Below are 53,908 nucleotides of genomic sequence, written 5' to 3'. Positions count from 1 at the left end.
CTCGAACCCGAGTGATTCCTCGGGTTAAAGTGAGCAATAAGCTCAGAAAGCATAATACAAGGGTGGGCTCCCGAGCCCACGCGGTGCGGCCGATGCGAGTCGAAACCACGTTTCGACCATCAATCGTGCGTCCGCGTGGGCACAAGTGCCCACCCTACGGTGCACCGCAGCCACGGGTCAGATTAACGCAGCGGCGCTGGGTAAGTCGCAACGCTGACGTTGCCGTCTTTGTCCACCGCCTGCACACCGAAGAAGTAATTGTCTTTCGACAGGTTCACAGTAGCCTCGGTCACATTGCCGACAAACTTCGACCCTTGCCATCCCGCGGCCGTGGTCTCGCGCCACACGATGCGGTAGCCGGCCACGTCCGGTTCCGGATTGGCTTGCCACACCAGCGTCGAGTCGTTCACCAGCTTGTCGGTACGCACCTTGACCCCCTGCGGGGCGGCCGGGGCTAGCGCCAGCGAGGCCAGCGTGGCGGCATTCACCTTGGCCACTTTCGCCGTGTAGTCGTAGTCGACGAACTCGAGCAGGTCGCCGTAGACCTTGCCGTTTTCGGTGCGCAGGTTCTGGTGCTGGTGCGAGAAGTCCTCGTTCGGCTCGGTGAAGCGCAAGGCGGCGTAGCCCTGCTCCAGGAACGGCATGTGGTCGCCGCCGCGCAGGTAGCGGTCGTGGCGCTGGATCACATTGACCTTGAAGCCCTTCACGTAGCGCTCGCCCTGCTCCTTGGTGTGGCGTGCGAGCTGGCGCGAGGGCGAATCGTTTTCGCCGCCGGTGGCCACCAGCTGGCGCACGGCGTCGCTCATCTCTTTCGTCGCCGGGATGCTCTGTGCGAACAGGCGCACCTGTTTGTTGTCGATCCTGCCGTCGTCGGCGCGCGAGCTGCCGATGATGTCGTTGGTGAACATGCCGGCCACGTTCAGGTTGTTGGCGCGCGCCTGCTTCGCCCAGTGGCCCGCGCCCAGCAAGCCCTGCTCTTCGGCGGCGACCGCCATGAACACCAGCGTCGCATCGAACTTGTACTTGGCCATCACGCAGGCCATCTCCATCACGGCGGCCGTGCCCGAGGCGTCGTCGTTGGCGCCAGGCGCCTTGCCGGTGGCATCCATCACATCGGTGTTGCGCGAATCATAGTGGCCGCTGACGACGTACATGCGCTCTTTCGCCGCGTCCTGGGTGCCCGGCAGCGTGGCGACCACGTTGACGATTTCGGTCGGACGCGAGATGCGTGCCGACACCGGTGCGATGTGGCTGTCGAAAGAAACCTGCAAGCCCGTGCCGGCGCCGCAGCGTTCGAGTTCGGCGCGGATCCAGCGCCGCGCGGCGCCGATGCCGACCGTGTCCGAGGTAGTGTCGGACATCGTGTGACGCGTCTCGAAACTCACCAGCTTGCGCACGTAGTTCTCGATGCGTTTCGGGGAAATCTCGGCAACGATCTTGTCGATGTGGGGCTGGTGGCGGGAGACGTCCGGTGCGGCAGGTGCGGCGAGGGCGCCGGAGGCGAACAGGCCGGCGACGAGGCCGGCGCTAAGGCGAAGATGACTACGGAGGCGAGGCATGAAGGTCCTTGAATCGTTCTTTTCGATTCGCTATCTTCTCATGCCCCGCCCCGCTTGTTACCGTCTTTACATGCAAAAATTCCCGCGCCGGCCAGCTGTCTTACATGCTGGCCTTGGGAGCCTCGGCCGGCTTGGCCTTCGCCTCTTTTGCGGCTGGCGCCTTGGCGGTCTTCTCCGGCTTGGCGCTTGCCGCCGCGCCTTCCTTGGCCTGGCCATTCACCTGCAGGCCGGCTTCGGACAGCTTGGCCGCCTTCTTGTCGCCGACACCCTTGACGCGCTTCTGGAAGTCGGCCCAGTCCTTGAACTCGCCCTTGCTGCGTTCGTCCAGAATCGCTTTCGACATGCTCGGACCCACACCCTTGACGCCATCGAGGGCGGCGGCATCGGCCTTGTTGACGTCGACCTGGGCGAACGCGAAGCCGGTCGAAGCGACCAGCGCGGCAATGGCAAGCATCAGTTTCTTGATCATCAAAAAGTCTCCATTGGGGGAATACGGACGGCGGGTGCCGTCCACCCGCGCTTAACGCGGCGGAATGAAGATTGTTGACGTGGCGGGCTTGAGCGACATCAAAGGCGAATAGCCTGTTGGCGGTTGTGTGACGTAGGGTGGACTCCTGAGTCCACGCGTTGCAAAGCGTCCCGGCCACGAACCGCGTTTCGACCGGGAGCCGTGCGTACCGCGTGGACGGAGTCCACCCTACGGTAATCCGTTTGGCGGCCGTGCCGTTTCGATCAGCCCGGGAACAGCTCGTCGCGGGTGACCGTCGCCGTCCCCAGCTTGCCGACCACGATGCCGCCGGCGCGATTCGCGGTGGCCAGCGCGACGTCGAGCGGCGCACCGGCGCCGAGCATGGCGGCCATGGTGGCGATCACCGTGTCGCCGGCGCCCGAGACGTCGAACACTTCGCGCGCGTCGGCGTGCACGTGCAGCACTTCGTGTTCGGTGTACAGGCTCATGCCCTCTTCCGAGCGCGTCAGCAGCAGCGAGTCGAGCCCGAGTTCGACGCGCAGGGCCTGGGCCTTGGCGGTGAGCTGTTCCTCGTCCTTCCAGCTGCCGACGATGCGCTTCAGTTCCGACTTGTTCGGCGTGAGCATGGTGGCGCCGGCGTAGGGCGAAAAGTCGTCGCCTTTGGGGTCGACCATCACCACCTTGCCGGCGGCGCGCGCGGCGCCGATCATTTCGGCGACGTTGACCAGGCTGCCCTTGTTGTAGTCGGAGAAGATCAGCACGTCGTAGTCCGGCAGCAGCGCCTTGAACTGGGTGAGTTTGTCGCGCAGGACGTTTTCGGTCGGGGCGTCCTCGAAGTCGATGCGCACCATCTGCTGCTGGCGGCCGATGACGCGCAGCTTGATGATGGTGCTGATCGCGGCGTCGCGTTTCAGGTAGCTGTGGATGCTGGAGTCGCGCAGCAGCGTCTCCACCGAGGTGCCGGCTTCGTCGGCGCCGACCACGCCCAGCAGGCCGCTGTGGGCGCCCAGCGCGGCCGCGTTGCGCGCCACGTTGGCGGCGCCGCCGAGGCGTTCTTCGCGCCGTTCGATGCGCACCACCGGCACCGGCGCTTCCGGCGAAATGCGCGAGACGTCGCCGAACCAGTAGCGGTCGAGCATGACGTCGCCGACGACGAGCATGCGCACGTCGTCCAGGCGTGGGGCGGCGGTATGAAGGTAGTCTGCGCCGTCGAGCAGGCGGCTTGGGGTGGCGGTCGTCATCGGTATTTAATTCATCACGTTCAATTCTTCGGTACGGCGCGGCGGGTAGGTCTCCCAGCGGCTGCACCCCGGGCATTGCCAGTAGTACTGGCGCGCCTTGAAGCCGCAATGGCCGCACTGGTAGCGCGCCAGCTTTGCCGTGTAACCGTGAATCAGGTTCTTCACCATCGACAGCTCTTCCCAGATGTGCGCCGGGGCGTCCATCAGGCGCGCCTCGAGTAGCTTGTCCAGGCCGAGCAGGGTCGGATTGCGGCGCAGCTCGTCGATTACCAGCTGTTTGGCAGCTTCCACACCGTCGAGTTCAATCACGGCCTTGAAAACGACCTCGATCAGGTCGATCGACGACGCTTCGGCCAGGTAGGAGCGCAGCAGATTCACGCCCTCTTGCGGACGGCCGACGCGGCGGTAGCCATCCATCAGGCGGCCGGCCACCAAGGCCACGTGCGGCACGCTTTGCTGCTCGACGCGCTTCCAGGTACTGATCGCGCTCTCGACTTCGCCGTGGGCCAGCAGGGCGTCGCCCAGCAGCATGGTCGCGCGCACGCTGTTGCGGTCGGCGTGCAGGGCCTTGTCGAGCAGGGCCATGGCGTCCGCCAGGTCGGTGCGCACCAGCGCATCCTGGGCCAGCTCGCAATAGAACTGGGCGATTTCCTTCTGGCGCGCGCCGGCGCCCGAGGATTGCAGGCCGGCGGCGGCGTCGATGGCGCGGCTCCACTCCTTTTCGCGCTGGTAGATTTCCAGCAGCGCGCGCTGGGCCTGCACGCTGTAGCTGCCGTCGACCAGGCCGTTGAAGGTTTCCTCGGCGCGGTCCAGCAGGCCCGCCTTCAGGTAGTCCATGCCGAGTTCGTACTGGGCCTGGGTGCGCTGTTCCGCCGGCAGGTCGGGTCGCGCCAGCAGGTTCTGGTGGACGCGGATGGCGCGCTCGATTTCGCCGCGGCGGCGGAACAGGTTACCGAGCGCGAAGTGCATGTCGGCCGTTTCCGGGTCGAGCGTGACGATCTCGATAAAGGCGTCGATGGCTTTGTCGGGCTGGTCGTTCAGCAGCAGGTTCAGGCCCTTGAAATAGGCCCGCGGCATGGTGCGCGATTCGGACAGGATCTGTTTGATGTCGACCCGGGCGGCGATCCAGCCGAGGCCAAAGAAGACGGGAACGGCGAGCAGCCACCAGGTTTCAAATTCCATAGCTTGTTGTTCTTGATTGCTTGATTGATTAGCGCGGCGGCGCGGCCACGACGGCCACCGAATCCGCCGCCGGCTGGGCAGTGCCGGTGCCGGCGGCGCTCTGCAGCGCCTGCACCGTGTTCTTGTGCTGCGAGGCTTCGCGGCGGTGGCGGAAGACCGTCGGCGACATGGCCAGGATGCCGAGCGCCGCGCCGGCGATGAAAAAGGAGAGCAGCATCAGTACCAGCGGACCGCGCAGCTCGTAACCGAGGAAAAAGTGCAGGTCGACTTCCTGCGTGTTCTTCAGCGCGAAGCCGAAAAACAGGACGAACAGGATAAATCCGGCGATGGTGGAAACGAATTTCATCGGGTGGGCCTGGCGGTGGGTGGGGCAAAGGCGCAGTGTCGCATATCTGCACGGTTATTTCAAAACTGATGGGTGTTTTGGGATTGGCCAGAGACGTGAAATGCAGGGCCGTAAGGTGGGCGGGTCTCCCGCCCACGCGTTCAAATCACGTGTGAAGTGCCCGCGCGTCTGCTCCAACGCTGGCTGAACGCGTGGGCGGCAAGCCGCCCACCTTACGGGTCTGCGCATCCGTTCCAACATAAAAAAAACGGCGCCCAGATGGACGCCGTTCTCTGTTGCCTGCACGCTGGCAGACGACTTCAGTCTTCGATGATCGGTTGCCCGACCATCGCGTCGACCCGCTCGCGCAACTGCTTGCCCGGTTTGAAGTGGGGCACCCGTTTTTCGGGCACCATCACCTTGTCGCCGGACTTCGGGTTGCGGCCGATGCGGGGCGGGCGGCTGTTGAGCGCAAAGCTGCCGAAACCACGGATCTCGATGCGCTGCCCGGTCGCCAGGGCGTTGGTCATCGCATCGAGGATGGTCTTGACTGCGTACTCCGCATCTTTCGCGACCAGCTGAGAATAACGCTCAGCCAGTCGTGCAATCAGCTCGGACTTGGTCATCTGATCGCCTCAGGCAGCCGATTAGTTCTTGTTATCGAATTTGGCCTTCAGCAGTGCGCCCAGGCTGGTGGTGCCCGATGCGGCATTGCTGTCCGACGACGACGACAGCTTGCTCATCGCTTCCTGGGTATCGACATTGTCTTTCGCCTTGATCGACAGCTGGATGCTGCGAGCCTTGCGATCGATGTTGATGACCAGTGCTTCGACCTTGTCGCCCACTTTCAGGTGGGTGCCGGCATCTTCCACGCGGTCACGCGAGATTTCCGAAGCGCGCAGGTAGCCTTCGACTTCTTCGTTCAGGCCGATGACGGCGCCTTTCGGCTCAACCGACTTGACCGTACCGGTGACCAGGGAACCCTTGTCGTTCAGTGCGGCGAAGTTGTTGAACGGGTCGCCTTCGAGCTGCTTGACGCCCAGCGAAACACGCTCGCGCTCCACGTCGATGGCCAGCACGACGGCTTCCAGCTCGTCGCCCTTCTTGAAGCGGCGGACGGCTTCTTCGCCGGCTTCGGTCCACGACAGGTCCGACAGGTGCACCAGGCCATCGATGTTGCCTGGCAGGCCGATGAACACGCCGAAGTCGGTGATCGACTTGATCGAACCACGGACTTTGTCGCCCTTCTTGTGGGTCATGCCGAAGTCGTCCCATGGGTTCGCCTTGCACTGCTTCATGCCCAGCGAGATACGGCGACGCTCTTCGTCGATTTCCAGGACCATGACTTCGACTTCGTCGCCCAGCTGCACGACTTTGTTCGGGGCCACGTTCTTGTTGGTCCAGTCCATCTCCGACACGTGCACCAGGCCTTCGATGCCCTGCTCGACTTCGACGAACGCGCCGTAGTCGGTGAGGTTCGTGACTTTACCGAACAGGCGGGTGCCTTGCGGGTAACGACGCGACAGGCCGGTCCATGGATCGTCGCCCAGCTGCTTGACGCCCAGCGAGACGCGGTTCTTTTCCTGGTCGTACTTGAGGACCTTGGCGGTGATTTCCTGGCCAACCGACAGCACTTCCGACGGGTGACGCACGCGACGCCATGCCAGGTCGGTGATGTGCAGCAGGCCGTCGATGCCACCCAGATCCACGAACGCGCCGTAGTCGGTGATGTTCTTGACGACGCCGGTCACGACCGTGCCTTCTTTCAGCGTTTCCATCAGCTTCTGGCGCTCTTCGCCCATCGACGCTTCGATGACGGCGCGGCGCGACAGCACGACGTTGTTACGCTTGCGGTCCAGCTTGATGACCTTGAATTCGAGGGTCTTGCCTTCGAACGGGGTGGTGTCCTTGACCGGACGGGTGTCGACCAGCGAACCCGGCAGGAATGCGCGGATGCCGTTGGTCAGGACGGTCAGGCCGCCCTTGACTTTACCGTTGACGGTGCCGGTGACGATCTCGCCCGACTCCATTGCTTTTTCCAGAGCCAGCCACGATGCCAGGCGCTTGGCCTTGTCGCGCGACAGGATGGTATCGCCGAAACCGTTTTCCAGCGATTCGATGGCCACGGAAACGAAGTCGCCAATCTGGACTTCCAGTTCGCCCTGGTCATTCTTGAATTCTTCGACCGGAATGAAAGCTTCCGACTTCAGGCCGGCGTTGACGATCACGAAATTGTGATCCAGGCGCACGACTTCAGCCGAGATGACTTCGCCCGAGCGCATGTCTTGACGCGACAGCGACTCTTCGAACAGGGCGGCAAAGCTTTCCATACCGGTATCTTGGGTGGTAGTAGACATAGGTGATTTACATGTTAGCCAGCAGGACCGGCAATGGTGCGGTTCTGAACTGGGTCAGGTTAAAACAACACCTGCGCGGCAAAATGCCGTCGCAGGCACCAAACACTTACAACGTGCACAACACGCATTTACAACAACGTGTGCCAATGGAGCACTTGCGCCACCGCCTCGTCGACCGTCATGTCCGACGTATCGAGGATGTACGCGCCTTCTGCCGGCACCAGCGGGGCGACGGTGCGATGGGTATCGCGCTCGTCGCGCGCCTGCAAATCGGCAAGCAGATCGTCCATATTAGCAGAAAATCCTTTGTCAATCAATTGCTTATATCGCCGCTGAGCCCGCGCTTCCACACTTGCCGTCAGAAACACTTTCAGGCGTGCGTTCGGGAAAATCACGGTGCCCATGTCGCGTCCGTCGGCCACCAGGCCCGGCGCCTTGCGAAAGCCCAGTTGCAGGGCGTAGAGGGCCTGGCGCACCGCTGGAAAGGCGGCGATTTTCGACGCATTGTTGCCCACTTCCTCGGCCCGGATCAGGGCGCCGACCTCTTCGCCGGCGAGGAAAATATCGCCGTTCGAAAACGTCGCCGGCAGCACCTCGGCCAGCTGCGCCACCGCGCGCTCGTCCTCGAGCGCGACCTCGGCGCGCACCGCCGACAAGGCCGCCAGGCGGTACAGCGCGCCCGAGTCGAGCAGGTGGTAGCCGAGCCGGTCGGCGACGCGCGCCGCGACCGTGCCCTTGCCGGACGCGGTCGGGCCATCGATCGTGATGACGGGGATGTGGGAATTGGGCATTATTTACCTCTTGGCTGGAACACGTGTTTAAAACAGCTCGTTGCGGGCGATCCCCGCGAACGCTTCGAAATAGTCGGGGAAGGTCTTGGCCACGCATTTCGGATCGTTGATGCGCATGGCGTTGCCGCGCCGCGCCTTGCCGTCCAGCGCGGCCAGCGAAAAGCACATCGCCATGCGGTGGTCGTCGTAGGTATCGATGGTGGCCGGCAGCAGTTCCTCGGGCGGCGTGATGCGGATGTAATCCGGCCCCTCCTCCACTTCGGCCCCGACCTTGCGCAGTTCGATCGCCATCGCCGCCAGCCGGTCGGTCTCCTTCACGCGCCAGCTGGCGATGTTGCGCAGCGTGCTCGGGCCGTCCGCGTACAGCGCGGCCACGGCGATCGTCATCGCCGCATCCGGAATATGGTTGAAGTCGGCGTCGATCGCCTTGAGTACGCCATTTCCGCGCGCCTCGATCCAGTTCTCGCCGCGGGTGATGGTCACGCCCATGCGCTCGAGCGCATCGGCAAAGCGCACGTCGCCCTGGATGCTGTCTTGCCCCACCCCTTCGACCCGCACCGGACCGCCGCCGATCGCGCCGGCCGCCAAAAAATACGACGCCGAGGAAGCGTCGCCTTCGACGTGGATCGCCCCCGGCGACACGTAATGCTGGCCCGGCTGCACCGTGAACGAAGCCCAGCCGTTCTGTTCAACCGTCACGCCGAAGCGGCGCATCAAATTCAGCGTGATCTCGATGTAGGGCTTGGAGATCAGTTCGCCGACGACGTCGATCGTTACCGCGTGGCCGCGCGCCATCAGCGGCGCACTCATCAATAGCGCGGTGAGGAACTGGCTGGACACGTTGCCGCGTACCGATAACCGATTTGCATGGATGTGGCCACGGCGAATGCGCAGTGGCGGAAAACCCTGCTCCCCGGTGTATTCGACCTGGGCGCCGATGGCGTTCAAGGCGTCGACCAGGTCGCCGATCGGCCGCTCGTGCATGCGCGAGACGCCGTGCAGCGTGTAGTCGCCGCCGATCACCGCCAGCGCCGCGGTCAGCGGACGGATCGCGGTGCCGGCATTGCCCATGAAGAGGTCGGCCTCGCCCGTCGGCAGCACGCCGCCGTTGCCGTGGACGACCACCGTGCGTTCGTCGACTTCGTCCCAGCGGATGCCGAGCGAGCGCAGCGCGCCCAGCATCACCATGGTGTCGTCCGAGGCCAGCAGGTCGTGGATGGTGGTCGTGCCCTGGCTCAGCGCGGCCAGCAGCAGGGTGCGGTTCGAGATGCTTTTCGAGCCCGGCAGGCGTACCGTGCCCTCGACGTGCATCACGGGTTCGAGGTCGATGTGCTGCGGGTAGTGTTTCGATGTCTGCTGCGTCATTCCGGTTCCTGTAGCTGTGGCGGCGCGGGCTCGGCGGTTTCAATCGCCTCGCTCCACGCGCGGCGGGCGCGTTGCGCGTTCGTATAGATGACTTCGAGGCCCGGCCCGTCATTGGCGGCGAGCCGTCCGCGCAATACGGTCAATTGTGCCAGATATGCATCGAGCTCGGTGAGCAGTGCGTCGCGGTTGGCCAGGCTGATGTCGCGCCACATTTCGGGCGAAGAGCCGGCAATCCGGGTGAAGTCGCGAAAGCCGCTGGCGGCGTACTGGAACAGCTGGTCCGCGTGCGGTTTATTCGCGATGTCGTCGACCAGCGCATAGGCGAGCAGGTGCGGCAGGTGGCTCACGGCGGCGAATACGCGGTCATGCTGCGCGGGCGTGAGCGTGTGGATGATGGCGCCGCACAGGCGCCAGGCGGCCGCCACCAGGCCAACGTCGCCGCCGGCGTTTTCCGGCAGTGGCGTGATCACGGTTTTCTTGCCCTGGTAGAGCGCGGCCAGCGCCGCATCCGGACCGTTCGATTCGCGCCCGGCGATCGGGTGCGCCGGCACGAACTGTTTTACCTTGGCGCCCAGCGCCGCGCGGGCGGCGGCGACCACGTCCGACTTGGTGCTGCCGGCGTCGGTGACCACCGTGCCCAGGTCCAGGTACGGCGCCAGCGCCGCCAGGATCGGCCCGGTCTGGGCCACCGGCGCTGCCAGCAGCACCAGGTCTGCCCCTGCCATCGCTTCTTGCGCCGAGTCGGTGACGCTGTCGACGATACCGAGTTCCAGGGCACGCGCCAGCGCTTCGGGCGAGCGTCCCATGCCGACGATCCGGCGCGCCGCGCCGGCCTGCTTCAGGGCCAGCGCGAACGAACCGCCGATCAGCCCGACGCCGATGACGACGACCTTGCCCAGCATTAGCCTAACGCCTTCTTCAACGCTTCAATAAATGTCGCGTTCTCTTGCGGCAGGCCGATCGAGATGCGCAGCCACTGCGGCAAGCCGTAGGCGCCGACCGGCCGCACGATCACGCCCTGCTTCAGCAGCGCCAGGTTGACGCGCGCGCCGGCCCCATCGTCATCGCCCACGCGCACCAGCACGAAGTTGCCGAACGAGGGCACGTACTCGAGGCCGAGCTCGTCGAAGGCGGCGATCATCTGCTGGTAGCCTTCGGCGTTGTTCTTCGCGCCCTTCTCCAGGAATGCCTTGTCGTTCAACGCCGCGATCGCCGCCGCCTGGGCCAGCGAATTGACGTTGAAGGGCTGGCGAATACGGTTCATCAGGTCGGTCACCTCCGGCTGGGCGATGGCGAAGCCGACGCGCAAACCGGCCAGGCCGTAAGCCTTGGAGAAGGTGCGCGAGACGATCAGGTTCGGATACTTGCGCACCCAACCGGCCGACTCGAACTGGAATTGCGGCGCCAGGTATTCGTTATAGGCTTCGTCGAGCACCACGACCACGTTGGCCGGCACCTGCTGCAGGAAGGCTTCGATCTCGTCCGCGCCGATAAAGGTGCCGGTCGGGTTGTTCGGGTTGGCGACATACACCAGGCGCGTATCCGCTTCGATCGCGGCTGCCATGGCGGTTAAATCGTGGCCGTAGTTCACCGCCGGCACCACGATCGCGCGCCCGCCCACGCCTTGGGTGGCGAGCGCGTACACGGCGAACGAATACTGCGCGAACACCACCGATTCGCCCCTCTCCACGAAGGCGTGGGCGGCGATTTCGAGGATGTCGTTGCTGCCGTTGCCGAGCGTGATCCAGTCGGCCGGGACGTCGTAGCGTGCGGCCAGCGCGGCCTTCAGCTCGAACCCGTTGGCATCCGGGTAGCGGCCAAGTTCAGCGGCGGCTTGCGCCATTGCCTGCTTGCTCGACTCGGGCACGCCGAACGGGTTTTCGTTGGAGGCGAGCTTGACGATGCTGGCTTCGTCGAGACCGAATTCGCGGGCGACTTCAGCGATGGGTTTGCCGGCCTGGTAAGGGGCGATGGCGCGGACGTATTCTGGACCGAATTTCGACATGACGTAGACTCAAATAAGGGGAATTAAAGGCCGACCGGGTAGGAACCCAGCAGCTTGAAAAAGGCGGCATTGTCGTGCAGTTCCTTCAGCGCGCGCGCGACCGGCGCGTCCTGGCGGTGGCCTTCGACGTCGACGTAGAAGTAATACTCCCAGGTGCCGATGCGCGCCGGGCGCGATTCGAAGCGCGTCATCGACACGCCATGCGTCGCCAGCGGCGCCAGCAGTTTATACACGGCGCCGGCGGTGTTCGGCACGGCCAGCACCAGCGAGGTGCGGTCGGCGCCCGACGGGTTGGTCTGCAAGCTGCCGATGACGACGAAGCGGGTGCGGTTGTGCGGATCGTCCTGGATGTGGGCTTGCACCACGCCGAGCTGGTATTGTTCACCCGCCATCTCGCTGGCGATCGCGGCGACGCTGGCGTCGCGGCTGGCCATGACGGCCGCTTCGGCATTGGAGGCGACGGCGCGGCGCTCGACGTTCGGGTGGTGCAGGTTCAGCCAGACCTGGCACTGGGCCAGCGCCTGCGAATGGGCGCAGACGACGCTCACGCCGTCCATGCTGCCGGTCCTGGTCATCAGGCTGTGGTGCACGGCGATCGACACTTCGCCGCTGATCAGGCTGGTGGTGGCCAGCATCAGGTCGAGCGTGCGGTTGATCGCGCCTTCCGACGAGTTCTCGACCGGGACCACGCCGAAGTCGGCGGTGCCGGCTTCAGTGGCGCGGAAGACTTCGTCGATCGAGGCGCAGGGCAAGCCGGCGACGGCGCTGCCGAACTGCGCATACACGGCCTGCTCGCTGAAGGTGCCGGCCGGGCCCAGGTAGGCGACGGTGACGCGCTTTTCCAGCGCGCGGCAGGCGGACATCACTTCGCGGAAGATGGTCTGCACGTCGCCGTTCTTCAGCGGACCGGGATTGCGCTCGGCCACGCCGCGCAGCACCTGCGCTTCGCGCTCGGGACGAAACACGGGGGCGTCGGTCTCGGCCTTGACGTGGCCGACTTCCTGGGCGATGCGGCCGCGCTGGCTCAAGAGGTCGAGGATTTGCGCGTCGATCGCGTCGATCTGTTCGCGCAGGGGGGTGAGTTTGTCTGTCATGGTTGTACGGATAATGGCTGCATGTTCTGTTGTCGTCTGCGTGGGTGGCGGTACGGGATCATTCGCGAATGTAGGGTGGGCTCTGCCCACGCGGTAACACCGCATGATTCGTCGCGGCGCGAACCCAATACCCGGACCAATGCGGTCAACGGGGCATTCGCCCGACGGGTCGCGGTACGCATCGGCACGACCGCGTGGGCGGAGCCCACCCTACGGTTCTCACCCGTCAAATACCGTGGTCCATCCGGATACGGCCAGACCGTTTACCGCCCCGCAAACTCGTTCAAATAATCGACCAGGGCCTGCACCCCTTCGACCGGCATCGCATTGTAAATGGACGCCCGCATACCCCCGACGGACTTGTGGCCCCTCAGCTGCAGCAGCCCGCGCGCTTTTGCGCCAGCCAAAAATGCTTCATTCAGTGATTCGTCGCGTAAATAGAATGGGATATTCATGCGTGAGCGACATGAATGGTCCACGCGATTGCTGTAAAAATCGTCCCGGTCCAGCGCCTCGTACAGCAGGCGCGCCTTGTCGATATTACGCGCTTCCATCGCCGCCACGCCACCCTGCGCTTTCAGGTGCGCGAAGACCAGGCCGGCGATATAGATCGCATAGGTCGGCGGCGTATTGAACATCGAGTCGTGCTCGGCCACGTTCTTCCAGTGGAAGGCGGACGGGCAGGTCGGCAGTGCGTATTCGAGCAGATCTTCGCGCACGATCACCAGCGTCAGGCCAGCCGGGCCGATGTTCTTCTGGGCGCCGGCGAAGATGACGCCGTATTGGGAAACGTCGATCTGGCGCGACAGGATGTGCGAGGACATGTCCGCGACCAGCGGCACGCCCTCCGGCGTGTGCGGCACGAAGTTGTACTCGACGCCGTCGATGGTTTCGTTGGTGCAGACGTGCAGGTAGGCCGCGCCCTCGGTCAGCTTCCACGACTCCTGCGGCGGCACGCGGATAAAACCTTCGGCCTGGCTGGAAGCCGCCACGTTCACGTTGGCATAGCGCGCCGCTTCCTTCATCGACTTGCCCGACCAGGAACCAGTGTGGACGAAGTCGATCGTCGCTGGCTCGCGCACGCGGCCCAGCAAATTCAGCGGGATGATGGCGTTCTGGCCCAGCCCCCCGCCCTGCATGAACAGGATTTTATAATTGGCCGGGACCGCCAGCAGTTCGCGCAGATCCGCTTCGGCCTGCCGGTAGATCGAGATGAATTCGGGGCCGCGGTGGCTCATCTCCATCACCGACATGCCGCTGCCGTGCCAGTCGAGCATCTCGCTGGCGGCCTGTTGCAGCACTTCCTTCGGGAGGACGGCCGGGCCGGCCGAGAAGTTGAATACCTGGGTCACTGGCTTGCTCGCTCCTTGTACTTATCGATGCGTTTATTTTTTCCGCGGGGCCTGGGGGATGACCGTCGCCAGGCGCTCCCTCACCATCTCCTGGGTCAGCTGGTTGGTCTCCTGCATGATCTGCGGGAGCAGCCCCTGCAATTTCGCCGCCGTCGGGCTGCGGTAAAAGGCCAGCAGATCGTTGACCTCGGCCAGCGTGAACAGGCGCGCATACATGGGGACGACGCGCTCGAAAATATCGTCGACCAGCTTCGGATCGGACAGCACGCGCTGCCCCGCCGCCATGCCTTTCGGGATGTCGTTGGCGGCGATGGCCAGCTCGGCCTTCTTCTGCTCTTCGGTCAGCTTCGCGTTGGCGTTGATCCGGACGGCCTGTGCCTGGAGCACGGCTTTCGGCATGGCCTGCGCGGTTTGCTGCAGGCGCGCCGTCAACTGCTCGCGGTATTTCATCAGGGTCAGCAGTTCGCGCACGCTGCGGGTCAGCGCAGGGTCGGCCGCAGCCGCTGCCGGGGCCTGCACCTGGGCCGCGGCTTGGGCCACTACGGGTGCCGACAGGGCCAGCGCGCACATCGTTGCAACGAGACGTTTCATCATTACCTTACTCCAGCTTTACCGCTTCAAAAAACAAAAGGAGGGCAGCGCCCTCCTTTCTCCAGCTTTTACTCCGGTGCGGCTTCGATCTCGACTTCCTCGAGATCGGTTTCCACGATCCGCTGCAAGCCCGACAGCTTGGTGCCGTCTTCGACCGCGATCAGGGTCACGCCCTGGGTCGCGCGGCCCATCTCGCGGATCTCGGACACGCGCGTGCGAATCAGCACGCCGCCGGTCGTGATCAGCATGATCTCGTCGCTGACGTCGACCAGGGTCGCAGCCACCACTTTACCGTTGCGCTCCGAGGTCTGGATCGCGATCATGCCCTTGGTGCCGCGGCCGTGGCGGGTGTACTCCGTGATCGGGGTACGCTTGCCGAAGCCGTTCTCGGTGGCGGTCAGCACCGACTGCTGCTCGTTCTCGGCCACCAGCAGCGCGATCACGTTCTGCCCCTCTTCCAGGTTCATGCCGCGCACGCCGCGCGCCAGGCGGCCCATCGGACGCACGTCGTTCTCGTCGAAGCGCACCGCCTTGCCGGAGTCGGCGAACAGCATCACGTCGTGCTGGCCGTCGGTCAGCGCGGCGCCGGCCAGGAAGTCGCCCTCGTCCAGGTCGACCGCGATGATGCCGGCCTTGCGCACGTTGCTGAAGTCCTTCAGCGGCGTCTTCTTGACGGTGCCGAGCGAGGTCGCCATGAACACGTAATGGTCTTCCGGGAAGGTGCGGTTGTCGCCCGACAGCGGCAGGATGACCGTGATCTTCTCGTTGTCCTGCAGCGGGAACATGTTGACGATCGGCTTGCCGCGCGAGTTGCGCGAACCCTGCGGCACTTCCCATACCTTCAGCCAGTACATGCGGCCGCGGTTCGAGAAGCACAGCATGTAGTCGTGCGTATTCGCGATGAAGAGCTGGTCGATCCAGTCTTCGTCTTTGGTTGCCATCGCCTGCTTGCCGCGCCCGCCACGCTTTTGCGCGCGGTACTCGGCGATCGGCTGCGACTTCATGTAGCCGGTGTGCGACAGGGTCACGACCATGTCCTGCGGCGTGATCAGGTCTTCGGTATCGAGGTCGCTGGCGTTGTGCTCGATGGCCGAGCGGCGGCCGTCCTTGCCGTTTTCGGCGTAGTCGTTCTTGATCTGCACCATCTCGTCGCTGATGATGGTGGTCACGCGTTCCGGACGCGACAGGATGTCGAGCAGGTCGGCGATGTGGGCCATCACTTCCTTGTACTCGTTGACGATCTTGTCCTGCTCCAGGCCGGTCAGGCGCTGCAGGCGCATCTGCAGGATTTCCTGCGCCTGCTCGTCGGACAGCTTGTACATGCCGTCGGCCTGCATGCCGTAGTGCTTCGGCAGGTGCTCCGGGCGGAAGGCTTCGATGCCGCCGATCGTGCTGCCTTCGGCGGTACGCAGCAGCATCTCGCGCACCAGCGACGAATCCCAGGCGCGTCCCATCAGTCCGACCTTCGCCACCGGCGGCGTCGGCGCCGCCTTGATGATGGCGATGAAGTCGTCGATGTTCGCCAGCGCGACAGCGAGACCCTCGAGCATGTGCCCGCGCTCGCGCGCCTTGCGCAGTTCGAACACGGTGCGGCGCGTGACCACTTCGCGGCGGTGCGACAGGAAGCACTCGAGCATCTGCTTGAGGTTCAAGAGCTTCGGCTGGCCGTTCACCAGCGCCACCATGTTCATGCCGAAGGTGTCCTGCAACTGCGTCTGCTTGTACAGGTTGTTCAGCACCACTTCCGGCACTTCGCCGCGTTTCAGTTCGATCACCACGCGCATGCCCGACTTGTCGGACTCGTCGCGGATGTCGCTGATGCCTTCCAGCTTCTTGTCGCGCACGTTCTCGGCGATGCGCTCGAGCAGCGACTTTTTATTTACCTGGTACGGCAGCTCGTCGATGATGATCGCGATGCGGCCGCCATCCTTGCCATATTCTTCGAAGTGGGTCTTGGCGCGCATCACCACGCGGCCACGGCCGGTGCGGTAACCGTCGCGCACGCCCGAGACGCCATAGATGATGCCGGCGGTCGGGAAGTCCGGCGCGGGGATCAGTTCGATCAGTTCGTCGATCGTGCACTCCGGGTTGCGCAGCAGGTGCTGGGCGCCGTTGATGACTTCCGAGAGGTTGTGCGGCGGGATGTTCGTCGCCATGCCGACCGCGATGCCGGAGGATCCGTTAATTAACAGATTCGGGATCTTGGTCGGCAGGACGGTCGGTTCCTTTTCCTTGCCATCGTAGTTCGGCTGGAAGTCGACCGTGTCCTTGTCGATGTCGGCCAGCAGTTCGCTGGCGATCTTGTCGAGGCGGCACTCGGTATAACGCATTGCCGCGGCGCTGTCGCCGTCGATCGAGCCGAAGTTGCCCTGGCCATCGACCAGCGTGTAGCGCAGCGAGAAATCCTGGGCCATGCGCACCAGGGTGTCGTAGATCGACGAGTCGCCGTGCGGGTGATACTTACCCATGGTGTCGCCAACCACGCGCGCGCACTTCACGTACGGACGGTTGTAGTTGTAATTACTCTCGTGCATCGAGAACAGGACGCGGCGATGCACCGGCTTCAGGCCATCGCGCACATCCGGCAGCGCACGGCCCACGATCACGCTCATCGCGTAATCGAGATAGCTCTTGCGCATCTCTTCTTCGAGGGAAATGGGGACTGTTTCTTTTGCGAATTGATCCATTGGGCGGGTCGACTGCTTTCTGGCTAATGGTTATGTTCCAACGGATGATTCTACCATGCACCTATACAGTGGGCGAGATTTGCCTAACTGACATCTTGCACGCTATTTTGTGCACTAATCGGCACACTTGTTGATTTGACACATGCATGTCATAAACCTCGGTCAAGCTAGCGGCGCCACTGACGAGATTGTTGCGAAGAAACAACACGTCGATTTCGGATGCACCATCATTGCGCAAGCGCAGTCCGTGCGGGTGGTGTGAATGTGGCAAAATGGCCGAGAAGTTAATTGCATGTTTCACAATGCGAAACAGACACGACCGCAAAAGGTGTTAGTATTCTGCCTACGTTGTCGTGAATGGTAATAGTTTCGCAGCGAAAAGATATAAAACCCGAAAGGATCAAAAAATATGAAGAAGATTGCAACCCTCATGCTCGCAGCTTCGGCAGCGATGGCTGGCAGTGCGTTCGCACAAAGCGCACCACCGTATGCGCCGCTGACGACCGACATTCAGGCGAACAAGCCGTACAGCGCCTACGTCCAGGACAGCCGCGGCGTGATCGCGCGCGATCCTTTCGGCCTGTGCTGGCGTACCGGCTACTGGACCCCGGCCGATGCGGTCCCAGGCTGCGATGCACCACTGTGCGTTCCACCTGAAAAGCTCGAGAACGGCAAGTGCGTCGCTCCGCCGCCACCGCCAGTCGAAGCTCCGCCTCCAACCCAGGCACCAACCCCGCCGGCGGCGCCAGTGCCGACCTCGGAAAAGGTGAGCTACTCGGCTGACGCCTTCTTCGATTTCGACAAGGCCGTCCTCAAGCCTGAAGGCAAGGCATCGCTCGACGAGCTGACCTCGAAGCTGGGCGACATGAACCTGGAAGTCATCATCGCCGTCGGCCACACCGACTCGATCGGCACCGATGCCTACAACCAGAAACTGTCGATCCGCCGCGCTGAATCGGTCAAGGCCTACCTGCAGGGCAAGGGCATCGACGCCAACCGCGTCTACACCGAAGGCAAGGGCGAGAAGCAGCCGGTTGCAGACAACAAAGACTCGGCTGGCCGCGCGAAGAACCGCCGCGTCGAGATCGAAGTCGTCGGCACCCGCAGCCGTCCGCAGTAATCTTGCTTGATCCAAAAGACCCCGCTGCGGCGGGGTTTTTTTTCGCCGATTCTTTTTGTCCGTCGCAGGACAAACTTTCCCGTTATTATTCCGACCTATGACTACGAACGCCGATCCCCTCGAAATCAACAAATTCAGCGAGCTGGCCCACCGCTGGTGGGACCCCACGTCCGAATTCCGCCCACTGCACGAAATCAATCCGCTGCGCCTGGAATGGATCAACGCGCGCGCGCCCCTGGCCGGCAAGAACGTGATCGACATCGGTTGCGGCGGCGGCGTGTTGTCCGAATCGATGGCGCGCAAGGGTGCGAAAGTGACCGGCATCGACCTGTCGAAAAAGGCGCTGAAAGTCGCCGACCTGCACGGCCTGGAGTCCGGCGTCGACGTCCGCTATAAACTCATCGCCGCCGAAGACATGGCGCTTGAGGAACCGGGCCAGTACGACGTCGTCACCTGCATGGAAATGCTCGAACACGTGCCGGATCCGGCCTCGATCGTGCGCGCCGCCGCCGCGCTGGTGAAACCGGGTGGACACCTGTTCTTCTCGACCATCAACCGCAATCCGAAAGCGTATTTGCTCGCCGTGATCGGCGCCGAATACGTGCTGCGCATGCTGCCGCGCGGTACCCACGACTACGGCAAGTTCCTGACGCCGGCCGAACTCTCGCAATTCATGCGCGCCGCCGGCCTGCAGGTCGAAGGCATGAAGGGCCTGACCTATAATCCGCTGACCAAGATCTACTCGCTCAACAACGACACCGATGTGAATTACATGGTGGCCTGCACGAAACCAATCTGACGCTTTCGATTCGATGACCTCCCCTGCCTCCCTTTCAGCGCCGCGCGCCGTCCTGTTCGACCTCGACGGCACGCTGGCCGACACCGCGCCCGACCTCGCCGCCGCCGTCAACTGGCTGCGCACCGAGCGCGGCCTGGCGCCCACGCCCTACAGCGTGCTGCGCCCGACCGCCTCAGCCGGCGCGCGCGGCATGATCGGCGCCGCCTTTGGCCTGGCGCCGGGCGACGACGGTTACGAGGAATTGCGTGTCCAATGGTTCGACCGCTACCAGGACCACATGGCGGAAGCGAGCGGGCTATTCGAGGGCGTCGATGCACTGTTGCAGGGCATCGAGGACGCCGGCATGGCCTGGGGCGTGGTCACCAACAAGCCGGCGCGCTTCACCGATCCGCTGATCCCGCAGATCGGGCTGGCGCACGCCGGCTGCATCGTCTCGGGCGACACCATGCCGTTCGCGAAACCACACCCGGCGCCCCTGCTCGAAGGCGCGCGCCGTCTCGATATCGCACCAAGCGCCTGCTGGTACGTCGGCGACGACCTGCGCGACATCGAAGCCGGCCGCGCCGCCGGCATGCTGACGGTCGCCTGCGCCTGGGGCTACTGCGGCGCGATCGAACCGCAGACCTGGGGCGCCGACTACCTGTGCGCCACGCCGCTTGACCTGCTGGAGTTACTGCGTAGCGTCGCTCTTGCGCCGGCCGTTGCCCAGGCTTAACCTTACATTTGGTTACGACTGATACCGGTTTCTGTCTACCGTGTAACTGTCGTAATCCGTAATCTGCATCCATCGACAACGCAACAACAGATGGAGCAGACCATGAACACCACCGCAACCGCCACCCGCATTCATCCCCTGATGGCCACCGCATCCGTGTCGGTGATCATCGTCAGCCTGACCGGCGCCGCCGCCATCACCGGCATGCTGCCATCGTCGCGCAGCGCCCCCGAACCGCAAGCCGTGCTGGCCCCCACCGCCGCCACCCCGCTCGCCCCAACCCAGCTGCAGGCCGCGATGCAGACCCAGGCGCAGTACGCCGCCCCGGTCCAGCCCGCCCCGATGGTCGTGAGTGCCGCACCAGGCACGACCACCTACATCCAGGCCGCCAACACCCCGGCCGCCCCGGTCGTCATCGTCAAGCAGGAACCGGCCCCGGTCGTCAAGCAAGCCCCGGCACCGAAGCCGCGCGTCGTCGAACGCGTGGTCGAGCGCCGCATCGTCGAACACCGCCCTGCTCCACAGACAGTGCGCTACGAAGAGCCGACCTACCGCCAGGCCCCAGCACCAGCCCAGCCAAGCTACGTCGGCATCGGCACCGGTGCCGTCATCGGCGGCCTGATCGGCAACCAGGTCGGCGGCGGCAACGGCAAGAAGCTGGCCACCCTCGCCGGCATCATCGGCGGCGGCTACCTCGGCAATGAAGTCGCCAAGCGTAACGGCCAGTAATAGCGGAGACGGTCGCGTACCGTAGGGTGGGCTCCCGAGCCCACGCGTACGTGCCCACGAGTACCCGACCATTTCCTTCCACCGCCAAACGCCTTTGTAGGGTGGGCGCCCCGAGCCCACGCCGTGTCGCAGCCAAAACACACCCACTTGCAACAGTCTGTAACGCCACGGGGCACGGTTGAATCGAGGCCTGTGCAGACCCTGCACACCGCCCGCGATTGGAGTACAATGGAGTTTCGTTGGGGGCGACCTGGTTTCGACGTGGGTTGCAAAGCAGCGCAGGGCATACCGAGGACTGGTTACCTCGTAAATACATCCAGAAATCAATAACTGCAAACGATAACTCGTACGCACTCGCAGCTTAATTGCTGCTAGCTCTACACTACCTCGCCTCTGGGGTGGGCCGCAAGGCAAGTAGAGTCATTTACAGAGGCTAGGACTCAACCGGGTTACTTGGTTGCTTCCGAAATTTAAGGTAACTCGCTGGTACGCAGGGTGCACATCCCCGTCGTGCCGGTCAAANCTCCGCCTCCACCACCGCACAAAAAAACAAGGCCCCCCGGCGAAAGCCGGGGGGCCTTGTTTTTTGTGCGGTGTTGTTTGGGCGGAGGGAATCGAATCCGAGTCCGGCACGGACGAGGGGCGAGCAGGGGTTTCGAGCCGCGCGAGCGACGAGCCTGCGAGCGACGTTGCGCCTCCGGGCGCAACGGCTATCCGATCCGCCTGACTAAAGAAAATCGCGCAGCGATTTTTTGCCCTCCGCTGCTCAGCCTGCAGCTCCTACCCATCACACCCCACTTAGTATCCCAAACAGCTCGTCTGTGTTAGCATTTCCATAAAATTTCACCTTGGGAAACCCATGCTAAAACTTAGCAGCAAACAACGCACTTCCACCACCTCCTTTCTTCTGGCCCCAACGGAAGACGCCGTACTCAGCGGCCCCGAACTCGGCGGCGGCACCCTGCGTTTCGTTACCTTCACCCCCGACGAAACCCAGGACCTCAACACCGCCATGCAAGCCGTCCTGAAAGACGGCGTCGCCACCATCAAGCTGCCCTTGCTCAAGCAAGGCAGCTTCGCCACCGCGGTCGAACTCAAGCTGGGCAGTGCCGGCAAGCTGGCGGCGAAGATTGCAGGGCAGCCAGTCGGTGGCCACCTGATGGTGCACATCGATATCTTCCTCGACCGCGGCCCGAGTTTCGCGCAGCGCTGACCGCAACGCCCCTGCTCAGTCACAGCCGACGCCCATGAATTTTGATGCCGCCATCGCCCTTTGCCGCACCTTCCCCGGCGCCACCGAATCCACCAAATGGGGCAATGACCTGGTCTTTTCGGTTGGCGACAAGATGTTCGCCGTTACTAATCTGGGTGAGGCTACTGGCATGAGCTTCAAGGTCGAGGACGAGCGTTTCCTCGAATTGACGGATCGGCCGGGCATCATTCCGGCGCCGTATCTGGCGCGGGCGAAGTGGGTGTATGTGGAGGATGCGAAGGCGCTGGGCGACGAGGAGGCGGCGCAGTTGTTGCGCAGGTCGTATGCGCTGGTGTTTGGGAAGTTGACGAAGAAGGTGCAGCGGGAGATCGGCGGGAACGTGGCGTAAAGGATACGCCGCGTTGAGGCGTGTAGCGGTGACGTACGTGGGGCTGTTGCCGGCCCTGTTAGTGGCGCCTTTGATCCGCGTGGGCGGAGCCCACCCTACGGGAAGCGATCCGGGCCATAAACAGAAAGATACGCCGCGAGCCGACGACAGAACCCGTCGAGCCCACGCGGCGTGACGTCAGCAATTACGACGACGCCCCCATATTCGACAGGTCTGCCGACACCATCAAGGCCTTCATCAAGGCTTCGTTAAACGCCGGAATATCGTCCGGCTTGCGGCTGGTGATCAGCTTTTCGTCGATCACCACTTCCTGGTCGATCCACTCGGCGCCGGCCTGCTTCATGTCGTCCTGGATGTCGGGCCAGCTGGTGAGGTTTTTCGACTCGGCGATGCCGGCGTCGATCAGCACCCAAGGGGCGTGGCAGATCGCGGCGATCGGCTTGTCGGCGGCATAAAACTCCTTGATAAACGCGATCGACTCGGGACTCTTGCGCAGTGCGAGCGGGTTCTGTTCGCCGCCCGGCAGCAGCAGGGCGTCGAAATCGTTGGGGTGGGCGTCCTGGATGTTCATCTCGACCGGGAACAGGTCTCCCTTGTCGTCGTGGTTCATGCCCTGCACCGCTGCGCCGACGCCTTTCGGCGAAATCAGGACCACCTGTGCGCCCTGCTGTTCCAGGAATGTGCGCGGCCCGGTGTACTCGACCTGCTCGACGCCATCCGTCATCACGACGGCGACGCGCTTGCCGTCGAGCGGCCCGCGGTTCGCCTTTTCGTGGTCCGGTTCCTGCACTTCTACCTGATCTGTTGCCATGTAACCTCCCGATATGAACGTGTGTGAATCATCTGACACAATTCTAGGAGGACGCCCGCCTGGACGGCGCGCGCTTCAGGTGTCTTCAGCGATCCCTGATGCCGAGCGCATGCAGGCGGGCGCGCAGGCGGCGCACCTCGTCGGCGAGGTCGATCACGAGCGCGGCCAGTTCTTCGTCCGCGTCGAAATGGCGTTCCAGTTCGAGCAGGCGCCGCGCCCGCGCCAGGTCGCTGCTGCGAAAGCGCAGCGCCGCGGCCGGCGCCGAGACTGGGGCTGCCGTGCCGAGCACGCCAGCCTGCACGTGCCGCACCACCCAGTCGGGTTCGACGCGGCAGGCGCGGGCCAGTTCGATCATGTCGAGGGCAGCCTCGTCGAGCAAGACCCCGCTGACAGTCTGGTTCGAAAACATCGTCGGTTCCTCCTCAAGCATGGGTGCGTGGGTTAAAGGCGAGGTCGCGCGCCATGGCCTGGTAGAGCGCGCGTGCCTTGTCGCTGTTGGCCGGCGGCAGCACGACGTCGAGGATCAGGTACAGGTCGCCCGGGGTGGCGGCCGGGATGCCCTTGCCTTTCAGGCGCAGCTTGCGCCCGCTCTGCGAACCGGCGGGGATCGTCACCTCGACCGTGCCCGACGGCGTCGGCACCGCCACGCTGCCGCCCAGCGCCGCCTCCCAGGGCGTCACCGGCACGTTTTCGTAGACGTGCGCGCCGTCGATGCGATAACGCGGATCCGGGGCGAACTGGATTTCGAGATACAGGTCGCCGGCTCCGGCGCCGCCATGGCCCTCATGGCCCTGCCCCGCCAGGCGCAACTGCTGGCCCGGCGTCACGCCGCGCGGGATGTTCACGCTCAAAGTCTTTTCCTGCATCGTGGCGCGGCCCGCTCCCTCGGCCTTCGGCACGCGCAGGCTGACGGTACGGGTGGCGCCGCGGTAGGCGTCAAACAGGTCGATCGTGATGGCGGCATGGATATCGTCGCCGCGCATCTGGAAACCGCCGCCGCGGCGCGCGCGGCCCGCCTGGGCGAACAGGTCGGCGAAGAAGTCGTCGGCGCCGGCGCCGCCGAAATCGAAATGCTCGCTCCAGTCCGGCGGCGGATGGAACTGCTCGCCGGCACGATGGCCGCGCCCGAGCGCGTCGTAGGCGGCGCGTTTTTCCGCGTCGCCCAGCACGTCGTAGGCTTCGTTGATGTCCTTGGTTTTCGCGTCCGCGTCCGCGTGCTTGCTAACATCGGGGTGGTACTTGCGCACCATTTTCCGGTATGCCTTCTTGATGTCGTCCGCGGTCGCGCCTTTATCGACGCCGAGTGTCTGGTAATAGTCCTTGTATTCCACGAGCTTGCTCCTGGATTGTTGGATGAAGAAGTTGATGGGTATGTGATGCCTGCCAGCCCGGTTTTCAACGCCATCGGAGGCGCACACGGCGCCTTCGCAGCCTTAGCAATAAGACAGTAAAATCACGGGTTTCCGCACCCTGGTTTCACCCATGACTTCCACCACCATCACCGCCCCGCCCTCGCCTGTCCGCACGGAGATCGCCACCCTCTGGAAACTGTCCTGGCCGATGCTGGTCGGCCAGATGGCAACCGTAGGCATGGGCGTGGCCGACGTCGCGATGACCGGCCACGTGAGCGCGGAAGAGCTGGCCGCCGTGTCGCTGGGCGCGTCGGTGTGGTCGATCGTGCTGGTGACGGTGATGGGCATCATGATGTCGATTAACACCGTGGTCGCGCATGAAATCGGCGGCGGGCGCTACGACAAGATCCCGCACACGGTGCGCCAGGCGCTGTGGAAAGGCGCGGGCATCGGCCTGATCGCCTGCCTCGCGACCAACCTGTGCACGCTGCTGTTCGACCATATCGGCCTCGACCAGCACGTGGCCGACCGCGCCGCGCTGTTCCTGCACGTGACCAGCCTCGGCATGCCGGCCTTTGCCTGCTACCGCGCGCTGTACGGCTACACGACCAGCATCAACGAGACCAAGCCGATCATGATCATTGCGATCATGGGCTTGCTGTTCGTCGTGGCCAGCAACTGGCTGCTGGTGTTCGGCAACTGGGGCTTCCCGCAGATGGGTGCGGTCGGCTGCGCGGTGTCGACCGCGGCCGGCATGTGGCTGATGCTGGTTGCCATGGTGATCTGGGTGAAGGTCTCGCCGGTCTATCGCATGACCTATCCGTTCACCGGCTGGGAAGGTCCGGACTGGCAGGAAATCCGCCACATGCTGCATCTCGGCTTGCCGATCGGCGTCACCTATTTTGCCGAGGTCAGCGCCTTTGGCCTGATCAGCCTGATGGTGGCGCGCTTTGGCGTGGTGCAAGTGTCGGCGCACCAGATCGCGCTGAATTTTTCGTCGCTGGTGTTCATGGTGCCGCTCAGCTTCGGCATTGGCTTGCTGACCCGCGTCGGCCAGGCGATGGGCGAAGGCAATCCGCTGCGCGCGCAGTTCGTGGCGCGCGTGGGCGTGAGCATGTCGGTCGCGTTCGGCCTGTTGTCGGCCGCCTTCATTGCCCTGTTCCGCTGGGAAATCGCACGCGCCTACACCTCCGATCCGGCGGTGCAGGAAACCTGCGTGCACCTGCTGCTGTTCGCGGCGCTGTTCCAGCTGTCGGATGCGACCCAGGTGGCCACCGCCTCGGCCATCCGCGGCTACCAGGTGACGCGTCCGCCGATGATCATCCAGCTGGTCGCCTTCTGGGGTTTTAGTTTGCCGCTGGGCTATATCCTCGGCATCGCGCCGGGCTGGTTCCCGTGGTCCCCAAGTGCGCCGATGGAGTCGACCGGCTTCTGGATCGGGCTGGTGCTGGGCTTGACGATTGCCGCCGTGCTGCTGACCTGGTCGATGGAAAAGCTGTCGCGCCAAAAAGTGCGCGCCGTGACGTCCTGACCTTTGTGGTTTTCCCGGGGCGGAAGGCGCGGTACATACAGCTTTTAGCCCCGGACTCTGGTATCGTCTCGTCCGTTGCATAAAGCTAACTTTCATCGAGACAATCAATGCGCCTTCTCCTCTGCCTCCTGGCCGCGCTTGCGGCCGCGCCCGCATCCGCGGAACGCCTCACGCTCGACCGTATTCACGGCGAAACCTCGCTTGCCGGTCCTGGCGTCAAAGCCCTGCGCGTGTCGCCCGACGGCGAACGCGTGACTTTCCTGCGTGGCCGCGAGGACAACCAGTTCCAGCAAGACCTGTGGGAATACAACATGAAGGACAAGACCACGCGCCGCCTGGTCGACTCCAAGAAGCTGGTGCCGAACGAGAACCTGTCGCTCGAGGAAAAGGCGCGCCGCGAACGCGCGCGTACCGCCAGCCTGTCGGGCATCATTTCGTACAGCTGGTCGCCCGACGGCAAGCAATTGCTGGTGCCGATCGCCGGCGACCTGTACCTGGTCGATGTGGCAAAGCCGGATGCCGCGCGCAAGGTGGCATCGGGCAATGTGCTCGATCCAAAGATTTCGCCGAAGGGCCGCTACGTTTCCTTCGTGCGCAACCAGAACCTGGTCGTAATCGATTTAAAAACCGGCGCCGAGCGCCAGCTGACCCAGGACGGCAAGGGCACCGTGCACAACGGCGAAGCCGAGTTCGTGGCCCAGGAAGAAATGGACCAGCACACCGGTTACTACTGGGCGCCGGATGATTCCGCAATTGCCTACAAGCGCTACGACGAAGCGCCGGTGCCGGTGGTGCGCCGCTTCGAGATCTTTGCCGACCGCACCGAAGTGATCGACCAGCACTACCCTGCCGCCGGCGACCCGAACGTGCTGGTAGACCTGTTCATCGTCTCGCCGGAAACCGGTGCCTCGCGCAAGGTCGACCTCGGCGCCGAAAAGGACATCTACCTGGTCCGTGCCGACTGGAGCGCGGACAGCAAAACCCTGGTCTACCAGCGCCAGACGCGCGACCAGAAACGCCTCGACCTGGTGGCCGTCGACGCGGCCACGCTGGCGCAGCGCAACCTGCTCACCGAAACCTCGAAAACCTGGGTCAGCATCCACAACGACCTGCGCTTCCTGAAAAACCGCCAGGCCTTTATCTGGGCGTCAGAGCGCAGCGGCCGCAACCACCTGTATCTGTACGACCTGAACGGCAAGCTGCTGAACCCGATCTCGAGTGGCGAATGGGGCATCGACAACGTGCTCGCCGTCGACGAAGCGGCCGGCAAGGTGTACGTGTCGTCGAACAAGGACGCCGTCATCGACAAGCAGACCTATGCGCTGGCCCTGAACGGCAGCACGGCCGCCAAGCCCGCGCGCATCACCAGCGGCGACGGCTGGCATGAGGCGGCATTCGCCGGCAACGGCAAGATTTTCGTGGATACCTATTCGAGCCCGCGTACGCCGCCGCAAGTGTCGATCCGCAAGGCCGACGGCGCGATGGTGCAATGGCTGGAAAAGAACGAGCTGAACGCCAACCACCCGTTCGCGAAATTCCTGCCGGACCTGCTGCCGACCGAATACGGCACCATCGCCGCCAAGGATGGCCAGGCACTGCACTACTCGATGATCAAGCCGGCCAATTTCGATGCGACGAAAAAATACCCGGTCTTCCTGTTCACCTACGGCGGCCCGCACTCGCAGCGCGTCACCCGTACGTGGGGCAATTACTTCAACCAGTACATGGCGCAGCAGGGCTTCGTGGTGTTCACGCTGGACAACCGCGGTTCGAGCCGCCGTGAACGCGCGTTCACCGACGTCATCTATAACAACCTCGGCAAGAACGAAGTCGAAGACCAGGTCACCGGCATCGACTGGCTGGCGCAGCAGAGCTTTGTCGATGCGAAACGCGTCGGCGTGTTCGGCTGGAGCTATGGCGGCTACATGACGCTGCGCCTGCTGGCGGCCGCCTCGGACAAGATCGCGATGGGCGTGTCGGTGGCGCCGGTCACCGACTGGGCGCTGTACGACACCCATTACACCGAGCAATTTGTTGGCGGCACGCCGAAGTCGGACCCGGCAGCCTACGAGCGCAGCGGCGTGTTCGCGCACCTGGACGGGCTGAAGTCGCCGCTGCTGCTGGTGCACGGCATGGCCGACGATAACGTGCTGTTCACCAACAGCACGCGCCTGATCGACGAACTGGTCAAGCGCAACGTGCAGTTCGACCTGATGACCTACCCGGGCGCCAAGCACGGCATCTCCGGCCGCACCAGCCAGCGCCACGTGTATGGCCTGATCGAAAACTTCTTCAAGAAAAACCTGGGCGGCACCGCGCCGAACTAAGTTTTATCTTTACTCTCGAGAACCGGAACCTTGCGAAGGGTTCCGGTTTTTTTATTGTCTTTTTTCTCATCAGTTGCTTCGGATGTCATAAAATTTCCGACAACTCAACAATAAGTCAAGCTCAGGCGTCTCGTTTACGAGACAGCAAGAAATTTTTTTACGTAGGAACGATTTGCTGCAAACGCACTTTTTTCCTAGGAGGATTGTGACTTCCGATGGCATTTCCTGACATTTTTAGTAACAACTTCTGTCCACACGGAATTAATTCCTCAATGTATTCTCCGGTTTCCTGATCTGGGACACACATCGCAGCGAATCCGCTCTCCTGAGGACACATACCAATGCAAGCCATCCGTATCAGCCCTACCCGCCTTTCTCTCGCAGCCACCGCCCTGGTGATGGGCGCCGCAATCGCGGCCCCGGCATCGGCCGCTACCTTGAGCGTTGGCGCAGGCAAGACCTATGCGACGCCATGCCAGGCATTCGCAGCCTCCCGGGCCGGCGACGTCGTTGAAATCCAGGCTGCCACCTATACCGGTGACGTCTGCGGCATCTACACCAGCAACCTGACCATCCGCGGCATCAACGGCCGTCCGAAAATCAATGCCGGCGGCCGCAATGCCATGGGCAAGGCCACCTGGGTCGTGGTCGGCGGCAACGTCGTGATCGACAATGTGGAAATGTACGGCGCTGCCGTACCGGACCGCAACGGCGCGGCGCTGCGCCTGGAAGGTACCAACTTCACGCTGCGCAACTCGTTCTTGCACGACAACGAAAACGGCATCCTGAGCGGCGTGAACACGGCCAGCACCATCGTCCTCGAGAACAACGAGTTCGGCCACAACGGCTACGGCGACGGCTACAGCCACAACGTGTACATCGGCCAGGCCGCCAAGCTGACCTTCCGCTACAACTACTCGCACGATGCCAACGTCGGCCACAACCTCAAGACGCGCGCGCTGTACAACACCATCGCCTACAACCGCTTCTCGAGCCTGCGTCCGGGCGAGACCGGCAGCACCGCGGCGGGCAAGCCGAGCTACGAAGTCAATGTGCCGAACGGCGGTACGACTTACATCATCGGCAACGTCATCATGCAACCGGCGTCGGGCAACAACCCGGCCATGGTGTCGTATGGTGAAGAAGGCACGGGCGGCTACGCAACCGACCTGTACGTGGTCAACAATACGTTCGTGAACGACGACAGCCGCGGTACCTTCGTGACGGTGCGCAATGCCGCCACGCCAGCCCTGCTGACCAACAACCTGTTCAGCGGCTCGGGCGAGGTCACCACCCAGGCCAACGCGGTCCTGAAGACGAACTACCAGGCGCTGTCGATCGGTTTCGTCGACCGTGCGGGCTACGACCTGCGTCCGCTGTTCAGCAGCCTGATCGTGAATGCGGGTACGATTCCAGCCACGGCTATCGGCAAGGTATCGCTCACCCCGACGGCCAGCTACAGGCACGTCGCCGGTTCCACCCTGCGCGCGACGCTGGGCAAGAAGATCGACATCGGCGCTTACGAAGTCCAGTAAGCCCGACGGCAAGTGAGCAAAATAAAAAGCCCCGGCGTCGGACGCCGGGGCTTTTTTTCGTTCGCGGCGCCGCGCATGGCGGCGCGCGACATCAACGGGTGGCGTCGTTCAGCTTTTCTTTCACGTCGCCGAATTTTTCCTGGGTCTTGCCTTCGACCTGGTTCTTCAGGCCCTTGGCTTCCTGTTCGGTGTTGCCGACCAGCTTGCCGGCTTCTTCCTGAATCTTGCCGCCGATGTCTTGCAGTTTGCCTTCGACTTGGTCCTTGTTCATGATGATCTCCTTCGGTGGTTGCGTGGTCGGGTGACGACGCGATGGGTACAGAGTACGCCCCCCTGACTGCCGTAGTCCGTGCGGCCCTTCACATAGCTCGACAATATCTTCAGCGGGCCGGGTACTTCCACCCATGCGCCGGTTTGGCTTAACAAATGGTAATGTTTCATTATTGTTTTGTTAATGGAAACCATCATGCGCGAGCCTGCCTCCTCTTCTGTTCACTCTTCTGCCCGGCCCGTCGACGACACCGCGGACACGCCCGGCAGCTCCGGCCCGCAGCGCAGCCTGATGAAGCGCACCGCCCTGGTCGACGGCATCAGCGTGCTCTTCATTCTCGGCCTGGCCGCCGTCTGGTTCGCCGCCGACGCCCTGCTGCTGGTGTTCGCCTGCATCCTGTGCGCGGTGCTGCTGTACGAACTGTCCGACCGGCTCGCGCACCGGATCAAGCTCAAGCGGCAGTGGTCGCTGGCGCTGGTGGTCCTGCTGCTGTTCGCGGCGATCGGCCTGGGCGGCTGGGCGATGGCGCCGCAGATTTCCGAACAGTCGACCAAGCTCGCCGAAGCGGTGCCGAAGTCGCTGCAGCAATTGCAAAGCGCCGTCAACGAGCACCCGCTGCTGAAGAAAGTCTTGTCCGGCCTGCCGCCGCCGGAACAGATCGTCAAGCAGATGTCGTCGATGGTGCCGAATGCCGGGCTGTTCTTCACCGGCGTACTGGGCGCGATTGGCAACGTCGTCATCATCCTGTTCGTCGGCATCTATTTCGCCGCCTCGCCGCACCTGTATACGAGCGGCGCGATCAAGCTGGTGCCGCAATCGAAGCGCGGACGTGCGCGCCAGGTGTTGCAAAAGATCGGGCGTACGCTGGCGAGCTGGCTGCTGGGCAAATCGGTGTCTATGCTGATTGTCGGCACCGTGACCTCGATCGGCCTGTCGCTGCTGGGCGTGCCGCTGGCGCTGATCCTCGGCATCATTGCCGGGCTGCTCGATTTCGTGCCCTACCTGGGACCGATCATGGCCGGCGTGCCGGCGGTGCTGATCGCGTTCTCGATCAGCCCGGACCTGGCCCTGTACACGGTGCTGCTGTTCGCGGGGGTGCAGCTGGTGGAGGGCTATGTGCTGCAGCCGCTGATCGAATCGCGCGCTGTCGACCTGCCGCCGGCCCTGACCATCGTCATGCAGCTGGTGTTCGGGACGCTGTTCGGCTTTGCCGGGGTGGCGCTGGCGACGCCACTGGCGGCGGCCTTGAAGGTGCTGGTGCAGATGTTGTATGTGGAGGATGTGCTGGGGGATAAGGTGGAGGATGGGGAGAAGGCGTAAACGGTGCGTTTACCGGCGCGTTTGCGCTGATGCGAGCGTCGCGTATCGCCGCGTGGACGGCAGAGCCATCCCCCTACCGACTTGCCCTGACGTTTTTTTTTACATACTCTACGGTGGCGGTAGGGTGGACGGGGCCCCCCGTCCACGCGTCGATGTTAACGAGTGCTCAGCCGCAAACGCACCGCTACCCAACAACAAAAAAGCCGCGGCACGTCGCGGCTTTGTTATTCAAGGCTGGAAAAATCAGCTCCCTTTGACGATATCCTTCACATCGCCAGCTTTCTCCTGCACCTTGCCTTCGGCCTGGTTGGCTATCCCTTTGGACTGCTGCTCGCGGCTGCCGACGGCTTCGCCGACCTTTTCCTGGATCTTGCCGCCGATGTCCTTGGCCTTGCCCTTGATTTGGTCCTCGTTCATGATGAGTCCTCTTCGGTTTGAATCGAAGCCCTATCCTGGACCGGATCGCCCCCGGATTCTGTTCGCTGGATAACATTAGCGGGCTTGCGCCACAGGCTCGCCAGCCAGGGTTGCTGCGCGCGCGGCACGCCTGGTGGACGGTAGTAATGGTGCAGCGCAACGAATCCCGCCGCGACCAGGTAGCGCTCCCAGGCCGGATAGTCGTAATAGCTGCCATAACGCGGCCCGTTCCAGCCCTCCTCGTTGTGCCCGCGCGGGTTCGAGCTGAACAGTACGCCGCCGGGTTTCAGCGTGCCGTACAGCGCCGCCAGCACGGCGGGTAGCGCCGCTGACGGCACGTGAAACAGCGAGGCGTTGGCGAACACGCCGTCGAACAGCGCCGGCGGCAGGTCCAGGTGCAGGAAATCCTGGTGCCAGACCTCGCAGCCGCTGTAGGCGCGTGCCATGGCCGCGAATTCGGCGGCGCCGTCGAGGCCGATGGCGCGGTGCCCGAGCCCGGTGAAAGTTTTCAGGTCACGCCCCGGGCCGCAGCCGAGGTCGAGCAGCGTGAACGGCGCCGGCGCCTCGATCGCCTCCAGTAGCGCCGTCACGTTCTGGCTGACGTCGTGGTCGATGGTGCCCGCAAAGAACCCCTGCGCATTGCGTTCGTAATGCGCGAGGGTGCGACGGGAAATATCATCCAGATGCGCGTCGAGGTCGTCGGTCATGAGATTACCAGATCTTCACCCGATCCTGCGGCGCCAGGTACAGCGCCTGCCCCGGCTTGACGTCGAAGGCCGAATACCACGCATCCAGGTTGCGCACGATATAGGTGCGGTACTGGGATGGCGCATGGCCGTCGGTCAGCACGGCGCGGCGCAGCGAGGCTTCGCGCGCCTTGCTGCGCCAGCCCTGGGCGAAGCCGGTGAAGAACTGGCGGTCCGCATCAGGCGTCTTGCCGGACGGCGTGGTCTTGAAGGCATCGTAGGCCGCCGCCACGCCGGCCAGGTCGGCCAGGTTTTCGCTCAGCGTCAGCTGGCCGTTCACCGCCAGGTCGGGGAAGGGTTTATAGGTGCCGTACTGTTCGACCAGCTTGTTCGAGGCGGTCTTGAAGTGCGCCAGGTCTTCTTTCGTCCACCAGTCGCGCAGGCGGCCCTGGGCGTCGAACTGGGCGCCCTGGTCGTCGAAGCTGTGGCTGATCTCGTGGCCGATGATCGAGCCGATCGCGCCATAGTTGGCGGCGTCCGAACCCTTCGGATCGAAGAATGGCGGCTGCAGGATCGCGGCCGGGAAGTTCATGGCATTTTGCAGCGGCAAATTGACGGCATTCACCAGCTGCGGCGGCATGGCCCACTCGGTGCGCTCGGGCTTGCGGCCCAGCTTGGCGAGTTCCTGCTTATAGTGGAATTCCTCGGCGCGCACCGTGTTGCCGAAGGCGTCGCCGGCAACGATGTTCAGGCCTTCATACGATTTCCATTTTTCCGGGTAACCGATGCCGACGTACATCCCCTTCACCTTGGCCTGGGCCTGGGCGCGCGTGGCCGGCGCCATCCAGTCGAGCTTCTCGATGCGGCGGCTGAAGGCGTCGATGATGTTCGCCACCATCGCCTGCACCCGCGCCTTGTTTTCGGCCGGGAAGTACTTGGCGACGTAGATCTTGCCCACCGCTTCGTCCATGGCATTGTTGGTGGCGCCCAGGGCGCGCTTCCAGCGTGCCGACTGCTGCGGCGTGCCGGACAGCGTCTTGCCGGTGAACTCGAAGCGCTGGTCGGAAATTGCCTTCGGCAGCAGGCTGGCGTACTGGTTCAGCTTGTGGAAGGCCAGGTAGTCGCGCCAGGTGGCGACGTCGGCATCCGCCAGCAGGCGAGCCGCGCCGGTGATGGCAGTCGGATGATAGACCTGGAAGCGCTCCTGCTTGTCAAGGCCCGCCGCCTTGAAGAAGGCCTTCCAGTCGATGCCCGGCGCCTTGGCGGCGAACTCTTTCATCGTCCAGACATTGTTCGACTTCTGGATGTTGGCTGAATCCTCGCGCGTGGCGTGGGTCTGCGCCAGCGCCAGCTCGAGCTCGAACACGCGCGCTGCGCGTTCGTCGCTCCGGTCCATGCCGGCCAGTTTGAGCATGGCGGCGATGTGCTGTTGGTACTTGGTGCGCAGCTCGGCCATCCGCGCATTGTTTTCCAGGTAATAGGCGCGGTCCGGCAAGCCGAGCCCACCCTGTAGCAGGTAAGGCAGATTACGCGACGGCTCGGTCAGGCCTTGCGCGACCCACAGACCGAACAGATTCTCGGTGAAGAAATTGGTCGAGTTCAGCGGGTCGACGTCGGCGCGGATCGAGCCGCCGAGCGCACGCACCAGCGCCGCCTTGTCCTTGATGCCGGCGATGCTGGTTAGCATCGGCTTGATCGGCGCCAGGCCGCGTTTTTCGATGCCGGCTTCGTCCATGTAGGATGCATAGAAATCGGCGACCTTGCGCGCCTCGGCGCTGGCGTTCTTGTCCGCGCCGACGTCCTCGATCATCTTGGCGATGCGGGTATTCGTGTCTTCGGCCAGCGCGCCCATCGCGCTCCAGGAACCGCGGTCGGCCGGGATCTCGGTCTTGGCGAGCCAGTCGCCATTGGCGTAGGTGAAGAAGTCTTCGCCCGGCAGTACGGTCATGGCCGGGGTTTTCGTGGCGGCGGGCTTTTCAACAGGCGGCGCGACGCCGGTCTGGGCAGCGGCAAAGCCTGGGGTAGCAACGGCGCCGGCGCACAGGGCGAGGACGATGGCGGTCTTGGTAGGGGTCCAACGAGTCTTCATGCTTTTCCTTGGTTGATCGATCGTTATAGTTTTATTGTTGTTGCGTTTGTAATGCGGCGCGTACCTGCGGCAGCAGGCGCGCCTTTTGCGCCGCGCGTACGCGAATGCCATTTCCCACCCGACGAGCTTCGACCAGCGCGTCCGGGCCGAAGTTCTGACCCACATACTGCTCCATCATATCCGCATGACGCGCATCAGACGATCCCGCCACGACCGAGGCGAGCGCGCGGTTGCGGCCGACGGCGTCGGCACTCTTGAGCAAAGCCTCGCGATGGGCGACCGCGAATTCCCAGGCCTGGTCGGGATGCTCGCGGCCGATGCTGGACACGATCATGGTCGACAGGTTGGCCGGTATCTCCGGCGAGACCGCCATGTTCAGCGCGCTTGCCGCCAGCGCCGGATCCTGCACCAGCGTCATTGCGCCACCAAAACGGTTGCGTTCCTCGTCGGTGCGGGCGGCGGCCACTTGCTTGCCGAGGGCGGCATAGGTGGCGCCGTCGGCATAGCGGCCGACCGTGCTGACGACGAAATCGAGCATTTCCGGGCTGACCGATGCCGGGTCGACCTGGAAGCGCGCGAAGCGCTGGCGCGCCTCTCGAATCGCGCCTTCGTCGCCGGCACGCGCAAGGCTCGACGCCAGCAACGCGCGCAGCTGGCGCTCTTCGGCTGCTTCGCCCGCCTTCGGTTCCCAGCCCAGCTGGGCAAAGCGCGGCTGCACGAAGCCGATCACGAAGCGCCGGATCAGCGCCTGCTCGGGTTCGCCGCGCGCGAGATTGTCGAGCGTGCCGAGGTTGCCCAGGATCGATTGCCATACCGCGAGGCGCGGCTCGTCGCCGTACTTGGCGACCAGCGCCATGTAGGCATCGAGCTGCATGCGCCCGGCCGCCACCAGGCTCCAGGTGTCGGTCAGGAGTTTCAGGCGCGTCGGATCCGGCAGGCGCGCCGCGTTCGCGGCCAGGGCGTCGAAGCTGGCGCGGTCGTACTGGATGCGGAAAAAGCCGACGCTGTGCGGATCGACCACCAGCGTGCCTTCGCAGCCGCCCTGCGTGATCGTGGTGCTGCGGTTGGCCAGCAACGTGTACCAGGCCTTGCCGTTGACGGTGCCGACCTGCAGCGGTACGGTCCACAGGCGGTTTTCAGGCGCCGGCTCGTCGAGGCGGTATTGCTCCTGCGCCAGCGTGACCTGGCGCTTGCCGTCGACGCAGGCCTGGCTCACCGAAATCAGGGGATAGCCCGGCTGGGTGGTCCAGTCGCCGGCGAGTTTACTGACCGGCTTGCCGGACGCCTTTTCGATCGCCGCCCACAGGTCGGCCGTGGTCGTGTTCGAATACTGGTGCTTGGCCATGTAGGCGCGGATACCCTTGCGGAACGGGTCTTCGCCGACATAGGCTTCGAGCATGCGCAGGAAGCCCTGCCCTTTTACATAGGTGATGGAGTCGAAGGCGCCGGCGGCCTGCTCTTCGTTGTCGATGCGGGTCTGGATCGGGTGCGTGGTCTTGCGCGCGTCGAGATTGAGTACCCCTTCACGCTCGGCGATGCCGTCCAGGTAGGGGCGCCATTCCGGGTGAAAATGTTCGGTGGCCTTGGACGCCATCCAGGAAGCAAACCCTTCGTTCAGCCACAGGTTGTCCCACCAGGCCATGGTGACCAGGTTGCCGAACCACTGGTGCGCCACCTCATGGGCATTGACCTCGAAAGTGAGTTTCTTGACGTTTTCCGGGCTCTTTTTCGGGTCGTACAGGAGCGTCGATTCGTTGTAGACGATGCCGCCCCAGTTTTCCATTGCACCATTGAACCCGCCGGGAATCGCGATCTGGTCGAGCTTGGCCAGCGGGTACGGCACACCAAAGTAATTGTTGTAGTAGCGCAGCAGGTCCTTGGTGGCTTGCAGCGGGAAGGCGGTCGCGCCGAGCTTGCCGGCGGTGGTGACGACGCCGATCTCGACGCCGTCCTGGCGCGCCGCCACGCGTTCCATTTCGCCCGCCACCAGCACCACCAGGTAGCTCGGCATCTTCGGGGTCGGCGCGAACGCAAAGCGCTGCATGCCGCCGGCGAGCTTTTCCTGCTTCTCGACCGGAGTGTTGGAGTAGGCCTTGAAGCTGGCGGGCACGTCGACCGTCAGCTTGAACTTTGCCCGGAAAGCGGGCTCGTCCCAGGTCGGCAACATGCGCCGGGCGTCGGACGGTTCCATCGTGGTGGCGATCAATTTCTTATCGGCGCCGTCGGCCTTGTAGCCCACCTGGAACAGGCCGCGCCCTTCGCGGTTGATCTGGCCGGAGAATGCCAGCGCCAGCACGTAGCGTCCGGGCGCCAGCGGCGCGCCGAGCTCGAAGGTGAGCGTTTCCTGCTTGTCGTCGAGCAGCGGCGTCAGCACGCGTTCGGCCATCCCGCGGCCGGACAGGGACGCGCGCTCGATGGCCAGGTTGGCGGCATTCAGAACGATGCGCGTCGTCGGCCGCAGTACCTCGATCTCGACGCGCTGGGTGCCGCGGAAGGTGTCCGCTTTCACGTCCGGCACCAGATGGGCGTCGTACAGCAGCGGGATGACGTCTTTCGGCAGCTTGCCGGGGGTGGCGGCGAACGAAAACGGCGCTTCGGCCTGGGCCGGGGCGTTGGTGAACGCCACGGCCAGTGCCAGGGCGAGGACGGGGGTGGCGCGGAATGCGCTTGGATGTCTCATGGTTCCCTCTTGCTTTCTTGTTATGTATTTCTGTGTGATGTGTTTCGACGTCGTGTGTGTCGCGCCTGGCGCAGCGACCCAGTAGGCACTGTACCGAAAGCGCTCGCCCGGCCAGCCTGGAATGCGACAGACGGCAAAACGACGCGCTGGACTGCATAATCCTGGCGCCACGGCGCAGTTGCCAACGCAGTTGCCAACGTGTCGAGAAAAATTTTCAATTATTTTTGCAAACACCCCTAAAGTTCGAGCGGCCTCTGCCGTAAAAGGAGGACAACCGGGAATCCGGCCGAAAAAAATTGTAGCGGTGTCAACATGACCTCCAACGACGTTCTCTCGATGTATGAAAATATTGCCGGCCTGACGGGCAAGATGGCGGTGGCAGCGCAATCGGGCGACTGGAACGGGTTCGACAGCCTGCAGGCGCAATGCGCGACCCAGGCCAGTGCAACGGCGACCGGCGTGCCGGCCCTGGAAGGCGCCAAGCGCCTGCGCAAGATCGACCTGCTGAAACAAATCATGGCCAACGACCGCGCCGTGCGCGACGTGACCGAACCGTGGATGGGCCAACTGGACCGCGCGCTGCGCGCGCACTGAACCGCCCTTCCCTCTTCGAAGAAAAGCGCCTGCGGGCGCTTTTTTTTTCGTCCTCATCCTTTGCGGGCACGCAACCGGATCCTGCCAGGCCCCCGCTACATTGACTTCTTCATGGAGGTACCGGCGCGGATCACATTGACATTGCTTGGAGAAAGATTTGATGAAGCACTATCTGGGCGTATTCTTTTTATGGATATGCCTCATCGGCAAAGTGGCTGTCGCAGGAAGCGCCGGCGCCTCCTGTGACGGCATGCGCCTCGCCGACCTCAGCGCCCGCGCCGGGCAGGACGACGTCAAGGCGCAGGAATTGCTGGGATGGTGCTACGCGGTCGGAAGAGGCGTGAAGGCGGACGCGCAACAGGCAGTGCGCTGGTTCAGCCGGGCGGCAGGCCAGGGCAGCGTCTTCTCCCAGCGCAAGCTCGCCACGGCATATGCCCAGGGCCTCGGCGTAGCGCAAGATTACGGGCTGGCGATCGATTGGCTTTCCCGTGTCGTCGAAGGAGGTCATGCCGACGTCAAGCTGGACCTGGCAAAGCTGTATCTCGAGCAGTCGCCACGGCGCGACGTGGCGCGCGCGCTTGCACTGGCCACGCCCTTTGCCGAAAAAGGTGTGCTCGATGCCCAGTTCTTATTGGGGCGCATCTACGGATCCCACCTTGACCCGCCCGACGTCGACCGGGCGCTCTCCTGGTACCGCAAGGCAGCCGAACGCGGCGATGCCGATGCCCAGAATAACCTGGGCATGCTCTACCTGCGCGGCAAAGGCGTGGCGCGCAATGCCGCGCTCGGCAACCAGTGGATCAGGCGCGCGGCCATGCAGGGCAATCCGACGGCCCAGTTCAACCTGGGGGTGGCGTGCCTGTACGGCGAAAGCACTGCCCGCGACGACAGGCAGGCGCTGTACTGGTTCGAACTGGCGGCGAGCAAAGGCTACCATCGCGCCTGGGATGAACTTGCAAGGATGTACGGCGATGGCCTGGGTGTGCCGCACAACACGGTGGCGGCGGCGGCGCTGCGCATGCTGGCGCAGCGCGGCGCAGATGGCGGGAATCGGGCATCGGCCGGCGCACAGCCGGACCCGCGCCTCACGCGCAAGGAACGGGAGCAGGCGCAGGGTCTTGCCGACGCGATTTTCCGGTCGAAGCAGCCGCTCGACACGCTGGCGCAGTTCCTCAAACAGGCACCTGGCGCGAGAAGTCACAGCCGCTGAACGCAGCCAGGACGGACGGGTTGTTGCCGGGTTGTTGCCGGGTTGTTGCCAATAAGGGGACAAAAATAAAGGCGCCCATTGGCGCCTTCGTTTTTTGCGGTGCGACTGCCATGCAATCGACCACATGAATTCGGAGAGCAACACCAGGAAACCTGGTGCCGCCTCTTTGCCGGTTGCATCCGGCGTCCTCTGCCGCTGTTGGCAGTCTGACCGCTTCCGAAAACAGGCGCCTTGCAGCGTACATCCGGTACCCGCGCCACACTATCGGTGGTGGCTGCGCCGGACTCTGTTCCGTTTTGTGGTTTTGATAACCAACGAGTTCAGTATAGCGCAAATTTTGCGCTTGTGTAGACCAATTGTGCGCGCCCTGTCGAGCACCGTTTCAGGCGCTCACAGGTGCCTTCTTTTGTACCTTACTGCGGCTGTGAAACCACCTCGTCCGGGGCCTCCGGCGCTTGCGCAGCCGCTGCTGCCTCAGGCGCTGCCTTGGCGCGCCCGGGCATCAGGCGCGCCTTGACCGCCGCCATGAAATGCGGTTTCGGCGAACCGTCGGCCGCCGCCTTGGGCAGCTTGGCCGGCTTGTGCTCGGGTGGAATCTTGCCGAAGCGCGAACGCTTGCGCCTGCCCAGCAGCGCCAGCACCAGCCCGGCAATGGCGGCCACGGCTGCGACGCCGGCGCCGATGAGCAGCCACGGAGTCTCCGCTTGCGGCGGCTCGGGCTTCTTCGGCTTGCGGTGGATGCGCGGCGCACCTTTGGGAGCGTCTTTTGCGGCTTCCTTCGGGGTTTGCTTCGCCGTCGGGGCTAGCGCAGCCGCCTCGGGCGCGGCCGGCGGCGTTACCGCGGCCCCGGCCTCGGCCTGAGGCAATGCAGTACCCGCACTTGCCTGTAACACCTTTACTTTATCTTCGAGCTGGCCCAGCTGATGGTGCAGGGCTGCATTCTTTTCGCCCAGCGCCACGCAGGCGTTCAGGGGCGCACTGGCCACTTGCGGGGCACAGCTCGGCGCTTCGACGGGCGCGGCCATGCTTGGCCTGGCCTGGTGCAGCGGCTTTGGCGCCACCTTGGGCTTGGGTGCGGGCTTGGGTGTACTTTTGCGCACGATGGGCACCGCCGGATGCCCGCCCTCTTCCACGTATTCCTCGCCTGCCTGCAGGGCGGCGGCCGGACGCGGCGCCGGCGCGGGCTTGCGCGCCGGCGCAGGACGCGCCAGGGCCTGGGCTACTGCCGGCTGAATCGCCGCTTCACGCAGGGGAAGCGGTGCGGGCGCCGGTGCGGGCGCAGATGCGGGTGTGGGTGCGGACACGGGCACCGGGACTGAGATCGGGTTCGGATCCGGCGTCAGCCACAGCGTCACCAGGCGCACACTGCGCTGGCCGGCGTCGATCAGTTCCAGGTAGACGTGCAGGTGGCGGCCCTCGACCGGCTTGAGGGAAGTCAGATGCAGGAACTGGCGGCCATCGCGCCGCGTCACACGCATGTCGAGGCTAGAGAGGACCGGCGGCATGGCGATGTTCGCGCCGCGGTACACGTCTGCATTAGCCAGGCGCACCGCCACCGGCGTGCCCGGATCTTCGACCAGGGTCAGTTCGACGTCCGCCACCAGCGCCTGTCCGATGTGGGACAGCACCCGGGCTTCGCCCAGTTCAGCCGCATGGCTGGCTGCGGTGGCGCCGGCAAGCAGCAGTGTCGTCAGGATGTGGGAGGTGCGCAGTGCCATGAAAGGGAAGAATTTGTAGCCTAAGCGTAATTAACGGGTGTTCGGATACACTCTTTAGCTCCCGCATCGAAATAAATAACAGGACAAGTTCATGGAAAACCGGATAGAAAAAGACAGTTTCGGCCCGATTGACGTCCCGGCCGACCGCCTCTGGGGTGCCCAGACACAACGTTCGCTGCACCATTTCCACATCTCGACCGAACGCATGGCGCCGGAACTGGTTGCTGCGCTGGCCCAGGTCAAGCGCGCCGCGGCGGCAGTGAACCGTTCGCTCGGCAAGCTGCCGAAGGACAAGGCCGACGCCATCATCGCCGCCGCCGACGAAGTGCTCGAGGGGCGCTATCCGGACGAATTCCCGCTGGCCGTCTGGCAGACCGGTTCCGGCACGCAAAGCAACATGAACATGAACGAGGTGCTGGCCAACCGCGCGTCCGAACTGGCCGGCGGCGAACGCGGCCAGACGCGTCTGCTGCATCCGAACGACCACGTCAACATGGGCCAGTCGTCGAACGACATCTTTCCCACCGCCATGCACGTGGCGGCGGCGCTGGCAGTATCGAAAGACGTGCTGCCCTCGCTGGCGCGCCTGCGCGCAACGCTGCAGATCAAGGCGCGCGACTTTGACGACATCGTCAAGATCGGCCGCACCCACCTGCAGGACGCCACGCCACTCACGCTGGGCCAGGAGTTTTCCGGCTACGTCGCCCAGCTCGAATTTGCCGAAGGCGCGATCCGCGCGTCGCTGCCCGGCCTGCTGGCACTGGCGGCCGGCGGCACGGCGGTCGGCACCGGCCTGAACGCCCACCCCGACTTCGCCCCGCGCATCGCCGCCGAACTCGGTTCGCGCACGGGCCTGGCGTTCAAGACGGCGCCCAACAAGTTCGCGGCGCTGGCCGGGCACGACGCGCTGGTCGCCAGCCACGGCGCCTTCAAGACGCTCGCCACCGCGCTCATGAAAATCGCCAACGACGTGCGCTGGATGGCGTCCGGTCCGCGCTCGGGCCTGGGCGAAATCACGATCCCGGAAAACGAACCGGGCAGCTCGATCATGCCGGGCAAGGTCAATCCGACCCAGTGCGAAGCGCTCACCATGCTGTGCTGCCAGGTCTTCGGCAACGACGTCGCGCTGACGGTCGGCGCCTCGCAGGGCAATTTCGAACTGAACGTGTTCAAGCCGATGATCGCGCATAACTTCCTGCAGAGCGCGCGTTTGCTGGCCGACGGCATGCGTTCCTTCGAAGAGCATTGCGCGCGCGGCATCCAGCCCAACCACGCCCGCATCGGCGAGCTGATGGAGCGCTCGCTGATGCTGGTGACCGCACTGGCCCCGCACATCGGGTATGATGCCGCCGCCCAGATTGCCAAGCATGCCCAGCACGAGGGCATCACCCTGCGCGAGTCGGCGCGGCAGTCGGGACTGGTCAGCGAAGAACAGTTCGACCAGTGGATCGTTCCGATGGATATGACACGGCCCGATCCGGAGTAAGTGTTCCCTGCGGCGCACTGTTGAGTTTGCCTTGGTTGCGCCTTGGCAAGCTCAACCGTGCGCCGTGCAATTTTTCCTGAGGATAGTATGCAAAAGACAACTTTCGAACTGACATCCGAGTTCGTCGAACTCAACCAGCTGCTGAAACTGGTCGGCCTGGTCGACAGCGGCGGCGCCGGCAAGAACATGGTAGCCAGCGGTGTGGTGTCGGTCGATGGCAAGAAGGAACTGCGCAAGACCGCAAAGATTCGCACCGGACAGACCGTGACCGTGGGCGACGTGCGGATTTCCGTGCAGTAGGCGGACTACCGGCCTCTACGGCGCACGTTTGCGCGCAGACAAACGCGACCGGTGGTCCTTGTTTTAATTTTAAGACGTGACCAACCGTCTTTTAAGGGTGAAGGCAATGGAAACCCCGGAAGAAAACCCGCAAACGCAGGAAAGGCTGATCGGCGACCTGCGCCTCGTCATCGAGAACGCGCAAGAATTGCTGAAAAACACCGATCAATACACGAGCGTCCTCTACCAGAACGCGCGCGCCAAGCTGGCCATGGCCCTGAATGCCGCCAACGAAGAGCTCGAGCGCTTCGAAGACGCGCAACTGTGCCGCATGATGGAAGCGACCCGCCTCGCGACCGAGCATTGCGCCGGCATCACCGGCGAAGAGCGCATCCTGCGCGCTTTCCATTGAGTTCACCGCGGCGCCGGCCTGGCGCCGCGTTATTCCTTCGGACGCCCTGTGCGGTGTCGCGAACGACCTTGCCTGATCAGGCGATTTCTTCCGGTATTCGTAGGGTGGACTCCTGAGTCCACGCGGTACGGCGCCTGCGTAACGACGAAGCAAACGATGTACCGCGTGCGCTCGAAAGCGCACCCTACGAGTTCTTTCTAACGGCGCCGTCAAGGATTAACCAGTACACCCGTGGAGTCAGGACTCCACCCTACAAAAGCTGCAGTTCGTCGAGGCTCAAGCCGTGGTATTGATCGTCTTGCCCAGGTGCGCCGGCAGGTTCTGCGCCGGCTGGGGCGGGGTGATGCCGGAGAGAAGCTGGCTCATGTGCGCCTGTTGCATGTCCTGCTGCTTCTTCAGCATGGTGACTGCCACTTCGTCTTTCCGGCCGGTCTCTGCAATAGTAGTGGACAACTTGGCGATGCTGGTGACGTCCATGACGGTCTCCTGTTGAGGGTTATCCGTCATTAACGGTTATTTCGCTGGAAACTTTAGGCGTGCTTATCCAACCATGCGCTGAGCCAACGCAAGACGTCCTCCGGCGCATTCAGGTCGAGCCAGGCGGCGCGGACGCCCGGCGGCGCCGGGCCGTCGGAGGCCACCGCCACCACCTGCGGATCGTCGGGGTACAGCGGCGCGCGTCCCAGCGCCGGGCGATAGACCTCGAGCTTGGGCAGCGGCTCCCATTTGTAGCCCTCGACCAGGGTCAGGTCGGCCGGCGCCAGGCGCGCCAGTTGTTCGGCCAGGGGCGGTTCCGCCGCCCCGCGCAGTTCGCGCAGGATGGCGTAGCGGTAGGGCGAGGCGATCATGACCTCGGCCGCGCCGGCCATGCGCAGGCGCGCGCTGTCTTTGCGCGGTGGCTCGAGTTCGATGTCGTGGTGGCTGTGCTTGACCACGTTGACGCGCAGACCACGCGCCGCCAGGCTCCCAACGAGAAACTCGAGCAGGGTCGTCTTGCCGCTGCCCGACCAGCCGACCACGGCCAGCACGGCAGGTGTACGGGCAACAGCATGCGCAGACACGGGATCAGTAACCGACACGATAGCGGGTACCCCGGTAATTCATCACCGCGTATTTCGGCATCAGGCGCTCCAGCACCAGGCCGGGCGCCACCTCTTCGCCTTCGCGGCGCAGCGTCTTGTCGATCAGCAGCAGCCGGTCGGCGGGATTGGGCGAATAGATGTAGCCGCCGACGGCGACCTTCGGCACTTCGCGCTGTATCGCTTCGGGCAATTGCTGCAGCGTGCGCAGGGTTTCTTCGGCGACCGGATCTGCGGCGCGTGCCGGTGCCGCCGGCGGCTCGGGGGCGCGTGCCGGCGCCGGCAGGTAGACCGCTTCGGGCGCTGCGTCGCGCGCGGCGGGCGCCGCTGGGGATGCGACCGGAATACGCGGCGCTGCAGACGCAGCCGATGCCGGGGGTGCGGCAGGCCGCGCGGCAGCTGGCGGCGGGGCTGGTGCGGCGACCGGCGATGGAGCTTGCGGCGTAACGGCAGCCGCACCGTTCATCTGGCTGGCGCGCGGTGGCGCACTTGGCGCCACCTGCGTGTCGACAACCGGAGGCGCATCCGCCACAGCAACCGACGGCACCGCTGGCGCCGGCGCCGGCGCCGCAGGCGGCGCAGCGCCTTGCATGGCCATGTTGCCGGCCGTCGTACTCGCCTGCGCCAGCACCGCCGGCTCCCCTCCGGGCGTGTTGGAACGCCACACGATCCCCATCACCAGGGCCGCGGCGACGGCGCCCGCCCCCAGGCCGATCAGCAGTGGCTTGCGGCTGGCCGTGGCGGCGGCGGCCGGCACGTGCACCGGGGCCGGCGCATGGATATCGGGCGCATTGCCCAGCTGGCGTTCGGCTTGTGCTTTTTTGAGTGCTTCGAGAATGTACGACATTTAGTGTCCCGTCCCGGTGGCGGCGAGCAGGCGCGGCTCGGCGACCCCGCTCAGCTGGTTGAGGCGCATGTAGGTGCGCGGTCCGGCGACGCCGTCCGCCTTCAGGTTCTGTTTCGCCTGGAAGCTGCGCAGCAAATCCTGGGTGCGCGCATTGAACGGTTGCTGCGCCGGCGGCGCGGCGGCTCGGACGAGCTGGGCCAGGCGCGCGGCCAGCCAGTCGACGTCCGCGCCCTGGTCGCCCGGCGCCAGGTGGTCGCGGAAGGCGCGCGGCATTTTCCAGAAGGTCGTGTATTCGCCGGTAAAGCGCGGCACCAATGCGGCGAGCTCGACCCGTTCGCGTTTTCCTGCATCCTTCCCGCTACCCAGCAAGGTCACGCTGCGTTCGTCCATGCCGACCAGCACCGCATAGCTGGTGGAACGGCCCTCGCGCAGGGTGATCACGGCTGGGCGGTCGAGCTGGCGCAATTCGTAGATGCCGCCGCGGCCCGCATGGCAGCGCAAATCGAACCGGAACGCGACCTGGCAAGGTTCGCCGGCCGGCAAGGCGGCGCCCCAGAGCGTGCCGAGGGCGCGCAAGGCCGACGCTTCATCGGCGTGGGCGCGCGGCAAGGCGGTAGCCGGCGCCGCGGCGGGTGCGATCGTCCCCTTCGCCGCGACCACTGGCGCTTCCACCGGCGCGGCGCGGTGCGGCAGCACCTGCCAGGCGGCAGCCGCGCTGAGTGCGGCGCCGGCCAGCAGCGCGCCGGCCACCAGCGGCCAGCGTGCCGGACGCGCTGGCGCCGCCGCGTCTCCCGCAAACACTTCCTCGGCCGCCCTGGCCAGGATGGTGCGCGTCACCTCGCGGCTGTTTTCGACGTAGGCGCCGAGCAGCGCGCGGTCGCACAACAGGTTGATGCGGCGCGGCACACCACCGGTGAGGCGGTGCACCTGCGCCACGACCGCGGCCGGGAACACGGGTGCGCCCTGGCTTCCGGCCACCGCCATCCGATGCGCGATGTAGGCGCCCGTTTCGGGCTCGCTCAGCGGCCCCAGGTGGTAGCGCGCGATCACGCGCTGCGCCAGTTGCTCCAGTTCCGGACGCGCCAGCATGGTGCGCAATTCGGGCTGGCCGATCAGGATGATCTGCAGCAGCTTGCGCTCGCTGGTTTCCAGGTTGGTCAGCAGGCGCAGCTGTTCCAGCACGTCCGGCGCCAGGTTCTGGGCTTCGTCGATGACGAGCACGTTGTTGCGCCCTTGCGCGTGCGATTCCAGCAAATACGCGTTGATCGCATCGACATACCCCTTGACGCCCCCTTCCCCGCCGGGCGCGGCGATGCGGAACTCTTCGCAGACCGATTGCAGCAGTTCGCCCACGGTCAGCTTGGGGTTGAAGATATACGCCAGGCGGCAATTGTCGGGCACCTGTTCGATGAAGCAGCGGCAGACCGTGGTCTTGCCGGCGCCGATTTCCCCGGTCAGCAGCACGAAACCGCCGCCGCTGTTGATGCCGTACAGCAGGTGCGCCAGCGCCTCGCGGTGGCGCTCGCTCATGAACAGGTAGCGCGGGTCGGGGGCGATCGAGAACGGCGCCTGCTTCAGGTTGAAATAATTGGTGTACATGCGGAGCTAAGGACCTGGCGGAAGGGGTTTGTACCTCGCGCAGTATATTTTGGATTTATCGTTGTGATAAGCGATGACGCTGCCCGGATTCGACACCCGCAACGGCGTCTGCGACGCATCAACTGCTTTGTGGCGCACGCCCACCGCCGCGTGGATTGCCGCTTCCAGTTCTTCCGGCTTGCTGTCGATCACCGCGGCAATGAACACCGTCGGGTCGGTGTCGTCGCTGACCATCAGTTCGAGCACCTGCTTGCCCCACAGGGTCGCGTCGCCCTTGAACCAGAAGGCCCCGCCCTCGTGCTTGACGGCGGGACCGAAGGCAGCAGTCATATAGGAATGAAAAAAGGCGTTGTCGAGCTGGCTGCGGCACAGCAGCGCGCTGCCGATCACGGGGCCGAAGGTCGAGGGCAGCGCCTGCGCCGCCGAGCACGCGAGCGCCAGCAGCACGCTGGCGGCGGCGCGGCGCACCTGGGTCACAGCTTCGACAGCCAGTTGCGGTTGGCGGCGATTTTCGCCTTGGCCGATGCCGGCAAGGCCTCGTAGCAGCCGGGATGCTGCTTGAGCGCATTTTCGCGGACCTCTTTTTCGAGGCCATTCACGATAAACACGTAGACGGTAGCGCCCTCTCTGTTCTTGCGCGTGCCCATGTAACGAATCACTTGTTTCTCCTCACTCGACATGCGCATTATGACACTTGCGGCCGCCGAGGACAGCGCCGTCGCCGCGCGGTGACCTTTCAGACGCTTGCCGGACGCACCGGCCGCCACGCCGTATTGTTGTGCTCGAGCCACGCTGCGATCAGCTGGCGGTTGTCGTGCTGCCAGGGGTGGAAGGATGGCGAGAAATATTCCAGTGCCGGTTTCGGCAGGTGCCAGGCCAGTCCGTTGCGGCCGAACCAGATTTTCAAGGCATTGCCCCAGGTACGCGCCTTGAACAGTTGGCCGTCGCGATGCAGGTTGAAAGCGGTCTGCAAAAAGGTCTCGAAGGCAAACATGACGCTGACGTGCACGTACCAGAGCACGCGCCGCCAGTAGCCCCCGCCTGCCGCCCGGTAGGCGTCGAAGGCAACGCCCTTGTGTTCGGTTTCCTCGACCGCATGCCAGGACCAGACGGTGCGCATGCGCGGCTCGGCGCCTTCCAGCCATTCCGGGTGGCGCAGCACGCCGTCGGCCAGCATCGCCGTGTAATGCTCGAGCGCGCAGGTGATCGCCAGCCGGCTCAGCACGCTCATGCGGTCGATGCGGCGCATGCGCTTGCGGGTGGCAGCCTCGCGCGTGTACGGCAAGCCCTGGCGCTCGAGTTCCTTGTTGTACTGCACGTGGATGTGGCGGTGGGTCGCTTCCTGGCCGATGAAATCTTTTACTTCCGCACGCAGCGCCGGGTCTGTCAGGCATTCCTGCGGCACGGCGCGCACGGCGTCGATGAACAGTTGTTCGCCGAGCGGGAAACTCATCGACAAGGCGTTGAACAGCTGGGTGCGGTAGGCGTCGCCGCCATTCCAGTGGCGGCCGAAACCCTGCGACAGGTCGACCTCGATCTTGCGGATGGTGAGTGTGGACATGCGAAATCCTTTCGTCTGGCGGACGCACGCGGCACCGTTCGGCGCCCGTTTTCGATCGTCCATACCGTGATTTTGCACGTCTATCGGTTGGGCTGCACGCACCACCTCGCTTTGGCCTATCGTGCCTGTTCCCAGCCATACAAAAACAACAAAGGAAACCCATGAACATCAAGCACACCGCCCTCGCCGCCCTCTTCCTCTGCGCGGGTGTCTCCGGCATGCAGAGCGTGGCGGCCGAGCAGCCCCGCAGCAGCGCCGCTACCACCACCCAGCGCCCGGTCGGCGCCTTCAATGCCATCGAACTGGCGGGACCGTTTCGCGTCGTCGTGACCGAAGGCGCGCCGCGCCTGGAACTGTCGGGCGACCCGAAACAGCTGGCCGAGATCGAGACCGAAGTGCGCAACGGCACGCTGGTCGTACGCCAGCGTTCGCGTTCGGGCTGGAATTTCCACTTCGGCAAGCGCGACCAGCCCGAGACCGTCGTGCGCATCGGCGTCACCGGCCTGAAAAGCCTGACCAACAGCGGCAGCGGCGACGTCGAGCTGGACGCGGTCAGGGGCGAGCGCTTCGCGCTGACCGCGCACGGCCCGGGCGACATCCGTGCCCGTGGCGACGCCAAACTGTTCGAGGTGAACAGCAGCGGCAGCGGCGACGTCGACCTGCGCCAGGTAAAGGCGAACAATGTCGCACTGTCGATGTCCGGTCCCGGCGACGTGCGCCTGGGAAGTGTCGGGAACGAACTGACGGCGCGCCTGAGCGGCTCAGGCGACCTGGAAGCGCTGGAACTGCGCCTGGCGCGCGCCGTGGCCCAGGTCAGCGGCCCGGGCAGCGCCAGGCTGCGCGGCAGCGCGCGCGACCTGCGCGTCGAGATGAACGGTTCGGGCGACCTCGACGCCTGCGACCTGCAGGTTGAACAAGTCAACAGCCGCCAGAGCGGACCGGGCAATGCCTGCGTCGCCGGCGCCATCCGCCAGTTCGAGGCTGAAGTGAGCGGTTCCGGCGATCTCGAGGTCCGCGGCTTGCAGGCCGGCCGTGCCATGCTGCGCATGAGCGGCCCCGGCAGCGCGACCCTCGCCGGCAGCGCCGACGAACTGCGCGCCAACCTGAGCGGTTCGGGCGAACTCGATGGCGGTGGCTTGAGCGTGAAAAGCGCCACCATCGACAGCGGCGGCCCCGGCGACGTATCGCTGGCGCGCGTCACCGACACCCTCGACGCCTCGCTGCACGGTTCGGGCGACCTCAGCGCCAGCATCGACGGCAAGCGCGTGCAGCTCAAGATGCGCGGCCCCGGCAATGTCGAACTCGACGGCCGCGCCGAGCGCATCAGCGCCGAGCTCAGCGGTGCCGGCACGCTGCACGCGCGCCGCCTGACCGTACGCCAGACCGACATCGCCGTGCGCGGTCCCGGCAGCGCGGCGGTGAACCAGGTGCGCGAGGAAGCCGGCGGACGGCGCGAAGAGCTGGTGCAGGTCGAGCGTGGCGGGCAGCGCCGGCGCGACTGAGCGGTCTCCAGGTTCATGGCGGTCGGGGCGCGATCCACAGCGCCCGATAGCTGTCGGAGCGGTTCATGACCGACGCGCGCAGCTCGCGCAGGCGCTGCGGTCCCGGCTGGGCGGCGTGCTGGTTGAACGCGCTGTAACCGAGGCCGAGGCGCCCGCCCTCGACCGTGAAGCCGCTGAATTCGAGAATCGTGGGCAGGAAGTCGAAGTGCACCAGCTGCGCGCGGTTCCTGGCCGGCACCGCCGCGCCGATAAAGGCGTTGAACAGCGAGCGTTCCGGCAGGCGCGCGAGCTTGTGGGTCAGTGGATTGCGGCGCGCCAGGTGGTCGCCCAGGATCACGATATTCGTGTCCAGCAGATAGCCGCGCGCGGCGACATGCTCGACGAAGGCGGCGATGTCGCTGGCGCTGCAGCGGATCACGCCCTCGAAGCCGGCATGGCCGCGGCGCGCACAGCTGCGCGAGAGGTGGCCGAAGGGTTCGTGGCTGTCGACCGTCAGCAGCGTCAGGTTGAAAGGCTCGCCTGCCGCATGCAGTTCGCCGAGGCGCACGCGCGCACGGCTGAACAGGTCTTCGTCATACAAACCCCAACCGTTCATGGCGTTTTCCGGCACGCCGTCGCGCTGCCAATCCTCCCGTCCCAACACCTCGTGGTAGTGGTGGGCGCGTAAAAACTTCCCCTTCCCCGCGAACGTCGGCGAAGCCCCGCCCATGAACACGTTGCGGTAGCCGTGGCGGGCCAGGATATCGCTCAGGCAGACGGCGTTCGGCAGGAAGGCCTGCACCACGTCGCCTTGCGTGGTTTCGTCGAACACGGTGATGCGCTTGAGCGGCACGCCGCACTGGGTCGCCACCATGGCGGCGATCGTCCAGCCGGTGCCGGGCACCTGCTCGAACTGGGCGAAATGGCTGGCGTTGAGACTGCCGGCAGCGAGCTCGGTCAGGGGCGCGATCAGGTCGTCGCCAAAGACCGCGCGATCGCTGTAGCCCGCCTCCAGGCTCTCGACGTAGATCAGGATCAGGTTTTTCGGGTTGACGCCCTGCACTGCTACCCGGGCGGGCGGCACGTAATGCTGGCCGAAGTAATCGGGGCCGGCATTCGCGGCAACGAATTCCATGAGCGACAGCTGCGACAGCCAGAGGGCGATGGCCGCAACCAGCGCCGCGGCCGGCAGCGTGGCGCGCAGGCGCGCCGACAGCCACTTGCCGCGTGCAAGGACCCAGCGTTCCGCCAGCAGCACGCACACGAGCAGCAGCAGCGGCGCCACGACGCACCAGCGCACGAAGCGCCGCACCACGGCCGGATCGGACGCGCCCAGTCCCTCGGCGCCGAACTGCAGGTGGTAGCTGATCTGGTCGATGTCGGGCATGCCGAAATAGCGGTTGATCCAGTAGTTCCAGCACACCAGTAGGATGGCGACCAGGTAGACACCGCTGCGCATGACGGCGGCTGCGTGGTACACAAGTGTGCTGCTGAGAATCTTCATCGCTGGCGTGCGGGTCGTGGTCACCTCGAACTTGTAACCTGCCGTGCAAGCTGAGCGCATGCGGGGCGTCAGTCGTACTTGCCGAACTAAATGGACGTCGTTCGCGACACGAGCAAGCAGCAATAAAAAAGCACGCGGTCCGCAAAGGAGCGCGTGCTTTCATCGATTCCTTTGGTTGAATCGAATCAGCCCTTCACCGCCAGGGCCGGCCCCATCAGCGTAAATCCCTTCAAGGGCAGCCGCATCGACACCGCGGCCGCCGCCAGCAACAGCAAGCCCGCCGTACCGAACGCGACCCAGTGCGTGCCGAAGCGCTCGAAGGCCCAGCCGCCGAGCCAGGAACTGAGCATGGCGCCGACCTGGTGGCCGAGGTAGGCGGTGCCGTACATGAGGCCGACCAGGCGCACGCCGTAGATATCGGCCAGCATGGCCGAGGAAGTGGCGATGCTGCCCGCCCAGACCAGGCCACCGATGGCGGCGGCGATGTACAACTCCCAGTGGGTGCCGACCATGAGCAGCGCGAAAAAGCCCAGTCCACGCACGAAATAAATGGCGCCGAGGATGTTGCGGCGCGCCGTGCGGTCGGACAGCCGGCCCAGCACCAGCGTGCCGAGAATCGCCACCAGGCCGATCAGGCCGATGCCGTAGGAACTGGTCATGGCGTCGAAGCCATGGTCCATCAACATCGGTACGCCGTGGGTGCCCAGCAGGTTCATGCTGAAGCCGCAGGCGAACAGGCCGAACACGATTTTCAGGAACGGCGCGGTACGCACGGCGGCGGCGAAGCCGAGGCTGGCCTGGGCTGGCGGCGCCGTTTGCGGCATGCTGCCGGCCGCCGCCGGCAACAGGTCGGTGCCGGCCGGCGCGTCGTCGCGGATGATGAACAGTGCGGCCGGGATGGTGACCACGGCAAAGATGACGGCGAAACCCAGCAAGGTCTGCTGCCAGCCAACGCGGGCGATGGCCAAGGCGAGCACGGGCGTGAGCACCGCCATGCCGGCCATCGACCCGGTCGAGAGGAAGAACAGCGCCATGCCGCGCTGGCGCGTGAACCAGCGGCTGATGACCGGCGTCAGCGCCACCGGGCTGGTGAAGCCGAGGCCGAAGGACATCAGCACGCCGAAGGCAAGCAGGAAGGAGACCGGCGTGCGCGCCGTCACCGTCCACGCCGTCGACAGGAACACGATCGCCGTGCCGAGCAGGAGCACGAAACGCGTGCCGAGGCGCCCGACCAGGTAGCCGGCCAGCGGCATCGCCAGGCCGTAGCACAGCATGCCGACGCCGATGATCGAGGCCAGCAGGCTGCGGCTGAAACCCAGGTCTTCGGCCATCGGCAGGAAGAAGGGGCCGATGCCGAGGCGCATGCCGACGGTGAGCATGGTCAACAGGGTGGCGGCTGCAACGATGTTCCAACCGGGGTACCAAGGAGTGCGGGTCTTCATGAAATAGATTTGTCAGTGGAACGAGGTGCGCGGACAGCCGGCGGCGCCGATGCCCTTTCGACACTATATCGGAATTGTGAGCGAGCTCCGGCGCTGCCCGCTGCAGCCTTCAAGCCTGGTCGGCTGTTTCACGCACAACTGGCTGGCGCAAGCGCGCCGCACGCGCAGCCCACAGCAGCAGCGCACCGAACAGGCCGCAGGCGATCGGCGCGACGATTCCCAGCAAGGATGCGGCGGGAATGCACGAGATCGAAAACAAGGCCAGCGCGATCAGGTTGCGGCGGTGCGCGCCGCGCACTTCGGCCGGCGCCACGTCGGCGCGGATCAGCCCGCGGCGCATGGCCAGCAAGAAATACAGGGTTTGCGAGATCAGGATCAGTCCCAGCAAGGGCAAATACACCAGCAGCGCGGCCGTATTCCCGAGGAACATGTAGCGGCCGAACACGGCCGAGGCAAACGGAAACAGGCAGACCAGCGACAGGAAGGCGAGACTGCAACCGAGCAAGGCGCCATCGATCTCGCTGACCTTGTCCGAGAGCCGGTGATGCCAGATCCAGAACAGTCCAAGCAATGCAAAACTGACGAAATAGGCGCCGACGACGGAGCCATGGTGCATCAATGCGTGGATCAGTTCGCTCGCACTGCCGGGGTGCTCGAGTTCGGGCACCTTGATTTCCAGCGCCAGGATGGTCAGCGCAACGGCGAATACCCCGTCGATCAAGGGGTCCATCCGGTGCTTGGACAATTTGAATAGCGAACTCATACACCAAGTATCGTTTATTTTTGCTCTTTTGCAAATAATTCCGATGCCCGCCCTACATGTCCGGACCATCGTCGGCGAAAGGCTCGCCCGGCACGTAACGGAGGATGTCTCCCGGCTGGCAATCGAGCCGCTCGCAGATTTTTTCCAGCGTCGCAAAGCGCACGCCTTTTACCTTGCCCGACTTCAGCAGGCTCAGGTTCTGCTCGGTGATGCCGACATAGGCGGCCAGCTCCTTCGATTTCACCTTGCGCTGGGCCAGCAGGACGTCGAGTTCGATCACGATGGCCATCAGACGAAGCCCTCGTTGTCTTCGGCGATCCGGCGTGCCTCGTGCATCATCGACGCGACCACGAAGAACAGGGCGCAGATCAACACCAGCATCAGTTCTTCCGACGAGACCCCGACCTGCACGCCCTGCACGCCGCCGCCCAGGACATGGCGCCAGAGAAAGACGCGCAGCGCCGGCTCGATCACGGTCAGCACCAGCGTGCCCAGCAGCGCAGCGGCAAAGGCTTTCATGTGGCCGACGGTGCGCAGCGCGAACATGCGGCCGCCGGCGCAGGCTCCCAGCATGCGGTCCAGGCGCAGCAGCGCGTAGCCGAGCAGCAGCAAGGCAGGCAGCGCGCACAGGGCGCCGGCCCAGCGCAAATCTGGCGCCAGGCCGGCGACCGCATTTGTCTCCATTCCGCGCGGATAAAAATTCATGGTCACCGGTCCGACCTGGACCGGCTCGGGGAATATCCAGGACAGCAGGAAGTAGGCAAGCTGCAGCAAGGCCAGCAGGACCGACAGAAAACGCACAAGGCGGATGTGACGCCGTATTGACTTATCGTTAAACATTAATTTATTATCGTTTTACGTTAATTTTTTATTCCATAACAATCAGTATATCAGGAGGCATGATGCGAATTCCGCTGCTGGCAGTAGCGATG

The 53,908-nt window shown here is 64.4% G+C and carries 53 protein-coding genes and 1 other RNA gene (1 of these 54 only partly in view); 18 read left to right on the top strand and 36 right to left on the bottom strand.

The annotated features are described in order from the left end of the window. Positions 1–182: 182 nt before the first annotated feature. From IFT60_RS19105 to gyrA, 15 genes are all read right to left on the bottom strand, one after another. Entirely contained in the window at positions 183–1,559 is a 1,377-nt protein-coding gene (locus tag IFT60_RS19105; protein WP_192054500.1) for a M28 family peptidase, read from the bottom strand. 100 nt (positions 1,560–1,659) lie between these two features. After that, positions 1,660–2,028, bottom strand: coding sequence for a ComEA family DNA-binding protein (locus tag IFT60_RS19100; protein WP_192054498.1), 369 nt, complete (start codon positions 2,026–2,028; stop codon positions 1,660–1,662). A 263-nt stretch (positions 2,029–2,291) separates the two neighbouring features. Then, positions 2,292–3,269, bottom strand: coding sequence for a D-glycero-beta-D-manno-heptose-7-phosphate kinase (rfaE1, locus tag IFT60_RS19095; protein WP_192054496.1), 978 nt, complete (start codon positions 3,267–3,269; stop codon positions 2,292–2,294). Between the two features lie 6 nt (positions 3,270–3,275). Further along, positions 3,276–4,451: a lipopolysaccharide assembly protein LapB gene (gene lapB, locus IFT60_RS19090; protein ID WP_192054493.1), complete on the bottom strand. Its 1,176-nt coding sequence runs from the start codon at positions 4,449–4,451 to the stop codon at positions 3,276–3,278. Between the two features lie 28 nt (positions 4,452–4,479). Then, entirely contained in the window at positions 4,480–4,797 is a 318-nt protein-coding gene (locus IFT60_RS19085) for a LapA family protein (protein ID WP_192054491.1), read from the bottom strand. A gap of 299 nt (positions 4,798–5,096) precedes the next feature. Further along, on the bottom strand, positions 5,097–5,402 hold the full coding sequence (locus tag IFT60_RS19080; RefSeq protein ID WP_056344442.1) for an integration host factor subunit beta: 306 nt from the start codon (positions 5,400–5,402) through the stop codon (positions 5,097–5,099). Positions 5,403–5,423: 21 nt separating this feature from the next. Continuing rightward, on the bottom strand, positions 5,424–7,133 hold the full coding sequence (gene rpsA / locus IFT60_RS19075) for a 30S ribosomal protein S1 (RefSeq protein WP_192054489.1): 1,710 nt from the start codon (positions 7,131–7,133) through the stop codon (positions 5,424–5,426). A 128-nt stretch (positions 7,134–7,261) separates the two neighbouring features. Next, positions 7,262–7,924, bottom strand: coding sequence for a (d)CMP kinase (gene cmk / locus IFT60_RS19070; protein ID WP_192054486.1), 663 nt, complete (start codon positions 7,922–7,924; stop codon positions 7,262–7,264). Positions 7,925–7,951: 27 nt separating this feature from the next. Then, positions 7,952–9,289 (bottom strand): 3-phosphoshikimate 1-carboxyvinyltransferase, encoded by a 1,338-nt coding sequence (gene aroA / locus IFT60_RS19065; RefSeq protein WP_192054484.1) that lies wholly within the window; start codon positions 9,287–9,289, stop codon positions 7,952–7,954. Continuing rightward, positions 9,286–10,191, bottom strand: coding sequence for a prephenate dehydrogenase (locus IFT60_RS19060; RefSeq protein ID WP_192054482.1), 906 nt, complete (start codon positions 10,189–10,191; stop codon positions 9,286–9,288). The genes aroA and IFT60_RS19060 overlap by 4 nt, the downstream gene beginning before the upstream one ends. Continuing rightward, positions 10,191–11,294 carry a histidinol-phosphate transaminase gene (hisC, locus tag IFT60_RS19055; RefSeq protein WP_192054480.1) on the bottom strand — a complete coding sequence of 368 codons (1,104 nt, stop codon included), beginning with the start codon at positions 11,292–11,294 and terminating at the stop codon, positions 10,191–10,193. The genes IFT60_RS19060 and hisC overlap by 1 nt, the downstream gene beginning before the upstream one ends. Positions 11,295–11,317: 23 nt before the next feature. Beyond that, complete coding sequence (gene pheA / locus IFT60_RS19050) at positions 11,318–12,388, bottom strand: prephenate dehydratase (protein WP_192054478.1); 1,071 nt, start codon at positions 12,386–12,388, stop codon at positions 11,318–11,320. Between the two features lie 263 nt (positions 12,389–12,651). Beyond that, positions 12,652–13,740, bottom strand: a complete 1,089-nt coding sequence (gene serC, locus IFT60_RS19045; protein ID WP_192054476.1) for a 3-phosphoserine/phosphohydroxythreonine transaminase — start codon at positions 13,738–13,740, stop codon at positions 12,652–12,654. 33 nt (positions 13,741–13,773) lie between these two features. Beyond that, positions 13,774–14,334, bottom strand: coding sequence for a DUF2059 domain-containing protein (locus IFT60_RS19040; RefSeq protein WP_192054474.1), 561 nt, complete (start codon positions 14,332–14,334; stop codon positions 13,774–13,776). Between the two features lie 65 nt (positions 14,335–14,399). After that, entirely contained in the window at positions 14,400–17,018 is a 2,619-nt protein-coding gene (gene gyrA, locus IFT60_RS19035) for a DNA gyrase subunit A (protein WP_192054472.1), read from the bottom strand. A 409-nt stretch (positions 17,019–17,427) separates the two neighbouring features. Between gyrA and ompA the strand changes: the two genes are divergently transcribed. The 7 genes from ompA (at position 17,428) to IFT60_RS19000 (ending at position 21,982) form a co-directional block, all read left to right on the top strand. Then, complete coding sequence (gene ompA, locus IFT60_RS19030) at positions 17,428–18,138, top strand: outer membrane protein OmpA (protein ID WP_192054469.1); 711 nt, start codon at positions 17,428–17,430, stop codon at positions 18,136–18,138. A gap of 97 nt (positions 18,139–18,235) precedes the next feature. After that, the gene (ubiG, locus tag IFT60_RS19025; RefSeq protein WP_192054467.1) at positions 18,236–18,937 is read left to right on the top strand and encodes a bifunctional 2-polyprenyl-6-hydroxyphenol methylase/3-demethylubiquinol 3-O-methyltransferase UbiG; all 702 of its coding nucleotides are present in this window, start codon (positions 18,236–18,238) and stop codon (positions 18,935–18,937) included. Positions 18,938–18,950: 13 nt separating this feature from the next. Beyond that, a complete protein-coding gene (locus tag IFT60_RS19020; RefSeq protein ID WP_192054465.1) occupies positions 18,951–19,652 on the top strand; it encodes an HAD family hydrolase in 702 nt (233 codons plus the stop codon). Positions 19,653–19,754: 102 nt separating this feature from the next. Further along, complete coding sequence (locus IFT60_RS19015) at positions 19,755–20,381, top strand: hypothetical protein (protein WP_192054464.1); 627 nt, start codon at positions 19,755–19,757, stop codon at positions 20,379–20,381. Positions 20,382–20,622: 241 nt separating this feature from the next. Continuing rightward, positions 20,623–20,918, top strand: a transfer-messenger RNA (tmRNA) gene (ssrA, locus tag IFT60_RS19010). Between the two features lie 322 nt (positions 20,919–21,240). Further along, positions 21,241–21,594 carry a hypothetical protein gene (locus tag IFT60_RS19005; protein ID WP_192054462.1) on the top strand — a complete coding sequence of 118 codons (354 nt, stop codon included), beginning with the start codon at positions 21,241–21,243 and terminating at the stop codon, positions 21,592–21,594. 34 nt (positions 21,595–21,628) lie between these two features. After that, on the top strand, positions 21,629–21,982 hold the full coding sequence (locus IFT60_RS19000) for an MmcQ/YjbR family DNA-binding protein (RefSeq protein WP_192054460.1): 354 nt from the start codon (positions 21,629–21,631) through the stop codon (positions 21,980–21,982). A gap of 184 nt (positions 21,983–22,166) precedes the next feature. On the opposite strand, the gene IFT60_RS18995 is transcribed toward IFT60_RS19000, so the two are convergent. The 3 genes from IFT60_RS18995 to IFT60_RS18985 form a co-directional block, all read right to left on the bottom strand. Further along, positions 22,167–22,793: a type 1 glutamine amidotransferase domain-containing protein gene (locus IFT60_RS18995; RefSeq protein ID WP_192054458.1), complete on the bottom strand. Its 627-nt coding sequence runs from the start codon at positions 22,791–22,793 to the stop codon at positions 22,167–22,169. An 85-nt stretch (positions 22,794–22,878) separates the two neighbouring features. Beyond that, a complete protein-coding gene (locus IFT60_RS18990; protein ID WP_192054456.1) occupies positions 22,879–23,202 on the bottom strand; it encodes a MerR family transcriptional regulator in 324 nt (107 codons plus the stop codon). A 13-nt stretch (positions 23,203–23,215) separates the two neighbouring features. Next, on the bottom strand, positions 23,216–24,124 hold the full coding sequence (locus tag IFT60_RS18985) for a DnaJ C-terminal domain-containing protein (protein ID WP_192054454.1): 909 nt from the start codon (positions 24,122–24,124) through the stop codon (positions 23,216–23,218). Between the two features lie 151 nt (positions 24,125–24,275). Here IFT60_RS18985 and IFT60_RS18980 point away from each other — a divergent pair, with 151 nt between their 5' ends. From IFT60_RS18980 to IFT60_RS18970, 3 genes are all read left to right on the top strand, one after another. Further along, positions 24,276–25,676, top strand: a complete 1,401-nt coding sequence (locus IFT60_RS18980) for an MATE family efflux transporter (protein WP_192054452.1) — start codon at positions 24,276–24,278, stop codon at positions 25,674–25,676. A 107-nt stretch (positions 25,677–25,783) separates the two neighbouring features. After that, on the top strand, positions 25,784–28,003 hold the full coding sequence (locus tag IFT60_RS18975) for a S9 family peptidase (RefSeq protein WP_192054450.1): 2,220 nt from the start codon (positions 25,784–25,786) through the stop codon (positions 28,001–28,003). 341 nt (positions 28,004–28,344) lie between these two features. Beyond that, positions 28,345–29,538: a right-handed parallel beta-helix repeat-containing protein gene (locus tag IFT60_RS18970; RefSeq protein WP_229510980.1), complete on the top strand. Its 1,194-nt coding sequence runs from the start codon at positions 28,345–28,347 to the stop codon at positions 29,536–29,538. A gap of 91 nt (positions 29,539–29,629) precedes the next feature. Here IFT60_RS18970 and IFT60_RS18965 read toward each other — a convergent pair whose 3' ends face one another. After that, positions 29,630–29,809: a CsbD family protein gene (locus IFT60_RS18965; protein WP_192054448.1), complete on the bottom strand. Its 180-nt coding sequence runs from the start codon at positions 29,807–29,809 to the stop codon at positions 29,630–29,632. A gap of 195 nt (positions 29,810–30,004) precedes the next feature. On the opposite strand from IFT60_RS18965, the gene IFT60_RS18960 reads away from it, so the two are divergent. Next, positions 30,005–31,129: an AI-2E family transporter gene (locus IFT60_RS18960; RefSeq protein WP_192054445.1), complete on the top strand. Its 1,125-nt coding sequence runs from the start codon at positions 30,005–30,007 to the stop codon at positions 31,127–31,129. Between the two features lie 243 nt (positions 31,130–31,372). Here IFT60_RS18960 and IFT60_RS18955 read toward each other — a convergent pair whose 3' ends face one another. Genes IFT60_RS18955 through IFT60_RS18940 form a run of 4 tightly spaced genes read right to left on the bottom strand, consistent with a single transcriptional unit; the run spans position 31,373 to position 37,001 of the window. Continuing rightward, positions 31,373–31,546 (bottom strand): CsbD family protein, encoded by a 174-nt coding sequence (locus IFT60_RS18955; RefSeq protein ID WP_192054443.1) that lies wholly within the window; start codon positions 31,544–31,546, stop codon positions 31,373–31,375. Next, entirely contained in the window at positions 31,543–32,253 is a 711-nt protein-coding gene (locus IFT60_RS18950) for a class I SAM-dependent methyltransferase (protein ID WP_192054441.1), read from the bottom strand. The genes IFT60_RS18955 and IFT60_RS18950 overlap by 4 nt, the downstream gene beginning before the upstream one ends. Positions 32,254–32,257: 4 nt before the next feature. Beyond that, on the bottom strand, positions 32,258–34,321 hold the full coding sequence (locus IFT60_RS18945; protein ID WP_192054439.1) for a M13 family metallopeptidase: 2,064 nt from the start codon (positions 34,319–34,321) through the stop codon (positions 32,258–32,260). A 31-nt stretch (positions 34,322–34,352) separates the two neighbouring features. After that, positions 34,353–37,001 (bottom strand): M1 family metallopeptidase, encoded by a 2,649-nt coding sequence (locus IFT60_RS18940; protein ID WP_192054437.1) that lies wholly within the window; start codon positions 36,999–37,001, stop codon positions 34,353–34,355. A gap of 312 nt (positions 37,002–37,313) precedes the next feature. Between IFT60_RS18940 and fliT the strand changes: the two genes are divergently transcribed. Continuing rightward, the gene (gene fliT / locus IFT60_RS18935; RefSeq protein WP_192054435.1) at positions 37,314–37,595 is read left to right on the top strand and encodes a flagellar protein FliT; all 282 of its coding nucleotides are present in this window, start codon (positions 37,314–37,316) and stop codon (positions 37,593–37,595) included. A 160-nt stretch (positions 37,596–37,755) separates the two neighbouring features. Beyond that, the gene (locus IFT60_RS18930; RefSeq protein ID WP_192054433.1) at positions 37,756–38,805 is read left to right on the top strand and encodes a tetratricopeptide repeat protein; all 1,050 of its coding nucleotides are present in this window, start codon (positions 37,756–37,758) and stop codon (positions 38,803–38,805) included. Positions 38,806–39,218: 413 nt separating this feature from the next. Here IFT60_RS18930 and IFT60_RS18925 read toward each other — a convergent pair whose 3' ends face one another. Next, a complete protein-coding gene (locus IFT60_RS18925; RefSeq protein ID WP_192054431.1) occupies positions 39,219–40,523 on the bottom strand; it encodes a FimV/HubP-related protein in 1,305 nt (434 codons plus the stop codon). Between the two features lie 91 nt (positions 40,524–40,614). On the opposite strand from IFT60_RS18925, the gene fumC reads away from it, so the two are divergent. The 3 genes from fumC to IFT60_RS18910 all read left to right on the top strand — a co-directional run bounded on the left by fumC (position 40,615) and on the right by IFT60_RS18910 (position 42,700). Continuing rightward, positions 40,615–42,009: a class II fumarate hydratase gene (gene fumC, locus IFT60_RS18920; protein ID WP_192054429.1), complete on the top strand. Its 1,395-nt coding sequence runs from the start codon at positions 40,615–40,617 to the stop codon at positions 42,007–42,009. Positions 42,010–42,096: 87 nt separating this feature from the next. Then, positions 42,097–42,309 (top strand): RNA-binding S4 domain-containing protein, encoded by a 213-nt coding sequence (locus IFT60_RS18915; RefSeq protein ID WP_192054427.1) that lies wholly within the window; start codon positions 42,097–42,099, stop codon positions 42,307–42,309. 106 nt (positions 42,310–42,415) lie between these two features. Then, positions 42,416–42,700, top strand: a complete 285-nt coding sequence (locus IFT60_RS18910; RefSeq protein ID WP_192054425.1) for a DUF883 domain-containing protein — start codon at positions 42,416–42,418, stop codon at positions 42,698–42,700. Between the two features lie 276 nt (positions 42,701–42,976). On the opposite strand, the gene IFT60_RS18905 is transcribed toward IFT60_RS18910, so the two are convergent. The 7 genes from IFT60_RS18905 to IFT60_RS18875 all read right to left on the bottom strand — a co-directional run bounded on the left by IFT60_RS18905 (position 42,977) and on the right by IFT60_RS18875 (position 47,786). Continuing rightward, the gene (locus tag IFT60_RS18905; protein WP_192054423.1) at positions 42,977–43,177 is read right to left on the bottom strand and encodes a YjfB family protein; all 201 of its coding nucleotides are present in this window, start codon (positions 43,175–43,177) and stop codon (positions 42,977–42,979) included. A 53-nt stretch (positions 43,178–43,230) separates the two neighbouring features. Continuing rightward, positions 43,231–43,761 carry a molybdopterin-guanine dinucleotide biosynthesis protein B gene (mobB, locus tag IFT60_RS18900; RefSeq protein WP_374001169.1) on the bottom strand — a complete coding sequence of 177 codons (531 nt, stop codon included), beginning with the start codon at positions 43,759–43,761 and terminating at the stop codon, positions 43,231–43,233. A gap of 4 nt (positions 43,762–43,765) precedes the next feature. After that, positions 43,766–44,626, bottom strand: a complete 861-nt coding sequence (locus tag IFT60_RS18895) for a general secretion pathway protein GspB (protein WP_192054421.1) — start codon at positions 44,624–44,626, stop codon at positions 43,766–43,768. Further along, positions 44,627–46,225, bottom strand: coding sequence for an ExeA family protein (locus IFT60_RS18890; protein ID WP_192054418.1), 1,599 nt, complete (start codon positions 46,223–46,225; stop codon positions 44,627–44,629). A gap of 6 nt (positions 46,226–46,231) precedes the next feature. Further along, positions 46,232–46,702 carry a hypothetical protein gene (locus IFT60_RS18885; RefSeq protein ID WP_374001170.1) on the bottom strand — a complete coding sequence of 157 codons (471 nt, stop codon included), beginning with the start codon at positions 46,700–46,702 and terminating at the stop codon, positions 46,232–46,234. After that, the gene (locus tag IFT60_RS18880) at positions 46,699–46,884 is read right to left on the bottom strand and encodes a hypothetical protein (protein ID WP_192054416.1); all 186 of its coding nucleotides are present in this window, start codon (positions 46,882–46,884) and stop codon (positions 46,699–46,701) included. Before IFT60_RS18880 ends, IFT60_RS18885 begins: the two co-directional genes overlap by 4 nt. A gap of 77 nt (positions 46,885–46,961) precedes the next feature. After that, positions 46,962–47,786 carry a metal-dependent hydrolase gene (locus IFT60_RS18875; RefSeq protein WP_192054414.1) on the bottom strand — a complete coding sequence of 275 codons (825 nt, stop codon included), beginning with the start codon at positions 47,784–47,786 and terminating at the stop codon, positions 46,962–46,964. A 161-nt stretch (positions 47,787–47,947) separates the two neighbouring features. On the opposite strand from IFT60_RS18875, the gene IFT60_RS18870 reads away from it, so the two are divergent. Beyond that, positions 47,948–49,288: a head GIN domain-containing protein gene (locus IFT60_RS18870; protein WP_192054412.1), complete on the top strand. Its 1,341-nt coding sequence runs from the start codon at positions 47,948–47,950 to the stop codon at positions 49,286–49,288. A gap of 13 nt (positions 49,289–49,301) precedes the next feature. Here IFT60_RS18870 and IFT60_RS18865 read toward each other — a convergent pair whose 3' ends face one another. The 5 genes from IFT60_RS18865 to IFT60_RS18845 form a co-directional block, all read right to left on the bottom strand. Further along, a complete protein-coding gene (locus IFT60_RS18865; protein WP_192054410.1) occupies positions 49,302–50,747 on the bottom strand; it encodes a sulfatase-like hydrolase/transferase in 1,446 nt (481 codons plus the stop codon). A gap of 209 nt (positions 50,748–50,956) precedes the next feature. Beyond that, a complete protein-coding gene (locus IFT60_RS18860; RefSeq protein WP_192054408.1) occupies positions 50,957–52,213 on the bottom strand; it encodes an MFS transporter in 1,257 nt (418 codons plus the stop codon). Positions 52,214–52,322: 109 nt separating this feature from the next. Then, positions 52,323–52,976, bottom strand: coding sequence for a TMEM175 family protein (locus tag IFT60_RS18855; protein WP_192054406.1), 654 nt, complete (start codon positions 52,974–52,976; stop codon positions 52,323–52,325). 52 nt (positions 52,977–53,028) lie between these two features. Continuing rightward, positions 53,029–53,265, bottom strand: coding sequence for a helix-turn-helix domain-containing protein (locus tag IFT60_RS18850; RefSeq protein WP_192054404.1), 237 nt, complete (start codon positions 53,263–53,265; stop codon positions 53,029–53,031). Then, positions 53,265–53,777: a hypothetical protein gene (locus tag IFT60_RS18845; protein WP_192054402.1), complete on the bottom strand. Its 513-nt coding sequence runs from the start codon at positions 53,775–53,777 to the stop codon at positions 53,265–53,267. Before IFT60_RS18845 ends, IFT60_RS18850 begins: the two co-directional genes overlap by 1 nt. Before the next feature lie 98 nt (positions 53,778–53,875). Between IFT60_RS18845 and IFT60_RS18840 the strand changes: the two genes are divergently transcribed. After that, on the top strand, positions 53,876–53,908 hold the start of the coding sequence (locus IFT60_RS18840; RefSeq protein ID WP_192088033.1) for an alpha/beta hydrolase. Its footprint extends 783 nt past the window's final position; 33 of the gene's 816 nt are visible here — the first part of the coding sequence; the start codon lies at positions 53,876–53,878; its stop codon lies beyond the right edge, outside the window.

Source organism: Massilia sp. CFBP 13721 (genome assembly GCF_014842025.1).
In the GTDB taxonomy this organism is placed as follows: Bacteria; Pseudomonadota; Gammaproteobacteria; order Burkholderiales; family Burkholderiaceae_D; genus Telluria.
This window is presented reverse-complemented; position numbering and strand designations above follow the sequence as displayed.

Excerpts from the sequence above, each read along its gene's own strand:
- IFT60_RS19005 (WP_192054462.1), top strand. The coding sequence starts at position 21,241 with ATGCTAAAACTTAGCAGCAAACAACGCACTTCCACCACCTCCTTTCTT.
- IFT60_RS19080 (WP_056344442.1), bottom strand. The coding sequence starts at position 5,402 with ATGACCAAGTCCGAGCTGATTGCACGACTGGCTGAGCGTTATTCTCAG.
- IFT60_RS18925 (WP_192054431.1), bottom strand. The coding sequence starts at position 40,523 with ATGGCACTGCGCACCTCCCACATCCTGACGACACTGCTGCTTGCCGGC.
- cmk (WP_192054486.1), bottom strand. The coding sequence starts at position 7,924 with ATGCCCAATTCCCACATCCCCGTCATCACGATCGATGGCCCGACCGCG.
- IFT60_RS18905 (WP_192054423.1), bottom strand. The coding sequence starts at position 43,177 with ATGGACGTCACCAGCATCGCCAAGTTGTCCACTACTATTGCAGAGACC.
- rfaE1 (WP_192054496.1), bottom strand. The coding sequence starts at position 3,269 with ATGACGACCGCCACCCCAAGCCGCCTGCTCGACGGCGCAGACTACCTT.
- IFT60_RS19000 (WP_192054460.1), top strand. The coding sequence starts at position 21,629 with ATGAATTTTGATGCCGCCATCGCCCTTTGCCGCACCTTCCCCGGCGCC.
- IFT60_RS18850 (WP_192054404.1), bottom strand. The coding sequence starts at position 53,265 with ATGGCCATCGTGATCGAACTCGACGTCCTGCTGGCCCAGCGCAAGGTG.
- rpsA (WP_192054489.1), bottom strand. The coding sequence starts at position 7,133 with ATGTCTACTACCACCCAAGATACCGGTATGGAAAGCTTTGCCGCCCTG.
- fliT (WP_192054435.1), top strand. The coding sequence starts at position 37,314 with ATGACCTCCAACGACGTTCTCTCGATGTATGAAAATATTGCCGGCCTG.
- IFT60_RS18995 (WP_192054458.1), bottom strand. The coding sequence starts at position 22,793 with ATGGCAACAGATCAGGTAGAAGTGCAGGAACCGGACCACGAAAAGGCG.
- IFT60_RS18970 (WP_229510980.1), top strand. The coding sequence starts at position 28,345 with ATGCAAGCCATCCGTATCAGCCCTACCCGCCTTTCTCTCGCAGCCACC.
- IFT60_RS18950 (WP_192054441.1), bottom strand. The coding sequence starts at position 32,253 with ATGACCGACGACCTCGACGCGCATCTGGATGATATTTCCCGTCGCACC.
- IFT60_RS18915 (WP_192054427.1), top strand. The coding sequence starts at position 42,097 with ATGCAAAAGACAACTTTCGAACTGACATCCGAGTTCGTCGAACTCAAC.
- IFT60_RS18870 (WP_192054412.1), top strand. The coding sequence starts at position 47,948 with ATGAACATCAAGCACACCGCCCTCGCCGCCCTCTTCCTCTGCGCGGGT.
- IFT60_RS18875 (WP_192054414.1), bottom strand. The coding sequence starts at position 47,786 with ATGTCCACACTCACCATCCGCAAGATCGAGGTCGACCTGTCGCAGGGT.
- IFT60_RS18990 (WP_192054456.1), bottom strand. The coding sequence starts at position 23,202 with ATGTTTTCGAACCAGACTGTCAGCGGGGTCTTGCTCGACGAGGCTGCC.
- IFT60_RS18940 (WP_192054437.1), bottom strand. The coding sequence starts at position 37,001 with ATGAGACATCCAAGCGCATTCCGCGCCACCCCCGTCCTCGCCCTGGCA.
- IFT60_RS18890 (WP_192054418.1), bottom strand. The coding sequence starts at position 46,225 with ATGTACACCAATTATTTCAACCTGAAGCAGGCGCCGTTCTCGATCGCC.
- IFT60_RS18980 (WP_192054452.1), top strand. The coding sequence starts at position 24,276 with ATGACTTCCACCACCATCACCGCCCCGCCCTCGCCTGTCCGCACGGAG.
- IFT60_RS19060 (WP_192054482.1), bottom strand. The coding sequence starts at position 10,191 with ATGCTGGGCAAGGTCGTCGTCATCGGCGTCGGGCTGATCGGCGGTTCG.
- IFT60_RS18895 (WP_192054421.1), bottom strand. The coding sequence starts at position 44,626 with ATGTCGTACATTCTCGAAGCACTCAAAAAAGCACAAGCCGAACGCCAG.
- IFT60_RS19085 (WP_192054491.1), bottom strand. The coding sequence starts at position 4,797 with ATGAAATTCGTTTCCACCATCGCCGGATTTATCCTGTTCGTCCTGTTT.
- pheA (WP_192054478.1), bottom strand. The coding sequence starts at position 12,388 with ATGACAGACAAACTCACCCCCCTGCGCGAACAGATCGACGCGATCGAC.
- gyrA (WP_192054472.1), bottom strand. The coding sequence starts at position 17,018 with ATGGATCAATTCGCAAAAGAAACAGTCCCCATTTCCCTCGAAGAAGAG.
- IFT60_RS18930 (WP_192054433.1), top strand. The coding sequence starts at position 37,756 with ATGAAGCACTATCTGGGCGTATTCTTTTTATGGATATGCCTCATCGGC.
- fumC (WP_192054429.1), top strand. The coding sequence starts at position 40,615 with ATGGAAAACCGGATAGAAAAAGACAGTTTCGGCCCGATTGACGTCCCG.
- IFT60_RS19100 (WP_192054498.1), bottom strand. The coding sequence starts at position 2,028 with ATGATCAAGAAACTGATGCTTGCCATTGCCGCGCTGGTCGCTTCGACC.
- ompA (WP_192054469.1), top strand. The coding sequence starts at position 17,428 with ATGAAGAAGATTGCAACCCTCATGCTCGCAGCTTCGGCAGCGATGGCT.
- ubiG (WP_192054467.1), top strand. The coding sequence starts at position 18,236 with ATGACTACGAACGCCGATCCCCTCGAAATCAACAAATTCAGCGAGCTG.
- IFT60_RS18855 (WP_192054406.1), bottom strand. The coding sequence starts at position 52,976 with ATGAGTTCGCTATTCAAATTGTCCAAGCACCGGATGGACCCCTTGATC.
- IFT60_RS19040 (WP_192054474.1), bottom strand. The coding sequence starts at position 14,334 with ATGATGAAACGTCTCGTTGCAACGATGTGCGCGCTGGCCCTGTCGGCA.
- IFT60_RS19020 (WP_192054465.1), top strand. The coding sequence starts at position 18,951 with ATGACCTCCCCTGCCTCCCTTTCAGCGCCGCGCGCCGTCCTGTTCGAC.
- IFT60_RS18965 (WP_192054448.1), bottom strand. The coding sequence starts at position 29,809 with ATGAACAAGGACCAAGTCGAAGGCAAACTGCAAGACATCGGCGGCAAG.
- hisC (WP_192054480.1), bottom strand. The coding sequence starts at position 11,294 with ATGTCGAAATTCGGTCCAGAATACGTCCGCGCCATCGCCCCTTACCAG.
- lapB (WP_192054493.1), bottom strand. The coding sequence starts at position 4,451 with ATGGAATTTGAAACCTGGTGGCTGCTCGCCGTTCCCGTCTTCTTTGGC.
- IFT60_RS18975 (WP_192054450.1), top strand. The coding sequence starts at position 25,784 with ATGCGCCTTCTCCTCTGCCTCCTGGCCGCGCTTGCGGCCGCGCCCGCA.
- aroA (WP_192054484.1), bottom strand. The coding sequence starts at position 9,289 with ATGACGCAGCAGACATCGAAACACTACCCGCAGCACATCGACCTCGAA.
- IFT60_RS19105 (WP_192054500.1), bottom strand. The coding sequence starts at position 1,559 with ATGCCTCGCCTCCGTAGTCATCTTCGCCTTAGCGCCGGCCTCGTCGCC.
- IFT60_RS18910 (WP_192054425.1), top strand. The coding sequence starts at position 42,416 with ATGGAAACCCCGGAAGAAAACCCGCAAACGCAGGAAAGGCTGATCGGC.
- IFT60_RS18860 (WP_192054408.1), bottom strand. The coding sequence starts at position 52,213 with ATGAAGACCCGCACTCCTTGGTACCCCGGTTGGAACATCGTTGCAGCC.
- IFT60_RS18945 (WP_192054439.1), bottom strand. The coding sequence starts at position 34,321 with ATGAAGACTCGTTGGACCCCTACCAAGACCGCCATCGTCCTCGCCCTG.
- IFT60_RS18960 (WP_192054445.1), top strand. The coding sequence starts at position 30,005 with ATGCGCGAGCCTGCCTCCTCTTCTGTTCACTCTTCTGCCCGGCCCGTC.
- IFT60_RS19015 (WP_192054464.1), top strand. The coding sequence starts at position 19,755 with ATGAACACCACCGCAACCGCCACCCGCATTCATCCCCTGATGGCCACC.
- IFT60_RS18955 (WP_192054443.1), bottom strand. The coding sequence starts at position 31,546 with ATGAACGAGGACCAAATCAAGGGCAAGGCCAAGGACATCGGCGGCAAG.